Annotated in this window: 44 protein-coding genes (2 of these 44 cut by a window edge); 22 read left to right on the forward strand and 22 right to left on the reverse strand. The window is 44.3% G+C overall.

What is annotated here, in order from left to right; genetic code table 11:
- The 7 genes from AC23P2_RS08435 to AC23P2_RS08465 all read right to left on the reverse strand — a co-directional run.
- On the reverse strand, positions 1–762 hold the 5' end (the start) of the coding sequence (locus AC23P2_RS08435) for a TonB-dependent receptor (RefSeq protein ID WP_487772779.1). Its footprint begins 1,632 nt before the window's first position; 762 of the gene's 2,394 nt are visible here — the first part of the coding sequence; it begins with the start codon at positions 760–762; its stop codon lies off the left edge, out of view.
- Positions 759–1,964: a DUF4249 domain-containing protein gene (locus AC23P2_RS08440; protein WP_487772780.1), complete on the reverse strand. Its 1,206-nt coding sequence runs from the start codon at positions 1,962–1,964 to the stop codon at positions 759–761. The genes AC23P2_RS08435 and AC23P2_RS08440 overlap by 4 nt, the downstream gene beginning before the upstream one ends.
- The gene (locus AC23P2_RS08445) at positions 1,961–4,738 is read right to left on the reverse strand and encodes a TIM-barrel domain-containing protein (protein WP_487772781.1); all 2,778 of its coding nucleotides are present in this window, start codon (positions 4,736–4,738) and stop codon (positions 1,961–1,963) included. The genes AC23P2_RS08440 and AC23P2_RS08445 overlap by 4 nt, the downstream gene beginning before the upstream one ends.
- On the reverse strand, positions 4,735–8,058 hold the full coding sequence (locus AC23P2_RS08450) for a VCBS repeat-containing protein (RefSeq protein ID WP_487772782.1): 3,324 nt from the start codon (positions 8,056–8,058) through the stop codon (positions 4,735–4,737). Before AC23P2_RS08450 ends, AC23P2_RS08445 begins: the two co-directional genes overlap by 4 nt.
- 23 nt (positions 8,059–8,081) lie before the next feature.
- Entirely contained in the window at positions 8,082–8,660 is a 579-nt protein-coding gene (locus AC23P2_RS08455) for a hypothetical protein (RefSeq protein ID WP_487772783.1), read from the reverse strand.
- Between the two features lie 78 nt (positions 8,661–8,738).
- A complete protein-coding gene (locus AC23P2_RS08460) occupies positions 8,739–10,235 on the reverse strand; it encodes a RagB/SusD family nutrient uptake outer membrane protein (protein ID WP_487772784.1) in 1,497 nt (498 codons plus the stop codon).
- A gap of 22 nt (positions 10,236–10,257) precedes the next feature.
- The gene (locus AC23P2_RS08465; RefSeq protein ID WP_487772785.1) at positions 10,258–13,263 is read right to left on the reverse strand and encodes a SusC/RagA family TonB-linked outer membrane protein; all 3,006 of its coding nucleotides are present in this window, start codon (positions 13,261–13,263) and stop codon (positions 10,258–10,260) included.
- 297 nt (positions 13,264–13,560) lie between these two features.
- On the opposite strand from AC23P2_RS08465, the gene fsa reads away from it, so the two are divergent.
- The 4 genes from fsa (at position 13,561) to AC23P2_RS08485 (ending at position 19,093) form a co-directional block, all read left to right on the forward strand.
- On the forward strand, positions 13,561–14,220 hold the full coding sequence (fsa, locus tag AC23P2_RS08470; protein ID WP_028524978.1) for a fructose-6-phosphate aldolase: 660 nt from the start codon (positions 13,561–13,563) through the stop codon (positions 14,218–14,220).
- An 83-nt stretch (positions 14,221–14,303) separates the two neighbouring features.
- Positions 14,304–14,990 (forward strand): cell division ATP-binding protein FtsE, encoded by a 687-nt coding sequence (locus tag AC23P2_RS08475; protein ID WP_487772786.1) that lies wholly within the window; start codon positions 14,304–14,306, stop codon positions 14,988–14,990.
- A gap of 331 nt (positions 14,991–15,321) precedes the next feature.
- Entirely contained in the window at positions 15,322–17,052 is a 1,731-nt protein-coding gene (locus AC23P2_RS08480; protein ID WP_487772787.1) for a DEAD/DEAH box helicase, read from the forward strand.
- Between the two features lie 190 nt (positions 17,053–17,242).
- On the forward strand, positions 17,243–19,093 hold the full coding sequence (locus AC23P2_RS08485) for a YgiQ family radical SAM protein (protein WP_487772788.1): 1,851 nt from the start codon (positions 17,243–17,245) through the stop codon (positions 19,091–19,093).
- A 5-nt stretch (positions 19,094–19,098) separates the two neighbouring features.
- On the opposite strand, the gene AC23P2_RS08490 is transcribed toward AC23P2_RS08485, so the two are convergent.
- On the reverse strand, positions 19,099–21,075 hold the full coding sequence (locus AC23P2_RS08490) for a DUF3857 domain-containing protein (RefSeq protein ID WP_487772789.1): 1,977 nt from the start codon (positions 21,073–21,075) through the stop codon (positions 19,099–19,101).
- A gap of 79 nt (positions 21,076–21,154) precedes the next feature.
- Between AC23P2_RS08490 and AC23P2_RS08495 the strand changes: the two genes are divergently transcribed.
- From AC23P2_RS08495 to AC23P2_RS08510, 4 genes are all read left to right on the forward strand, one after another.
- Entirely contained in the window at positions 21,155–21,547 is a 393-nt protein-coding gene (locus tag AC23P2_RS08495; protein WP_487772790.1) for a hypothetical protein, read from the forward strand.
- Positions 21,548–21,622: 75 nt separating this feature from the next.
- Positions 21,623–22,711 (forward strand): alpha/beta hydrolase, encoded by a 1,089-nt coding sequence (locus AC23P2_RS08500; RefSeq protein ID WP_487772791.1) that lies wholly within the window; start codon positions 21,623–21,625, stop codon positions 22,709–22,711.
- 121 nt (positions 22,712–22,832) lie between these two features.
- Positions 22,833–25,154: an ELWxxDGT repeat protein gene (locus AC23P2_RS08505; protein WP_487772792.1), complete on the forward strand. Its 2,322-nt coding sequence runs from the start codon at positions 22,833–22,835 to the stop codon at positions 25,152–25,154.
- Between the two features lie 9 nt (positions 25,155–25,163).
- Positions 25,164–27,101: a hypothetical protein gene (locus tag AC23P2_RS08510; protein ID WP_487772793.1), complete on the forward strand. Its 1,938-nt coding sequence runs from the start codon at positions 25,164–25,166 to the stop codon at positions 27,099–27,101.
- Positions 27,102–27,223: 122 nt separating this feature from the next.
- Here AC23P2_RS08510 and AC23P2_RS08515 read toward each other — a convergent pair whose 3' ends face one another.
- On the reverse strand, positions 27,224–27,976 hold the full coding sequence (locus AC23P2_RS08515) for a hypothetical protein (RefSeq protein ID WP_487772794.1): 753 nt from the start codon (positions 27,974–27,976) through the stop codon (positions 27,224–27,226).
- Between the two features lie 159 nt (positions 27,977–28,135).
- Between AC23P2_RS08515 and AC23P2_RS08520 the strand changes: the two genes are divergently transcribed.
- The 4 genes from AC23P2_RS08520 to AC23P2_RS08535 all read left to right on the forward strand — a co-directional run bounded on the left by AC23P2_RS08520 (position 28,136) and on the right by AC23P2_RS08535 (position 31,382).
- On the forward strand, positions 28,136–28,999 hold the full coding sequence (locus AC23P2_RS08520) for a hypothetical protein (RefSeq protein WP_487772795.1): 864 nt from the start codon (positions 28,136–28,138) through the stop codon (positions 28,997–28,999).
- A gap of 5 nt (positions 29,000–29,004) precedes the next feature.
- On the forward strand, positions 29,005–29,421 hold the full coding sequence (locus AC23P2_RS08525; RefSeq protein WP_487772796.1) for a hypothetical protein: 417 nt from the start codon (positions 29,005–29,007) through the stop codon (positions 29,419–29,421).
- On the forward strand, positions 29,418–30,443 hold the full coding sequence (locus tag AC23P2_RS08530) for a sensor histidine kinase (RefSeq protein WP_487772797.1): 1,026 nt from the start codon (positions 29,418–29,420) through the stop codon (positions 30,441–30,443). Before AC23P2_RS08525 ends, AC23P2_RS08530 begins: the two co-directional genes overlap by 4 nt.
- A 261-nt stretch (positions 30,444–30,704) precedes the next feature.
- Positions 30,705–31,382 (forward strand): LytR/AlgR family response regulator transcription factor, encoded by a 678-nt coding sequence (locus AC23P2_RS08535; RefSeq protein WP_472487155.1) that lies wholly within the window; start codon positions 30,705–30,707, stop codon positions 31,380–31,382.
- A gap of 2 nt (positions 31,383–31,384) precedes the next feature.
- On the opposite strand, the gene AC23P2_RS08540 is transcribed toward AC23P2_RS08535, so the two are convergent.
- Together AC23P2_RS08540 and AC23P2_RS08545 are read right to left on the reverse strand one after the other, a co-directional pair.
- Positions 31,385–32,692 carry a cryptochrome/photolyase family protein gene (locus AC23P2_RS08540; protein WP_487772798.1) on the reverse strand — a complete coding sequence of 436 codons (1,308 nt, stop codon included), beginning with the start codon at positions 32,690–32,692 and terminating at the stop codon, positions 31,385–31,387.
- Between the two features lie 118 nt (positions 32,693–32,810).
- Positions 32,811–33,806: a polysaccharide deacetylase family protein gene (locus tag AC23P2_RS08545; RefSeq protein WP_487772799.1), complete on the reverse strand. Its 996-nt coding sequence runs from the start codon at positions 33,804–33,806 to the stop codon at positions 32,811–32,813.
- 100 nt (positions 33,807–33,906) lie between these two features.
- Between AC23P2_RS08545 and AC23P2_RS08550 the strand changes: the two genes are divergently transcribed.
- The 5 genes from AC23P2_RS08550 to AC23P2_RS08570 all read left to right on the forward strand — a co-directional run bounded on the left by AC23P2_RS08550 (position 33,907) and on the right by AC23P2_RS08570 (position 39,655).
- Positions 33,907–35,067: a serine hydrolase domain-containing protein gene (locus AC23P2_RS08550; RefSeq protein ID WP_487772800.1), complete on the forward strand. Its 1,161-nt coding sequence runs from the start codon at positions 33,907–33,909 to the stop codon at positions 35,065–35,067.
- A 108-nt stretch (positions 35,068–35,175) separates the two neighbouring features.
- Positions 35,176–36,102 carry an ABC transporter ATP-binding protein gene (locus AC23P2_RS08555; protein ID WP_487772801.1) on the forward strand — a complete coding sequence of 309 codons (927 nt, stop codon included), beginning with the start codon at positions 35,176–35,178 and terminating at the stop codon, positions 36,100–36,102.
- Positions 36,103–36,129: 27 nt separating this feature from the next.
- Positions 36,130–37,473 carry an ABC transporter permease gene (locus tag AC23P2_RS08560; protein WP_487772802.1) on the forward strand — a complete coding sequence of 448 codons (1,344 nt, stop codon included), beginning with the start codon at positions 36,130–36,132 and terminating at the stop codon, positions 37,471–37,473.
- 66 nt (positions 37,474–37,539) lie between these two features.
- Positions 37,540–38,709 carry a signal peptidase I gene (gene lepB, locus AC23P2_RS08565; RefSeq protein ID WP_487772803.1) on the forward strand — a complete coding sequence of 390 codons (1,170 nt, stop codon included), beginning with the start codon at positions 37,540–37,542 and terminating at the stop codon, positions 38,707–38,709.
- A 19-nt stretch (positions 38,710–38,728) separates the two neighbouring features.
- Positions 38,729–39,655, forward strand: a complete 927-nt coding sequence (locus AC23P2_RS08570; protein WP_487772804.1) for a glycoside hydrolase family 43 protein — start codon at positions 38,729–38,731, stop codon at positions 39,653–39,655.
- 86 nt (positions 39,656–39,741) lie between these two features.
- Here AC23P2_RS08570 and serS read toward each other — a convergent pair whose 3' ends face one another.
- From serS to AC23P2_RS08600, 6 genes are read right to left on the reverse strand one after another with little or no spacing between them, the layout of a single operon-like run.
- A complete protein-coding gene (gene serS / locus AC23P2_RS08575; protein WP_487772805.1) occupies positions 39,742–41,013 on the reverse strand; it encodes a serine--tRNA ligase in 1,272 nt (423 codons plus the stop codon).
- 2 nt (positions 41,014–41,015) lie between these two features.
- Positions 41,016–42,716: a DUF262 domain-containing protein gene (locus tag AC23P2_RS08580; RefSeq protein WP_487772806.1), complete on the reverse strand. Its 1,701-nt coding sequence runs from the start codon at positions 42,714–42,716 to the stop codon at positions 41,016–41,018.
- Between the two features lies 1 nt (position 42,717).
- Entirely contained in the window at positions 42,718–44,076 is a 1,359-nt protein-coding gene (locus tag AC23P2_RS08585) for an aspartate kinase (protein ID WP_487772807.1), read from the reverse strand.
- Positions 44,077–44,113: 37 nt separating this feature from the next.
- Positions 44,114–44,755 carry an alpha/beta hydrolase gene (locus AC23P2_RS08590; protein WP_487772808.1) on the reverse strand — a complete coding sequence of 214 codons (642 nt, stop codon included), beginning with the start codon at positions 44,753–44,755 and terminating at the stop codon, positions 44,114–44,116.
- 13 nt (positions 44,756–44,768) lie between these two features.
- The gene (locus tag AC23P2_RS08595) at positions 44,769–45,026 is read right to left on the reverse strand and encodes a CBU_0592 family membrane protein (RefSeq protein ID WP_487772809.1); all 258 of its coding nucleotides are present in this window, start codon (positions 45,024–45,026) and stop codon (positions 44,769–44,771) included.
- 52 nt (positions 45,027–45,078) lie between these two features.
- The gene (locus tag AC23P2_RS08600) at positions 45,079–45,762 is read right to left on the reverse strand and encodes a glycosyltransferase family 2 protein (RefSeq protein ID WP_487772810.1); all 684 of its coding nucleotides are present in this window, start codon (positions 45,760–45,762) and stop codon (positions 45,079–45,081) included.
- Between the two features lie 101 nt (positions 45,763–45,863).
- Between AC23P2_RS08600 and bshC the strand changes: the two genes are divergently transcribed.
- The 4 genes from bshC to AC23P2_RS08620 all read left to right on the forward strand — a co-directional run bounded on the left by bshC (position 45,864) and on the right by AC23P2_RS08620 (position 51,404).
- The gene (gene bshC, locus AC23P2_RS08605; protein ID WP_487772811.1) at positions 45,864–47,420 is read left to right on the forward strand and encodes a bacillithiol biosynthesis cysteine-adding enzyme BshC; all 1,557 of its coding nucleotides are present in this window, start codon (positions 45,864–45,866) and stop codon (positions 47,418–47,420) included.
- A 127-nt stretch (positions 47,421–47,547) separates the two neighbouring features.
- On the forward strand, positions 47,548–48,975 hold the full coding sequence (locus AC23P2_RS08610; protein WP_487772812.1) for a CotH kinase family protein: 1,428 nt from the start codon (positions 47,548–47,550) through the stop codon (positions 48,973–48,975).
- Positions 48,976–49,045: 70 nt separating this feature from the next.
- Positions 49,046–50,032: a hypothetical protein gene (locus AC23P2_RS08615; RefSeq protein ID WP_487772813.1), complete on the forward strand. Its 987-nt coding sequence runs from the start codon at positions 49,046–49,048 to the stop codon at positions 50,030–50,032.
- Positions 50,033–50,063: 31 nt separating this feature from the next.
- Positions 50,064–51,404, forward strand: a complete 1,341-nt coding sequence (locus AC23P2_RS08620; RefSeq protein ID WP_487772814.1) for a right-handed parallel beta-helix repeat-containing protein — start codon at positions 50,064–50,066, stop codon at positions 51,402–51,404.
- A 166-nt stretch (positions 51,405–51,570) separates the two neighbouring features.
- Here AC23P2_RS08620 and AC23P2_RS08625 read toward each other — a convergent pair whose 3' ends face one another.
- The 5 genes from AC23P2_RS08625 to AC23P2_RS08645 form a co-directional block, all read right to left on the reverse strand.
- On the reverse strand, positions 51,571–52,095 hold the full coding sequence (locus AC23P2_RS08625; protein WP_487772815.1) for a helix-turn-helix domain-containing protein: 525 nt from the start codon (positions 52,093–52,095) through the stop codon (positions 51,571–51,573).
- Positions 52,096–52,106: 11 nt separating this feature from the next.
- Entirely contained in the window at positions 52,107–52,745 is a 639-nt protein-coding gene (locus tag AC23P2_RS08630) for a cupin domain-containing protein (protein ID WP_487772816.1), read from the reverse strand.
- Between the two features lie 75 nt (positions 52,746–52,820).
- Entirely contained in the window at positions 52,821–53,651 is an 831-nt protein-coding gene (locus AC23P2_RS08635) for a helix-turn-helix domain-containing protein (protein WP_487772817.1), read from the reverse strand.
- Between the two features lie 34 nt (positions 53,652–53,685).
- Entirely contained in the window at positions 53,686–54,369 is a 684-nt protein-coding gene (locus AC23P2_RS08640; protein ID WP_487772818.1) for a hypothetical protein, read from the reverse strand.
- 66 nt (positions 54,370–54,435) lie between these two features.
- Positions 54,436–55,281, reverse strand: a complete 846-nt coding sequence (locus AC23P2_RS08645; protein ID WP_487772819.1) for a helix-turn-helix domain-containing protein — start codon at positions 55,279–55,281, stop codon at positions 54,436–54,438.
- 227 nt (positions 55,282–55,508) lie between these two features.
- Between AC23P2_RS08645 and AC23P2_RS08650 the strand changes: the two genes are divergently transcribed.
- A protein-coding gene (locus AC23P2_RS08650) for a right-handed parallel beta-helix repeat-containing protein (RefSeq protein ID WP_487772820.1) crosses the window boundary here: on the forward strand, positions 55,509–57,671 show its 5' portion. 195 nt of this gene lie beyond the right edge of the window; 2,163 of the gene's 2,358 nt are visible here — the first part of the coding sequence; its start codon is at positions 55,509–55,511; its stop codon lies off the right edge, out of view.

The raw sequence follows: 57,671 nt of genomic DNA on the forward strand, positions 1-57,671 counted from the left end.
GACCATCAGTCGGTTCGATACAATACTGACACCGCCCTTGATTTTGAGGCTATCTAAGGTAGGATTTCGGAGTTTGATGTCGAGTACCGACGCTGCGCGCCCACCGTATCGACCAGGTACGTTACCCTTGTACAAATCCAAGGTTGAAACCGCATCGGGTGGAAATACCGAAAACAACCCAAACATGTGTGTGGGGTTAAAAATGGGCGTATCGTCCAATAGAATTAAATTTTGGTCGGTGGTTCCGCCTCGAATATTAACGCCGTTGGAGGCTTCACCCACGCTCGTAACTCCAGGAAGCATCTGAATCCCGCGCAATAAATCCACTTCCCCAAAAGCCGAAGGGAGTTTCTGGAAGGTCTTGATGTTGATTTGATTTACCCCCAAAATCGGTTGTCGAATGGTTTGGTCAAATCCTTTGGTCGTAATCACGACTTCCTCCAACTGGTTTTCGGTTTTATCCAACAGCACGGTTACTTTCAGGCTGCGGGTCATGGGCGGGAAATACTTGGAATAAGGCACGTACCCCACATAACGTATGGAAACGACATGGCTTTGGCGGTCAACGGTTAGGATAAACTCCCCTTTTTCGTCCGTTTTGGTTGCGCCTTTGCTGCGGTTATGGTCAAGGATAACGGTAGCTCCCACGAGCGGTTGCTTGCTAATGGAGTCCAAAACTGTTCCGCTGATGGTATAGATTTGGCTAAAAGCAGCAGTAGCGCTCAAAAGCCATCCCAATAAAAAATACAGTGTCTGTTTCATCGCCAGCCAAGGGGGGGGATAGGGGTGCGGGTAAAACTTGGTTGACAAATGGCCAAGGGAATGTCAGGACGCTCGTTGGAAGGTTCTTCAAGCGTAACTGGGCGGTTGTTGATAAAGCTATAAAGACCGTTTGGAAGTCCTCCTGTGGTGTTTCGGCGGTCGAGCATAACGCGTACTTCGCTCACCGAAGAGGCCGAAAAGTAACCCAATACCAACTCATTGGCATCTTTTACGTTTCGGATGTTTCCTCGCAGGGGTGCAGGGGGCGTATCGGCCAAAGTACCAGTATTGATGGATTGGTCTTGGAGTAATTTTAAGTAGCGGTACGTGTTAGGTGACAAGGACATTTGCTGGAGACTTACCAAGCAGGGGTTCGACTGGCGCAGGGGTATTTGAGCGGCAAGTCTGTTTTTTTGAGGTTTGCCATTGGTATAAACATCCGATAAAATGTTGATGTCCGAACTATAAAAAATATCCCAGCAGCGCGTTCCGCAATAATAATCAAAACGGTCATTGACTTTTAAGGTTAGGTCGCGGTAGCAATCGCCTGTTTCTCCTTGCTCGGTTTCAAACAAATAATAACGTCCTTGGGTACAAGTGGCACAAATGCGCTGAATTTCCCAGTTGACCCACCGCCAACGGTAAAAATTCTTTTCGTTGGGGGCATCATCAAAATCGACATAAATGTCGTTGCTCGAAACTTTCTCACTTGACCCTGCTGCATTGGGAATACCTGTAAGGTTGAAACCCTCCGATACGTTTTTGATGGCTGGGACAGCATACATCGTCTCGACATCAGTTTCATACACTTTGCCGTTGGCCAGCTGAAACCGTAATTGGTACGTATTGCCTGCTTTGGCCCGAAAACCATTGGGACAATAGTAGTAACCCGCGAGCCGTTCTTCAAGCTGAATTTCATCTTTTTGATTGATAATCAACTTGACAAGGGCTTGCTGCTCAGGAAAATAAGACTGCCGCGCTGGATAGATTTTGGACGTAAAATCGGAGCTTTTGAACGAAGCATCTTTGGGCGTACTAAAAATAGATACGTACTGTGGCTCGTTTAAGTCTGTCAGAGTCCCATCTACCAGCAAGTATTCTTTGGAGGTGTAAATATCTGCATTGAAATCGTCCACGCAGCCGATGAGCCAGACCAAGCTACACAAAACTCCCATCGCTATCAATAACCGTTGGCGTATCATAGAATCATCATTTTTTTGGTGGTTACTTCCCCTTTCGTATTTCTAAGCAGCACGGTAAAAATGCCCTTTTGAGGAGTCGAGAGGAGGCTATGGTGGGTTTGTTGGTATTGGGTCAAGTTGCCGAGGGAATGTTTGTAAATCAGGGTTCCCAGTATATCAATCACCTCAATGGTATAATCATCGGTTGTAGGGGCGATGATTTGTAAGTTTACTGCGCCTAAGTCCCGTGCGGGATTGGGATAAACAACCAGGGCATCTTGTACTTGTGGTACGGTGCTGGTGAGAATCCCTAAATCGTTACGAATGATTTGAACCGAGGCGGTTTTGCTACAATCCCAATCAAAGGGGATACTCAATTGAAAATTGGGTAAATCATAATAGGCCGTTTTGGCCTTTGGGGGCGACTCTGTTAAAAAGCTAACGGGAATCGTTTGTCCATCGAGAAGCACCGCTTTAGGAATACTGGTGATATTTTTTATTTCCAACAAAATGTAGCGACTCCCGAGCCCTTGGGTGTAGGTGTGCGTGCGGGTGAGCGTTACGCCGATGGTGTCAGTTTTGGATTTTCCCGTCAGTTTGAGGAGTTCGTAGTTTTGGTTTGTAAGCACGTTTGCATCCGTCCCCCTGTCGTGGAAAATGGTAAAATCGGAGTTAGGTACCGATACATCTTGAAAAAACTTGATGACCAAGCTATCCGAAACGTAGGCATCGGTCGAAGACTTGGCACTGACGGCCATGGGGACAAAACCACCCGCAGGTACATACACGGGGATATTTTCAAGGGCTACATTTTCAAAAATATTACCTCCACCTTGATAAGATTTCTTTGACCAAAAATCAAACCATTTTCCGTTGGGTAATTGCACTTTCCGTACGAGCATCCCGTGAATCATAACGGGAGCAACGAGCAGGTTTTTTCCAAAAAAGAACTGATCGTCGATGTTTGCTAGGCGGTTGGATGGTTCAAAGTAGTCCATCGAAAGGCACAAAGGTCGCCCCGTTGTGGTAGTCTGATAGGCAAGGCTATAAATGTACGGAAGTAGCTGATAGCGAAGCTTTATCGCGGCACGGGTGTTGTTGTAAAAAGGCTGCGTTAGGATGTATGGTTCGGTAACGTTTCGTTCACCATTGACGCGCATAATGGGCGAAAACGTCCCAAATTGTGTCCAACGCATGTCCATTTCTTCGTCTTTAGGCGCTTTGTCGGAAGGAGTCACGTAACCTCCAATGTCGGAGTGGAGGTAGGCTAAACCTGAGTAGCCCGCGTGAATCATCATCGGAATTTGGAGGGTAAGCCCTAGCCAATACCGAGCAACGTTGCCAGTCCAAGGCAAAACACCGTACCGCTGTGCGCCCGTCCAAGCTGAGCTTGTGAGGTGAAACAGGCGACTGCCAGGAAAAGCCGTGCGGTGGTTGTCATAGATGGTTTTGGCCCAGAGCAGCGAGTAAAGATTATGGACTTGTGCTGAGGGAGTATTGTTATGGACCAAAAACGTGGGATGTTGCGGTGGCTCTAGCCCGACACTCGCCCAGCCACCGAGGCCGTCGTTTGTCCGAGGAGTTAGTTTACTGGCGAGCCACTGTTGGGTATTGGTTTGAAAAATATCCAGCAAACTGGTCGTATCACCGCCTTGCGTGAGGATACCTGTGGTTCCTGAAAGTGTTTTTGTTAAAAGACGAAGCGAATCCAGACTACGGTAATTTGCGGAGGCTTTGTTGACGTAGGGAGAGTTCATCACCACTGTTTTTACACCTTTGGCCAACCAGTTCTTTATCATATTGGCAGGGGACGGAAATCCCGCTTGTCCCCAATTCAAATTCCCAAGGTTGTTGGTGTTTCCTTGCCATGGGGTGTTTATGATGATGGCATCCAAGGGAAAGTTCTGACTCTGTAAATTGCTAATTACGTCGTTCAACTCGCGCTCGGTACTGTAGCTGCTTTTGGATTGGAGATAGCCCAATGCCCAACGTGGAACCAAGGGTTGCCGTCCTGTGAGGGCAGTGTATTCGTACAAAATTTCGTCGTTGTTGGCGCCGTTAATAAAATAATACGACCAGAGTCCTGGGCTGCTTATTTGGGCATCTATTCGGGTAGAGTCCAATGCGCCTAAGTAAGCGCGCATGTCGCCAGGGAGCGGGCTGTCGAGTAAAAGCCCGTATTGCCCCGACGCCACAAAAAACGGAATGGTAATGCTTTGAGCCAATCCGAATGTTTGTCCATAAATATCATCAAAATACCACGGACGAAAGGTGTTGGTAAATTCCGAAACTTTGCCCGTTAGGTTTACTTTGGACACCCTTCCGCCTGTTCCGTGAAAAATTTCGTTGGGGTCAATGACAAATGAAATCGAAACATCTTGGTTCTTATAGCCAAAAATGTCTTGTTTGATTTTGGTTTTGCCGTTTGCTTTTAGCGCAATCGAAATCGGGGACTTAGTGATTTCTAATTGGCTCGAAGGGGTAATAATCATCAGCGTTGCTGGGGTTTCTACCAGCTGAAATTGGCGCAGTGAAAGCGGCTGGCCAACGACGGCGTAGGATGTATCTTGAAAAACGCTGTTGGAAGGAAACTGCGTTACCTTAAAAACGTTGTTTGAGAATACTTGTACGCGCACTTCGGCCGACGAACCAACTAAGCGTAATTCGGTATTTTGGGCCGAAAAACGAAGTAAGTTACCCGCATTTTGTGCTAAAATAGGCCACGAGAAGCACCCGATAAGCGCGATTGTTGCCCCAATAAATTTCCACATTCCTGTCCGCACATTGTTTTTCATAGCGTGGGTTTGGGCTGTTCTATTTTAAATAATTGTGGTATGGCATTGTTCAATAAACTAATCATGTATGGCGTGCCATTCACCTTAACGGGTTTGAGTTGGGTCATTTCGCCCTGTGGAGTAAAGCCCGAAAGGTGATCGGAGACTGCGGCAAAAACGCCTTTTCCCTTGTTGATAAGAATTTTTCCCTTGAAAGCATCCAAACGTGAAAACTGAGGAATGAAGTTGTAGTTGTTGCCTCCGAGCAAAATATCTTTCAATCCATCGTTGTTGACATCGACGCAGTAGGTGGCGTTGATGCACGAAATCTGGGCTTCCACAGGAAGTGTTGATAGGCTAAAATTGCCTTTGCCATCGTTGATGGCTACGACAGAGTGCATGTAGTTTACTTGTTTGACCGTTGCTTTGGAAAGTACTTCGGACGTAAATAAATCCTTTAGCCTTTTGGTCGCGTAAGCTGAGTGTTTCAAACTTTCTTTTTTCAAAATCGGAAACTGCTCCATCATTTCTCGTTTCAGTAGCACGGGACTGTCTTCGTCCTCAACGGTTTTGGTTAAGATTTTATCGGTTAATCCATTGTTGTCAAAATCGCTCACCCAAATTTTGATAGTGCTGTTTTCGGAAGCGCGCAACATGAAGTTATCGCCGATGTTTCCTAGTACCAAATCCAAGTCCTTATCGTTGTCGATGTCCACGGCTTCGATTCTTCCCCAGAAGCCTTGGTAATCTTCTAAACCTGTTTTGATTTGGGTAAAAGCCCCGTTTTGGTACGCAAAAGTCATGGGATTCATCCAATCACCGACAACCGCCAATTCTTTGTTGCCGTCGCTGTTGATGTCTTCCCAAACGGCATCACGAATCATTCCTAAACTTTGGAAGCTTTTGGGGGTACTGTCTTTGAATTTGAGGTTACCAAGGTTTTCAAAAACGTAGCTGACGGGAGAAAGTCCGTAGGTTTTGGGCAAACTTCTGCTACCGACAAACAAGTCTAAGTCGCCATCTTTGTCATAGTCCATCGGAATCACGACGCTGGTGTTCATGCCGTTTGGTGGCAGGGCGTTGGCGACGAGGGAGAAGTTACCTTTGCCGTCGTTGGCATACAAGCGGTCGTTTAAGCCTCGTTGGTTAGGGTCGAGTTCGTTTCCTCCTGCTCCAATGTACAAATCTAAGTCCCCGTCTTTGTCAGCGTCAAAGAATACGGCTTCGGTGTCTTCAAAATACTTGAAATCTTCAAAAATCTTTTGTTCTGATTTTTTGAAAGAACCGTTGATTTGAAGGTATAATTGCCCCGCTTGGTTGGCGGCTCCACAAATGTAAATGTCGTCGGTTCCATCGTTATTTACGTCCCCCACGGCTGCCCTTGGGCCTTCATTGGAGAGCTTGACGGGAATGTTTTTTTCTTGGTAAAAGTCTTCGTAATCGTTTTCCTTATGGGTGTCAAAAGGAGCATCGGTTTTGACTAAGTACATCGACAGGCGTTCGATGGGAGCAGGAGCGGTGCGTTTTTTTGCATTGCTTATGCTCAGTTCGTGCATTCGGTCAGCGGGGAGGTTGTTAAGTTTGGTGATTCGGCCATCGTACCAAGTAATGGTCACGGAATCAACTTTGGTCGTCGAACCTAACCCAAGCGTTACGGGATATTCGGTGCTTGACTGGAAGCCCCGCGCAGGCATGATATTTTTGCTTAATACTTGGTCTTTTACATAGACTTTTAATTGTGTGCCGATGGCATCACGGTTTTGACCTTCGCCTTTCAGTTTAAACTTAATATAGTGAACGTCTTTGTTTTCGTTGGTTTTGTTGCGATACACAAACGCTTTTTGGTTGACATTATTGACGACCAAATCCAAATCTCCGTCATTGTCCAAATCGGCATAAGCTGCCCCGTTTGAAAAGGAAGGCGTTCCAAATCCAAAACTTTTGCTGGCTTCTTCAAATTTGAGGTTGCCTTTGTTATGGAAAAAATTGTTGACAATAGGGCGTGAAGGCATTTGATTGATAATGGCATCAAAACTCTTTTTCTCTCCTGAGAGCACCATTGTTTGGGCTACTTCGTCGGCAAAGAAGTCAATAAAATCTTGGTCGATGACGTCGTTATAAATACCATTGGACACATAAATGTCGGTTTTCATGTCATTATCAGCATCAAACATCAATGCTCCCCAACTCCAGTCGCTCGCTTCAACGCCGCTCAAACACGCAATCTCGCTGTAAGTGCCGTCTTGATTGTTGAGTTGCAGGGCATTTTGCATAAACTGATTGTAAAACCCTTTCTTTTGTTTGAGTTTGAAGATGTAATGGCTTTCAAATGAGGTGGTGCTTTTAAGGCGAGTTTCGTCGATGGGAAGCATGTCAGTTGTAAAAATATCCGAGTAGCCATCGTTGTTAATGTCGGCAAAATCAGCCCCCATGGAAGCCAAGCTGGTGTGTCCGATTCGTTTTTCTATTTCTTCTTTAAATGTTCCGTTGCGTTGATTGATGTAGAGATAATCTTTTTCAAAAAAGTCATTTGAAATATAAATATCGGGGTAGTTGTCATTGTTGAGATCACCGACGGTCACGCCCAATCCAAACCCAATCAAACTCCCATAAATCCCTGCTTGTTCACTGACATCGACAAACTTGTTGTTGTCGTTTCTCAGTAATTTATCTCCTCCACCTTTTAAATAATCTTTGACAGGCCAGTCTTTGGCGCGTAAGTCGCGGTTGTTATCGTAGTTGAGGGTATTGACAGGAATAAAGCTATTGTTCAAAATATAACAGTCCAAATCGCCGTCGAGGTCGTAGTCAAAAAAGGCCGCGTGGGTAGTATAGCCATCTTCATCGAGGCCATATTCTTTGGCTTTTTCGGTGAAGGTCATGTCGCCATTGTTGATATAAAGCGAATTGCCCTGGTTTTTGATGCGTTTGTCAATGCCCGCATTACAGACATAAATATCCAACAAACCATCGTAGTTAATGTCCACCATCACTACACCCGTGCTCCACTTGCCTGCGTCGGCAACGCCTGCTTTTTGGGTAATGTCCTCAAACTTAAAATTGCCTTTGTTGAGGTACAGTTTATTTTCACCCATGTTCGACGTCATATAAACATCGGGCAGCCCGTCATTGTTGACGTCGCCAATTCCTACGCCACCGCCGTTGTAGAAGTTGCGGTAGTTGAAGATGTTGAAGTTTTCATTGTTAGTTACCTTATTTTCAAAATCAATACCCGAATTGGTTACCGATTCAAAAAGCCCCTTGGTAGCATCTTCACTTTGGCAATTGGTAAAACCAATGGCGAATAAACTAAGGCAGATATATAAACGAGAATGACGCATGAATGAAATAAGTACTAAATGAATTAAAAGTAAAGTTGCTGAAGCGTGAGCCCTTGGACTTTTAAAAGGGGCTTTTTATAGACAATGAGGCCTTCTACGGGTTTCCACGTCGTAGGGTTTCCCATGGTGGTGTATTCTCCCACTTGGCCTTTGATGCGTAAAATAGCTTTTTCTTCGGATAGTGCTTCGAGCGTTATTTCGCCCGATGTCATAATGTATCCTAAACCGCGACGATTGGCGGGGTCGGTCATGCGCCCAATCATAGCGCTGGCTTGGGTTTGGTTGTTGGTATCAACGGCTTTGGTGATGGGTTTGGTGGCAAACCATTGGTCGCCGCCGATAGCAATCACGGTGTTTCCTTGAAATTGGTCGGTAATATTGATGCGGAACGCGTGGTCGAAGGCCGTTATCTCTCCTTTAAAAATACTGCTATCGCCATAAAATGGTTGGTTGTCAATCGTAAATAACACTTTGGCTTCGCCTTCTTTCAAGGTAGCGAGTATTTCGGAAGGGTTTTGTGAAGTTGAAGAACTGCTACAGCTCGACAGAGAGCTTCCAAACAAAAAGAGAATAAAATAAAAAGGTAATGTACGTGCTATCATAGGTGGGGAAAGTCACTAAAAGAAAAATGCCCGATGTGATTCGAGCATTTTTCTTTGAATTTATACTACTAAAGCGGATTAATACCCTTGATTTTGCTTCAAGTTAGGGTTAGAAACAAGTGCGATAGCAGGGATTGGGAACAATACAGTGTAGGCTTCTTTGTTGTCAGCACCAGCACCTGTAGTGAACTTACCGTAGCGAATTTCTACCGTACGTTTGCCACCTTCCCAGTACAATTCGCGACCGATTTCGTCGAACATACCGTCTGTGTTGATTGAGGTAAGTGCTTTTGCTTTGCGGGCAGTTCTGATAGAGTTTACAGTTACCAACGCACCAGCAGCGTCACCACCACGGAGTTGAGCTTCTGCTTTCATCATAAGCGCTTCAGCATAACGCATCAAGATGTACTTACCCGCTGTTGCAGGGTGATACTTGATAGCGCGGATACCTTTATCGGTCGCAGCGCCTGCCAAAGGTACATCACGAGTGAACGAAAGTACTTTTTGCGTACGTGAGTCAATAAGGTCTTTACCATTATCATCGATTTGTTTGCCAATCAAGAAACCATAACCGATACCAGAGAACTCAGTACCATCGCCTTTTGCTGGCTTGCCGATGCGTGGATCATCTTTCTCGAACTTATCATAGAAGTCAGCCAAGGTAGTAAAACCATTCCATCCAGATGGGTTTTGGCCGTAGTGCAACGTCATAAACCAACGGTTCTGAGGCGTACCTTCCAAGCTCACGAAAATGGTTTCTGAGTTAGCATTTTTCGAGAACGCGTTGAAGTAATCCGTATCAAGCTTGTATCCATCGGCAGTGATGGCATTTACATAAGTTGATACTTTGTCCATATCTGCTTTGTCAAATGTATATGGACCAGCTGGATTTGAAGATTTGTAAACTGCCTTATTCAAATACAACTTAGCAAGCAAGAAGTTGGCAGCTGCTTTGTTGGCCACACCGTTGGTTGCCGATGGACCTGCTTTTACCAATACAGGAAGTGCTTCTTCCAAATCTTTTACGATAAAGTCGAATGCTTCTGAGCGAGTCATGACGCGAGGAAGGTCATCAACCCCTTGTGTAAACTCTCTGAAAGGAACTTGACCGTAGAAGTCCATTACTTGGTACATGTTAAATGCACGCAAGAACTTAGCTTCTGCTTTCTGAGCTGCGGTTGCAGTCGTAGAAGCCAAAATTTCGGTGGTTTTAAACACGCGAGAGTTCAAGCTGTTCCAAGTATCACGAACTTGTTGGTGGGTCGCATCCCAAGTATGTTGGTCAAGCGTACGCCAAACCCCGTTATCACCCCAGTCAACCCCACGTGTAGGAGGAATCATTTCGGCTGAAGTGTGCATACCCAAAGCGTAAGCATTGGCTTGGTCAGTATAAAACCCTAGGTCTTTGTAAGCAGATTCTAATAGACCAACAGGGTCGCCTGCTACAGGAGTACCACCTTCAGACTGTCTAACGATAGAGTCTTTTTCGCTGTTTACTAAATCAGTACAAGAAGTAATGGTAGTCAAGCCTAGCCCAACTATCAAAGTTCTTACTATGTATTTATTAGTCTTCATTTTTTTGATTTTTTGTTGGTTCTTAAAACGAAATGTTAGCACCGATGGTCCAAGTTCTAGCTCTTGGGTAAGCAGTATAGTCAATACCAAACGATGGAATACCGTTGATAGACTTGTTGGTGCTTACTTCTGGATCTTGGCCAGTGTACTTAGTGAAGGTCATCAAGTTTTGACCTGTCAAGAATACGCGCAAGTTTGAAATAGTTTTACCACTTACTGGTACACGGTAGCTCAAGTTCAAGTTTTGTAAACGTACAAAATCACCCTTTTGCAAGAAACGAGTTGAAACGTCAGGAGCATTCAATGGACCTTCTTTGCTTGTTACCACATTCTTAGTCACGTTACGTCCGTTTGCAAATGAGCCTTTTGTAAAGAAAGCATTTTCAGTATTTGAGTAAAGGTAGTTACCAAATACACCGTTGAAGAACAAGCTCAAATCCCAATTTTTGTAACGTAAGTTGTTTGTCAAACCACCAGTAGCAGTTGGAAGTGGGCTCTTTCCGTTCAAAAATTGTTGGAAGTCACCATTAGGATAAAGCGAGTTTCCGTTTTCATCATATCCGCCGAAGTCACGCAAGAAATAAGCAAACAAAGGCTGACCAGCGGCAATACGTTGTGCAAACGCACCTGTCAAACCTTGACCGTTGATTTCACCTGTGTCAAATACCCCATTCAAGTTATTAACCATGTTTTTGTTGAAACCAGCGTTTAGCAATACTTCCCAACCAAAGCTAGTTTTGTCGATCACTGAACCTGTCAATGAAATTTCTAACCCACGGTTTTGGATGTCAGTATCCAAGTTTTTCCACGTAAATGGCGTAGGAGCTGGTTGGGCTGAAATAACGTAGAACAATAGGTCTTTGGTGTTTTTCTGATAGAAATCAATCGTTCCAGAAAGACGGTTTTTCAAGATAGCAAAGTCCAAACCTAAGTTGATAGATGAAGTTGTTTCCCATTTCAAGTTAGGGTTGTTAAATGCTACTGCGTTCAAACCACCACCTTCGATGTTATCACCACCTTGGTTGATTCCCCAGCCACTGTAACGGTCACGACGGTCATAGACGTTGTGAGGGATTGACTGGTTCCCTGTCAAACCATAGCCCAAACGAACCGCTAAGTCATCGAAGATATTCTTAGGAGCGAAGCTTTCGTTCATGATTTTCCACTTAGCAGCGAAAGATGGGAAGAAACCATATTTGTTATTGCCCCCGAATTTCGTAGAACCGTCTGAACGCAAAGTAGCTGTTAACAAATATTTGTCATTGATACCTACGTTTACACGTCCGAAATACGATTGCAATTCGTCGGTTTCTGAGCCAGAGTTGTTGATAACATTGCTACCAAATTTCCCTGCATTGGCTGATGCGATGTTGTTAATCATCAAATCTAAGTCGTTGGTACGGAAGTTAGCAGCTGCAATATTTTTAGAGTAGCGGCTAAACATCTGATACGAATAACCTAACAACGCATTGAATGTGATTTTGTTAAACTCTTTGTCGTATGTGAAGTAGTTTTCCCACAATTTGTTGTCAGTTTCGATATCCGCAACGTAAGCACGGCCGAGTTTATCAACACCTGTCAAAACAAGGTCACGAGAATAAGCTGATTTTCTTGAAGAGAATGACTTGTCAAAACCAATGACTGTTTTGAATTTCAAGTTCTTTACAATTTGTAATTCAGCGTTGATGTTACCCAAAGCACGAAGCGTGTTCGTGTTGTCTTGAGACAAGACAACCATTGCCAATGGGTTAGGTTCGGTGTTGCCTGGTTGGTTGAAAGTTCCATCGCTGTTGTAAACAGGGCGAGTTGGGTTTGCTTTCAAGATGTTACCTAAAAGGTCTCCTTCAAAACCAATGTTCTCTGAGATAGGTACGTTAGCGTCTTGGTTGTTTGAAATGTTGATGTTACTAGCGATTGTCAAACGATCATTAAGGAATTTCTTAGAACCGTTGAAACCTAAGCTGTAACGTTTGATTTCTGATTCTTTGATAATCCCTTGTTGATTCAAATAACCCAACGTAAAGCGGTAGCTTCCGTTGTTATCTCCAGCTCCGAAGGCAAAGTTGTGTTGGTTAGTATAACCAGTTCTGAACAATTCGTTTTGCCAGTCAGTATTACCTTTTTGATCTTGACCACCCGCTGCACGGTATTCATCAGCAGAAAGCAAATCGTAACGCTTTGTGAGACTGCTTGCTCCAAGTGAGTAACCGTACTCAAGCGTACCTTTACCTTTACCTTTTTTCGTTGTAATCAAAACTACCCCGTTAGCACCACGTGAACCGTAGATAGCAGTTGCCGATGCATCTTTCAAGATGTCGATGCTGGCAATGTCTTCTGGGTTCAAGAAGTTCAATGGGTTTTTAGCTGGCTGACGACCTACCCCTGAGGCATCTCCCCCCGAAGAAGTGTTGTCACCTGCCAAAGGTACTCCGTCGATAACGAACAATGGGTTGTTACCACCAAATACAGAAGACGTACCACGGATACGAACGTTGATACCACCACCTGGCTCACCGCTTGACTGAGTGATTTGCACCCCAGCTACGCGTCCTTGCATCAATTGTTCTGGTGATACTACAATCCCTTTTTGGAAGTCTTTTGCACCAATAGCGTTTACGGCACCAGTCGCATCTTTTTTCTTGACTGTACCATAACCCACTACCACTACTTCATTCAGGACTTTGTTGTCTTCGAGAAGCGTTACATCGACAACTGAGCGGGTACCAACCGCAATTTCTTGGTTTGAGTAACCTACGTAACTAAATACGAGTGTAGCGTTCGTAGGAACTGCAACTTTGTAATTTCCATCAACATCCGTACTCGTACCGCGTTGAGTTCCTTTTACTGCAACTGTTACACCTGGCATTCCTGTGCCTGTTCCATCTTTTACTTTACCAGTGACTTGTCTTTCCTGAGCTTGGATTCCCAAGAAGGCCACTGTGAACAAAACTGTCATGGCGATTTTACCAAGGACAGCAAACTGACGAGCGAGTAAAACTCGCCCTACAGAAGGGAAACTGTTCATCATAGGTTTAAAATTGTTTTGTGAATGATTACCTGTTTGGTCCAGTCACTTGGAAGGACTCACTACAAGGTATTTTGGATTGTTCCAAGTATTTCTTGTCCGCAAGTAACCTAACCAGAGAGCAAATTACAATAATAAATTTCTATAATGCAAATTTTGAAAATTAAAAAGGAATAGCCTTTTTGGGTAATAGTGGAGTAAGTTGTACTTTTAAAAGTAGGCAAGGCTATTTTCATGGTAAAAATTTTAGATACGGCCTGCTTTGCCTAACTTTGCACGACATAACTTAAATCTCTCATTATGAAATTTTTCATTGATACTGCTAATTTGAAAGAAATTCAAGAAGCGTATGATTTAGGCGTTTTGGATGGTGTAACCACTAATCCATCGCTTATGGCCAAAGAAGGAATTACGGGAAAAGCGAATGTAATTGCGCATTACAAAGCGATTTGTGACATTGTGGACGGAGATGTGAGTGCGGAAGTGATTTCGACCGATTTGGAGGGGATGCTTAAAGAAGCGAGTGAGCTTATCGAAATAGATGACAAAATCGTGGTGAAAGTGCCAATGATTAAAGACGGAGTGAAGGCAATTAAAGCGCTTTCTGACCGTGGCATTCGTACCAACTGTACCCTTGTGTTTTCGGCAGGACAGGCGTTGTTGGCCGCCAAAGCGGGGGCATCTTACGTTTCTCCTTTTATCGGTCGTTTGGACGATATTTCAATGGACGGTATGGAGTTGATTGAGCAGATTGTGGGTATTTACCAAAATTACGGATTCACTACGGAAGTATTGGCTGCGTCGGTACGCCACCCAGTTCACTTGTTAAAATGTGCGGAACTTGGCGCGGATGTCGTAACTTGTCCACTCAGTGTTATTACATCGTTGTTGAAGCACCCACTTACTGATATTGGATTGGAGAAATTCTTGGCTGATTACAAAAAAGCAAACAATAATTAGCAGTTAGCCAATCAGCAGTCAGCATACAATTCCACTCGCTGACTGCTGATCGCTACTTACTGACCGCTAACCACTGCAAACAAATGACCGCATTTTCTTCGGAACCCATCATTAAGCTTGAAGGAGTAGATATATACCAAAACGGCAACAAGTTGGTATTGTCGGATGTCAATTTTGAAATCAACAAAGGCGACTTTGTGTTTCTTATTGGCCGCACAGGGAGTGGCAAAAGTTCGCTATTAAAAACCCTATACGGTGACTTGTGGCTTGAATCGGGTAAAGGAAAAGTGGTAGGATATGAGTTGCAAAAAATGAAACAAGCAGAAGTGCCGTTTTTGAGAAGAAAACTGGGCATTGTGTTTCAAGATTTTCAATTGTTTTTTGACCGCAACGTTGAAGAAAACCTAGAGTTTGTTCTTCGTGCGACGGGCTGGACGGATAAGTCGGCCATTAAAACACGGATTTCGGACGTGCTAATGCAAGTGGGGTTGGGCACGTCTCCCAAAAAAATGCCACACCAACTTTCGGGTGGAGAACAACAGCGCGTGGTGATCGCCAGGGCCATGCTCAATGAGCCCCAAATTTTACTTGCCGATGAGCCTACAGGAAACCTCGATCCAGAGGTAGGAGAGCAAATCATGCAAGTCTTCCAAACTATCAATACTGCAGGTACGGCTATTTTGATGGCTACCCATAATTATGACTTCCTAAAAAAATATCCTGCTCGGGTGGTTAAATGCGAAAATGGAGCGGTGACTGAAATTAAGTAGCGAAGCCCGCAAAATTTTATATTGCTACGAAAAATACAAAATTTTATCTCTCATTTGTCGTTTATTCGATAAATAGTCTTACTTTTGCCAAAGTTTTACTGCACGAACACGCTCGTTCGTCTCTGCGATTTTTTGTGTTAGGGTTTACCCCTTCTTTTCGTCCTCAGAAAATACACGCAGGCCATCTGTTATATCCTACAGAGACTCTTCGGGCTGCAGTGCTTTTTTAGCGAGTATTGAGTATTCAGTTTGTGGGTGTGGAGACGCTGTCGCGCCTGTATGTGCTGTTGTACTCTATGCTCCCAACACAATATTCAATATAAACAATACAATGCAAGAAGAAACATTAAGTTTTCAAACGTTGGGCTTATCAGATGAACTGTTACAAGCAACCAACGAAATGGGTTTTGAAAAACCATCTCCTATTCAAGCACAAGCAATTCCCCATCTTTTACAAGGACTAGACGTTATCGGACAAGCACAGACAGGTACAGGTAAAACTGCGGCCTTCGGTTTGCCAGCGCTAGAGCTTGTTGACGTTACTGAAAAACACACTCAGGTACTTATTTTGTGTCCAACGCGTGAATTGGCGGTTCAGGTAACCGATGAATTGCGTCGCTTGGCGAAATACAAGAAAGGCGTAAAAATTGAAACGATTTACGGAGGTGATTCGATTGAGCGCCAAATTAAAGCGTTGCGCGGTGGCGTACATATCGTAGTAGGTACGCCAGGTCGTACGATGGATATGATGGAGCGCCGCGCTTTGAAATTAGAAAAAGTAAGTTATATGGTGCTTGACGAAGCGGACGAAATGCTTGACATGGGCTTCCGTGAAGATATCGAAAGCATTTTGGAAGAAATGCCAGGAGAGCGCCAAACGGTATTGTTCTCTGCGACGATGTCAAAGCCAATTATGACCATTACGCAGAAATTTCAAAATGATCCTGTGCTCGTTAAAGTAACTCGTAAAGAAGTAACCAACGAAAATATCGAACAGGTTTGTTTTGAAGTAAAACAACGCGCAAAGGCGGAAGTAACTTGCCGTTTGATTGATTCTTACGACTTGAAACAAGTAATTATCTTCTGTAATACAAAACGTAAAGTGGATGAAATTACGGAAGATTTGATGATACGCGGTTACCAAGCTGAAGGACTTCACGGCGATTTGCGCCAAGCCCAACGTAATAACGTAATGGCCAAGTTTAGAGCAGGTACTACGACTATCTTGGTGGCTACCGACGTAGCAGCTCGCGGAATCGACGTGTCGGGTGTGGATGCGGTAATTAACTTTGACCTACCACTCGACGAAGAATATTACGTACACCGTATTGGCCGTACAGGCCGCGCGGGTCGTACAGGTAAGGCGTTGACATTGGTTGCAAAAGACGAAAAATTCCGCCTTCGCCAAATCGAAAGTTATACAAAAGTTCGCATCGAAAAAGGAGTAATTCCTACGTTCGAGGACATTGTGGGCGTTCGTAAAGCACGTTTTATCGAACAAGTAGAGAAGGCAGCTACCGAAGGTGATTTGGACATCTACAGCGATATGCTCACGATGTTGCACCATACGACTGGCCTGAGCACTGAAACGATTGTAGCCGCTTTGGTGAAAATCAACATGGGAGTGCAGAAAAGCGAATTTGCTGATACTGACTTGGCATGGGACGAAGACCGTAAGTTTAAAGATAGAAATGGCGCACGCGATGACCGTGGTGGACGTTTCGAAAAACGTGGTGAAGGTAGTGGGCGTTTTGGCGACCGTGACCGTGGTGGTCGTGGTGGCGACCGCGATAGCCGTGGTGGTGACCGTCAGAAACGCAATGACCCAGGTATGATTCGCTTGTTTGTGAGCGTAGGTCGCAAAGACCGTGTTCAACCTCGCGACATCGTAGGTGCTATTGCGGGTGAAGCAGGCATCCCAGGCCGCGTGATTGGTTCTATTGACATTTTTGATGCGTATTCGTTTGTTGACGTTCCTGAGCGTGATGCTCGTCGTGTGGTAGAAGCCATGAGTGGTAATACCATCAAAGGAAAACCAGTGAATATCGAAGTAGCACGATAAATAAAAAAGTAATCATTGGCAGTTCACAGTTTACAGTAGCTCAATATATTGTAAATTGTGGACTGTTTTGTTTTGGGGTATTTCTCAAACTATTTTGTTTCATACTTGGTTGAGTAAATTAGCGCACGCAGTTACTCACAGCCGCGTGAAGTTGCTAAATTCCCATTCGCAAGAAAAATATTAAGGTGTTATGTTAGAAAGACCGATAACCGATTGGTTGCCCATTACAAAGAAAGAGGTTGAAAAACGGGGCTGGGACGAAGTGGATGTCGTCATTGTATCGGGAGATGCGTATGTTGACCACCCTGCTTTTGGAACAGCCGTAATTGGCCGAATTATCGAAAGTGAAGGCTTTCGGGTAGCGATTGTGGCACAGCCCAACTGGAAAGACGATTTGCGCGATTTTAAAAAATTCGGACGACCTAAGTACTTCTTTGGCGTTACGGCGGGTTGTATGGATTCCATGGTCAATCACTATACGGCCAACAAACGCCTTCGTTCAAACGACTCATATACGCCTGGTGGTGAAGCTGGATTTCGACCTGACTATGCCACGACCGTTTATTCCAAAATATTAAAACAACTCTATCCCGATGTTCCTGTACTTATCGGAGGGATTGAAGCATCGCTTCGTCGGGTGACGCATTATGATTATTGGCAAGACCGCCTGATGCCAACGATTTTGGCTGATTCACAAGCTGATTTGTTGGTTTATGGGATGGGGGAGCAGCCCTTGCGGGAGATTTTGCGTCGTCTGAAAGACGGATACGATTTTTCGGGATTACGTGACATTCACCAAGTGGCTTATTTGCAAAAAGCATCCGACGAACTGCCTACGTGGAACGAGTGGGAAACAGTTGAGCTGGCAAGCCATGAGGTATGTTTGCAGGATAAAATCAAGTACGCAGCTAACTTCAAAATTGTAGAAGTAGAATCCAATAAGTGGCAAGCCAATCGCATTACGCAGTTGGTCAATGAAGACGTTTTGGTGATAAATCCACCATTTAAGGTAATGACCGAAACCGAAATCGACGCCTCTTTTGATTTGCCTTACACGCGTTTGCCTCACCCGAAATACAAAAACCGTGGGCCGATACCTGCCTACGACATGATTAAGTTTTCGATAAACATGCACCGTGGGTGCTTTGGAGGTTGTAGCTTTTGTACAATTTCAGCCCACCAAGGTAAGTTTATCGCTTCACGGAGTGAAAAGTCGATTTTGAAAGAAGTGGACGAAGTAACGAAACACCCAGAGTTTAAAGGATACCTTTCGGACTTGGGCGGGCCTTCGGCAAATATGTACCGCATGAAAGGCAAAGATGAGTCGATTTGTGCGCGTTGTACGAGCCCAAGTTGTATTCACCCCGTCATTTGTACCAACTTAGACACCTCGCACAAGCCCATTACGGAACTTTACCGCAAAGTGGATGAGCATCCTAACATCAAGAAGGCGTTTGTCGGGTCAGGAATTCGGTATGATTTGCTAGTCGATGATTTTAACAAAAACAACAAAGACGGCAACCACGACGAGTACATGGAGCAGCTGATTACGCGCCACGTGTCGGGTCGGTTGAAAGTAGCGCCTGAGCATACATCGGACGATACGCTGCGTGTCATGCGTAAACCATCGTTTAAGTATTTCAAACTTTTCAAGAAAAAGTACGATCAGATTTCAGACAAGCACAACCTCAAACAACCCTTGATTCCGTATTTTATCTCTTCGCACCCAGGCTGTGAAGAGGCGGATATGGCTAATTTGGCGGCCGAAACGAAAGAACTGGGTTTTCGTCTGGAACAAGTACAGGATTTTACCCCAACTCCGATGACCGTTGCGGAAGTAATTTATTACACAGGAGTGCATCCCTATACGTTGAAGCCTGTTTTTACGGCCAAAACCCGCGAAGAGAAGCAGAACCAAAATCGCTTCTTCTTCTGGTACAAGCCAGAGTACAGAGATTTGATTCGTAACCGTCTCAATAAGCTAAAGCGCCCTGATTTGGCCAATCGCCTTTTGGGGGGAGGAAATGCTAAAAAGAAATAAAGACGTTAGCTCTTCTTCAACGAAATCACTTCGCTGTAAGCTTCGTTAAGGGCAGTAACCATTTTATTCCATTCAGGGAAACTTGATTTTTTGACCAAAAGCGAGTTCAACGTCCATTGACTGCGAACCACGATTTGGTCATTTTTTTGTTCATAACTCAGTTTAAAACCAAAGTCAGGGTGCGAAAACGACGCATTGGTAGGAAGGTTGGTTACGGTATATCCTTTTGGAATAGGCAAAATCGTTACCATGTCTTCGATATGCGTAAACTCATGTTTCCAGTCGTTTTTGCGACTTTCTTCTTGGCGTTTATCAGCCCAAGGACGCGTCAAATGAGGGTTAATAAAAAGCTCACCTGCGGCTTCCTGAACGTAATCAGGCACCGAAAAGGCGTATTGAAGACGAACAGGTACGTCACGGTCTTGAAGTCCTGTGACTACATTTTTTAACAAGGCGCATTTGTTAGAACCTCGACTGAGTACGTTTTTGTAGTATTCGTCGCGCTGTGGCTCCGAACGGTACTGGACGGCCGATTTAAGCGATGTTTTCCATAGTCCTTGAAAAGTCAAGGTGCCGTTTCCTTTCAATGTCTTTCCATCAATCGAAAGTACCATTGAGTCCACTTTGGTATTTTGATTGGCAGGAACAACGGGCACAGGAACGATTTCATACTTGTCTTCCGAAGTCATTATTAAGGCTTCTTTGCCTTGGATGTGCGAGGTCGGAAGTCCGAAGTCGATGCGGTCGTCGGTGGCGTCTAAAAACTGCCATTTCCCTTGCCACTTCACCGCTGCAATCATGTGGTTATCCACGCTCATAGAAGGATTTTCGGCATATTTGTAGGGAATATCACGGGTGCCAATCCACACCAAATACGACGGCACTCCTGCCAAATTGAGCATCGACGAAGTAAGGCTGGCCATGTCTTTGCAATCACCGTAGCGTTTTTGACAAACATCGTTGGCCTGACGAGGAATAAATCCTCCAAGCCCTTCTTCAAAGGCAATGTATTTGACGTGGTCCTGCACCCAATAATAAACCGACCGAATTTTTTCCACTTCGCTTTTTCCACGCGTCAACGAATCAGTAAGGGCTTTGAGCTGAGAACTGGGCTGCTTGTTTAAGTCTTTGACCAAACTTTTGTAATAATTAAAGAGCTTCTGAACGTCTCCCAATACCTCCTTTGTTTGTCCATTGGCGGTATAACTTTCGATAAATAAAAATACCTGTGGCACGTAATGACGCAACGAAAGCGATTCCGTTTCCAGAGGCGATGCTTTTAAATTTTGTGCTTTCCACGTATAAACCGTTTTGCCATTTTGGGTTGTTTTGGCAAAAATAATCCCCTTCATATCGCCGTAGGTTTTGTAGGAAACTTTCACTGAAGCGGGAAATGAAACCGAAAATTCGCTGTTGATGACAGGTACATAATTTCCAAAAACAAAGCCCGAAAGCATATAAGGGCTTTTGACTCTTTCGGTATAGGAAACGGTGCCAATACCTCCTTCTTTGGCGCCTGGAAAGGTGAATTTTTTGACCTGCATGTCGTCAAAAAAGATGCCTCCTCCTGGGCTGGGGCGTTCGGTCTTGATGTCGGTGACGGGGGTACGATTATAACCCGATTTTTCGGGAATGTATGAGACAGCATCAAGGTCTTTAATTTCTTGAAAAGCGTCTGAAAAGTAAATACGTTCGTCGGCAAAAACGCTGGCTCGTTTGTCCAAAAATACGCGGTCTTCCTGGTGAAACACGTCGATTTGAAGTTCCCCATTCACAACCTCGATGGCTACTTTTTCGGAGCGATTGAGGTAGGCCATTTCATCGTTAGGAAACTTCGCTTTCAATTGCGATAAGTTGACTTTAGGCTGAGCTACTGCCGAAAGATGAGTGACGAGCAGGGCAAAAAAGAAAAAATGAAACGAAACCTTGAAATTCACCAACGCAAAGCGCATCATACGAGAAGGAATTAGTGTAGTTTCCAAATAACGGAAGGTTGGAAATAAAAGTTTTATTTTGCTGTCTTTATTGTGTTACTCACGGGAGCACGTTTATTTTGTAACAATGCCGCACGAAACTGATAAACTAACAAACTCCTCGCCCGAAGAACTAGAACAGGTGCTTCGGCTACCCAACTTGCTGCGCGATTTGTTGCTACAACTCATAAAAGACTTCCAAACGGCGCAGTTACCCTTAGAACTCGACATCGACGAACGCTATTCGTTTGAAGAGTTGCGTGAATATTTGGCCCAAAAAATAGACGAGCATTTAAAAAAAGGAGGAACCCTAAAATACCTCCTGAATCGAGTCGATTTGACCGAAAAACAAATTCATCGTGCCATTCCAACCGCGATTCATGCTAGTTTACAACTACTTGCCGAATTGATTATCAAGCGCGAACTTCAAAAAGTGGTGATTCGGTATTGGTATCGACAGAGTGAGGAGAAAGAGGATTAAAACTAGAAATTTTTAAATTTTATTGAACATTAGTACTTTTGTGGGTGTTAAACCGACACATTTAACCTGTGAGGAATGAGTAACCGTAATGCGTCTTTGGCGCTTGAGTTGACAACTACTGTTGACGACGAGCGTCCTGTATTTATTTCTGGTAATTTTTGTGAGTGGTATCCTGATATTGAACGTTATCAGATGCAAAAGGTAGGAGTAGGAAAGTATCATTTTCAATTTCCCCCCGATTTTCACTTCGAACAACCCATTGAGTACAAATATACCCGCGGTGGCTGGGACCAAGTAGAGCTTGATGCCTTTGGCGAAGCGCCCCAAAATCGCCGTATTAAAGGTAAAAATACTACCCAAAAGGATTTTGTACCTCACTGGCGCCGCGATGGTCGTGCGTTTGATGTGACGTACGTGCCTACGATTCAGACCGTGGCGGAAGATTTTGAAATACCTCAGCTGGGAAAAAAACGCCGTATTCGTATTCTCCTCCCGCACGACTACAGTACTTCTACCAAACGCTATCCAGTATTGTACCTCCAAGATGGGCAAAACCTTTTTGGTGATGGTTCTATTTTTGGAAATTGGGAAATAGATAAGCGCATGGCAGTACTGGCCGAGCAAAACAAAGGCGGTATTATCATTGTAGCCATTGACCACGGAGATGAAGACCGTTTGCACGAATTTGCACCCTATACGCACCCAAAATTTGGCAAAGGAGCGGGGAAAAAGTACGCCAATTTCATCGTTCGTACCCTTAAACCGTACATTGATAAAAATTATCGTACCCGTACCGAGCGCCAATTTACGGGCATCGGTGGCAGTTCTATGGGGGGCTTAATAAGCATATATGCAGGCTTAATGTACCCCGAAACGCTAGGCCGACTCATGATTTTTTCGCCATCGCTTTGGGTGTCGGATAAAATTTATTTTGACTCCATCGAATTCTTTAACCCCTTGGAAACCAAAATCTACGTCTATGCGGGGGGGAAAGAAGGACGCTATATGATTCCGAGCGTGGAGCGCCTGAAAGAGGCGATTGAACGGCAAGGGTGGAACAACGAACGACTTCAATTTAAACTATCACTTGACCCCGCTGGCGAGCATACCGAAATGCGCTGGGGCAAAGAGTTTCCAAAGGCCGTAGAGTGGCTCTTTGGCTGATAGATAGCCCATTATCAATCATTTTGGCACTTTTATTGCTGTATCTGAGGAAATTTTACCCATTTCTTTGGATACAGCGATTTGTCGTTTACGGCGACATTCGAAAAACTCGGTGCCAGTAATGCTAGTTGTCAGGAAAAATTTATTGTGGGGTTTGCTATTGCTGGTGAGCAGTGTATATGCTCAATATCCGCTATTATTGAAAGATATTAATCTTCAGGCAGATCCGCTTGCTACTTCTGCGACATTGGGAAGTGACCCGCGCTTTCTTACCAATCACAACGGAATCCTTTATTTTACGGCCAAACAAAACGGCTCGACCGTGGGGTTGTGGAAATCGTCGGGAAGAAATGCAACTACTGCCAAAGTGCTGGATTTGCCAGGCACGGCCTACTCCCTCACGAGTGTAGGAAGCTCACTCTATTTTGTGGCGGATCAGACAGGTTACGGCTACGAACTTTGGAAATCTAACGGCACGGCCGCAGGTACGACCCGCGTGAAGGACATCAATGACGGTCCGCTGGGAAGTATGCCAAGTGGTTTTACGAACGTAAATGGAACGCTTTATTTTGTGGCAACTACCGCAGGGGCAGGAAGTGAACTCTGGAAGTCGGGAGGTACGGATGCCACCACGGTCATTGTCAGAGACATTGTGACGGGGGCAGGAAGCTCAAATCCTCAACAATTGACCAACGTCAACGGAACATTGTATTTTGTGGCAAACGACGGCGCTAATGGGTACGAACTTTGGAAAACCAACGGCACGGTGGCAGGAACTACTTTGGTCAAAGATATTAATGCAGGAATAGGAAGCTCGAATCCTCAGTATCTCACCAACCTGAACGGAACGTTGTATTTTACGGCAACCAATGGCGCCAATGGCTTTGAATTGTGGAAGTCGGACGGGACGGCTGCGGGGACGGTACAGGTAAGGGATATTTGGAGTGGTTCGATGAGTGGAATGCCGCACTATTTGACGGCGCTTAGTAGCACGCTTTATTTTGCAGCTAACGATGGACAAACGGGAATCGAACTCTGGAAGTCGAACGGGACAGCGGCGGGGACAGTGCTCGCCGTAGATATTCAAACAGGCAGTGGAAGCAGCGACCCCCGAAACCTCAAAGTGCTCAACGGGCTGCTTTATTTTTCGGCGACTAACGGAGAGGCAGGCCAAGAACTTTGGCGTTCGGACGGAACGGCGGCTGGGACAAAAATGGTGAAAAACATTCGCGTTGGGGGAGAAGGTTCTAACAGTACGCCGTCGATGTTTAACCTCCGAAAAGGGATTGTGTATTTTACAGCCTACGATGATTTTGGGGGAAGAGAACTTTGGCAAACCGATGGCACCGAAGCGGCGACTAACGTATTGGAGTTGTATTCGGGAACAACGGGAAGTGGAATAAGTAACCTTACTGTGTTGGGTGATACCCTGTTTTTTACGGCAGATGATGGCAAAAAAGGGAGTGAAATCTGGAAAATAGAAGCATGTATGCCGCTTCGAGTGGCATCGGATACCACAATTTGCCACAAAGGCCCGTTGTCATTGCCTGCACAAGTCGCAAACTATGGCAGCTTTACAAACCCGATTTGGCGGAAAGGCTCATACGACGGCCCTATTGTGACAAACCCAACGAGTGTTATGCTCGACAGTTTGGTCACTACTTTTTACCTTGAAGCACAATATACCACTGGTTGTACAAGTACAGCTAAGGTGACGTTCCGAACCATTTCTATGCCCGAGAGCGTAGGAAGTATTCGGGTACTGTTAGAGGGAGCCTACCGCAATGGAATAGGCTCGATGACAACAATACTCAACCAACAGGGGTTATTGCCAGGACAAACGCCCGTTAGTCCACTTGCAACCAAAACACCAGCGGGACAACCATACGTGGGAGCACCTTGGTATTACATGGGCAACGAAACGGTATCTGCCTATGACCCGTCGGTCACGGATTGGGTGCTGGTTTCGCTACGAACGGATCCTGCAAATCCTGCTACTACGGTTTTTAAAGCAGCTGCCTTACTTCAAAACGATGGCTTAGTGCCTAGTATTCAGGGCTGCCCAAGTCGGTTAAAGGAATACACGAATTATTACGTGGCGGTCGAACACCGTAATCACCTGCCGATTGTGGCGGCCACGCCTACACTTTTTGTAAACGGTGGGTTTTTCTATGATTTTGGTATAAATCAATCATACATCCCTGCCAATGCCCCCGCGGTTGGACAAAAGATGCAGGATACGCGCTACATGATGTACGCAGGTGATATTGTGAAGGGTACAAGCGCAGAAATTAATGCAAATGATATGACCGTTTGGACGCAAACCAATGGCTCGTTTGGAAAATACTTGGTAGGAGATATCAACCTCGACGGTGAAGTGAATGCACTTGACAGAATTTTGTGGATAATCAATAACGGTTTGTTTTCGGGGGTAAGGTTTTAATTTGAAGAAATGATGAAGCGTTGTTTTGGGATATTGTTATTGATAATGGGACTTTTTAGAAATGCCAACGCACAAGGCATTCCTAAAGAAGTACTGTACGAACCCGACGAAGGGGGCTATCCGCAAGGCTACACCCCCAATGCAAAACTGGGTACTTTTGATTTGTCAAGCACGGCCACCAATGAGCCTTTTCGGCATTTATTAAAGCTTTTTGAAGCCCAAAAGGTAGTTTGGGATGATGTGACAGACTTTCGAGACTATGGATTTAAAGCATTTTTTGGGGGAGTAGGTGAGGGTAAACCCAAAGAAAATCGGTATGCGGATATTAACGAAGGAATTTTTCGGGATGCTTTTACGGTGCAAGGGGTAAGTTTTGGGAAAAACCCCGTGTACGTTCCTGATCCTAATCGATTGCTTTCAGCACAGGGGAAAACTTTTCGTTGTTTCAATGCCCCTTTTGTGTCGGTGTCGATTGAAAATGTGGATGAGGCAGGTAAATGGAATCCTTTTTTACTGACTGAATACGAACTCGACCGCCGAGCCAAATACGCAGGCGACGGCCGCATGGGCTTTCTTCGCTGGGACATTGAGACATTTTCTAATGCAGAATGGCTGTCTATTTTGCGGGGGCGACAAGTGTGGGAAAATGGAAAGTACCGCCACACATTGAACGGTGGCACTGACCCTACCTACAAAAATTGGGACGACCAGCAGTTTTTTGACCACGTACAGCACCGTTGGAGTTATGTTTTTACGGAGTTGTTTTACAAAACAAAACTTTACAGCAACGGCGCGAAAATTTGGCAGTACGGAGCAGGCCCAATCAACCAAATGGATCCGTTTATCTTCCCTCAGTTTGATGAGAATGGCAACATCCACTCAAATTGGGGTGTACCCAACAACCCCATTTGGAAGCTCAAAAATAAATTTAATAACCGCGCTGTTAATGAAGAACTTAACTACATGGAAGCGTGGGATTTTGTGCAGCAATTTGCCATGTGGGCGGTTCTTCAGTACGATTCCAACGTCAATTATTGGGTCAATACTGACATTATTCGCCTGAAAGAAACCCCAAAAACCAACATAACAGCGGGCGTTCCTACGCGCTACCACATCGTTGACATTGGTGCCGACCCCAATACACCTTTGGGGAATCGGCGGGTGCGGGTGTCGCTGCACGCCCAAGACGGAAGCTTGCGTAATGCCGACAAAACCTACCGCATTACGTTTCAGCACTGGCGAGGTTTTACCGAAATAGACATTCCTGCGGGCAGGAATAGCATTGAATTAACGACCACCTCTCCCGAATTGGTTTGGCAAACCGATGACCATTTTTTGTTGCTTATTTGGAGTACTATTTACTGCGCCCGTTATCAAGAACCGACCAAATTAGGCTTTTTAAACTGGGAACCTACGCCGCGCACCTACAACTTTAGCCCTTATTCATTGGCTACAACCGATATTTTTGAACAGCGTATTTACGATGCTATGATTGGTTTTGCGAACCTCCAAAATTACGGCGTCGTCAATTGGGAGGCCAATACGGTAGGAAAAATAAACCCAATGGTACGTGAGAGTATTATTTTGGCCCAAAAGAAAATAGCACCTTACAAAACCCACATCGAAAACCAATCTCTTGTGTTTGTAGATGTAAGCATCGACGGGGGACAAACATGGATAACTGGGGGCTACCCTCAGACACCCTTTGAGGCTCATTACAATGGCTGGTGGATGGGTGGATATTTCCAAAACAATGAGCCTTATCCGATGGTATTTGGGTCGTACAATGCCCAGCAACGAACGTTTTTGTTTACCCACCTCGCAGGCCGACTTCCTACGGGAACATTGAATTACAAAGTGCGGGTGAAAATTCCGAATAGTTCAACGTCCTACACATTTGACATGGCTTCCACGCGCGAGTTAGGATATAGTATTTTTAAGATTTGAGTGTCGAGTGCAGAATGTCGAATTGTCACCGTTTTTCCCGTGCTGAGGGTTGCTCCCAACTCGAACTTACTGCGTGCGCGTGCTGAGGGTTGCTCACAACCCGAGCTTACTGCGAATTTCGCTTACTTCAAAAGCGTAGCGTCAATTGCCTTCCAATCAATGCCTTGCACAATTTCGCGGGCGATTTCGACAGGAGCGGTAATGGTCACGACCAGATTTTCTACCAATTTGCCTCCTTTTCTAAACTGAGGTTGGTAGCGCGTATCTTGACCTCTCTGGACAGGCTTGGTATTCCACCCACCCAATAAAATCACCGTTTCTTGACGTCCCGTAGCGCCTTTTAAATCAGGTTGTAACAATACTTCAAGCGCGAGGGTAGTGCCTGAGACATTGATAACCTGAGACGACTGTACCAAACGGGCGCTTTCAGTATCTTGTAATCGGTAATTACCGAGGTTCATTTCCACACTGATAGAGTAGGTATCTTTAGCCCGTTGTGCAATGGCCTGAGGGTTTTCGGTGTACATCGTGTCGCGGTGAACGTACAACGAAGGCAGGGTCGAAGTGGCAGGTTTCATGGAATCAACCACCGCTTTTCGGGCCGAAGCAATGTCAGCTCGCTCCATGATGAGGTCGTAGCGGTCGGTACAAAGATGCACAAACCCGCCCCATTCGGAGGTGACTTCCAAAGCCCCCATCGAATGTTTTTCGTCAAAAGTCTTCCAACTTCCCTGCGGCGTTTTGGTTGTAAATTGCCGTTGAAGTTCTTTCACGACGCGTTCGTAAGCGGCGTTTTCTTGGGGAGTCGCTGGGCGGCATTGCGCCTGAATCCAAAGGGGAAGCAAAAAGAAAAGAATACTAAATAAGAGCTTCATTGTGGTTGTGTTGTCGGTTATTCAAAGTTACATTAAAAAATTGTTCTCGCCTCAAACTTGTGCTTTTTCGCCACAAATCACCCCAATTTGGCCACAAACTGTTGATGACTTGCCCAAGACACCGTTGTTTTGTAGCAACAATTAACGCCTAATACAACCATGAAAACATCTTCTTTTTGTACGATTGACTTCGTAAAAGTTACTAGCAAGTGCTGGCGAATTTTATTCGTTTTTTTATTGAGTGGTTGGGTACATACTACTTTTGCTCAAAAAGATTCGGTTGTGATTCCTGACCCCGATGAGTACGATTGGAGTAGTCACCTTTATTTGGGTGCCCCTTTTATCAACAATAGTATTGGTAATTACGCACATCTAAGAAGCTCGCTTAATCAACAGGGGATTGGATTTGCCCGATTACAGAATAATTCCATGGCATCGTATGGATTTGGTATTCAAAAACGACGCTTTAAAATTGGGCTGAATGTAGAGTATGGGTTGGTTAATTCACAAACTAATAAAAATACAGCCACTAAATCGCGGCTGGGATTTCAAGCATTTAGCGTAACACTTGGATACGGTCTAATTTTAAGGCGTAATCGGCAGTGGTTTGTCAATCTAGGGATGGGTTCTCAAGATACAAGAGTGAATATTTACAAAACAGGGGCTGCTGCATCGTCGGTTTCGTTTGACGATTTGCTCACTTCCCCAACGGGAGGGCAGTCTCCAACGCTGCTGCATAAAAACACCTTTCTCGAACTTTCAGTAGAACACATGTTTCGTCCCAAACGCCCCATTTCGTTTAGCCCCGTCGTAAAATTTGGGTACAGATACGGGATAAAACCGACGAGTTGGGGAACAGATGCCAATCTGTCGTTCCAAAATGCTCCTGCGGATAGGCTAAATCAGTTTTTTATTCAAAGTATTTTTGTGGTTAGTAACAATCATAAAAAACTGACTCCCGCCCAAAAAGAAGCGCGTCGTAAGAACAGAGAAGCAAATACTTGGGGACTTAATCCGCAATAAAGGCCATGAAAAACGCATTGATGGTTGGATTGTGGATGATGTTTGCCACTGCAACCGAAGAACTGAATGAATCGGGAGAACGAGGAACGTTGGTTTTGTACCGAAGAAAAGACTATTTTTCCTCTGATTTTACTCTTAAAATCAACAACCAAGAGGTAAGCCAAAAATTTAGCAACAACGAGTACATACGCGTTGACGTACCCGCTGGAAGGCTAAAAATAGAAACGGAGGGTGGGTTTATTACCCAAAAACAAAACATGGCGTTTAGCGTTTTACCCAACGAAACTGTATATCTGAAAGGCATTGTAGATTATGATTACCTTAGCAATGCGTTGTACTTTAAGCGGACAAATGGTGAACAAGCCACCCGCGAAATGTCAAAAACAAAACTAGACGAAACCGCCCTCCGCCGAATAGAATGAAATTCCGCTCGTTTTTTTATAGTCCGTGGCTGTTTGGATTCGTAGTTGCCTTGGTTGGAGGCTACATCGGTTGGTTATTGACCGAAAGCCTCCAGTTACAGTTTGGCGATGAGGGGCAAGGGGTAGGCGGTTTTTTTAGGTTTTTGTTGAGTTATGTATTACTGGTCGTACTGGTTTTGTTGCTGAGTTGGCTCAACTATCGGGGGCCTTTTCGGTGGTGGCTAAATACAGAAAAAAAATGGACGTACTGGACGTGGCTGCTGCTGCTAATGTGGTTGACGTTTGAAGGGCTTCAGTTTCGGAAAGGATACGAACAAGAGTTTGTGGATGAAAATGTACTCGTTACTTTGGTGTTTGTGGGGGTTGTGGTTGGTTTTGGGTACGTGGCCGATGCGTTTCGAGTTCGACGCGAACAGTTGGTACTTCAACAGCAAAAAACCGAGGCGGAATTACGGGCGTTAAAATCGCAAATCAATCCCCATTTTTTGTTCAATGCCCTCAATACGATTTACAACGAAGCAGATGCTGCCCAAAATGATAAAGTATCGGAGTTGGTGCAGCAACTGGCAGGTATCATGCGATTTACCTTGCAAGAAACCCAAAAAGACTTTACGAGTGTCGAACGAGAAATCGAATTTTTAGAAAAATACTTAGCACTCCAACAAGCACGGCTACCCAAGCGAAAGGAATTGCGGATGGATGTGGTGATTGAATACGACGGCCAACCTGCCCGCATTGCCCCGTTGTTGTTGATTCCGTTTGTGGAAAATGCGTTTCAGTATGGTATTAGTTTGCAACAAGATAGTTTTATCGAACTAAAGCTAACCATAGAGGGAGGGCAGTTGTCCTTTCGGGTTCGAAATAGCATTTCGCCCCAAGCAGCGCAGAAACAAGGACACGGAACAGGAATCAAAAACGTACAGCAGCGTTTAGAACTGATTTATCCGAATCGTTATCAACTATCTGTAGAGACTAGCGAAGGTATATTTGATGTTTTGTTAGGGATAAAGCTTAAAATGTGAAAAATAGCCGCCCGATGGCGCTTTGTTTTATTCTTACTACTAAGATGTAGCTCCTCTGGAGCAATAAATTAATGCGTTCAACCTGGAGTATATGTAGGTGAGTGAAATAAAGCCAAAATTTTTGTAAATTTGTTTATGAGTCAAAACAGAACAAACGTCATGGAAACAAATCAAAAGCCCTTTTCCGACCGACCCCTTATCTTTTCGGGGATACGTCATTGTATGCCAACTTCGTGTATGAGTTAGTTATCCCCAAATAAAATGATTGCTATTGCTCTTGACGACGAACCTGCCGCTTTACAAGTCTTACGGCGTCACGCGGAAAAAGTGCCTTTTGTGGAGTTAAAACAGACGTTTGAAAGTGCGGCGGAAGCATTGAGATATTTGCACCAAAACCCCGTCGATTTGCTGTTTTTGGACGTACAAATGCCTGATATGTTGGGAACTGATTTTGCTCGACTCCTAAAAAATACCTCAACCCAAGTAGTTTTTGTCACAGCTTACGCCGACTACGCCGTCGAAGGGTTTGAACTGCAAGCCCTTGATTATCTGCTCAAACCCGTAGAGTTTGGGCGTTTTCTTCAGGCGTGTAATCGGGCGTTGGGGCAGCAAGCCAAGCAAATTGGCGAAGCATCAAGTTTGTTTGTAAAAGATGGGTACGATTGGGTACGTGTCCATCTTGACGAAATATTGTACATCCAATCAGATACCAACTTGCTTTTTATTCACGAGCGCACTCGCAAAGTCACAACCCGAATGACCCTCGGTGAAATGATGGGTCAATTGCCCCCTGACAAGTTTTTACGGATTCACAAATCCTACCTTGTGGCGTTGAAAGCCATTCAGAAGCTCGAACGCCATCAAGTGACTGTTGGAAGCGTGGCCATCCCTTTGGCAGGAACCTACAAAACCGAACTAGAGGAGAGGTTGCTGAGGTGAAGTTACTGTTTCAACGCCTTCTGATAGGTTGTCAAGCAGCGCTCACGGGCGGCGGCATGATCCACAATCGGCTTGGGATAGTCAAAGCTGTTTATTTCGGGAACCCATTTTTTGATATAAACCAGTTGGGGGTCGAATTTCTGCGTTTGAGACGTAGGGTTAAAGATTCTGAAGTAAGGCGCGGCGTCTGTCCCTGACCCTGATGCCCATTGCCAGCCTCCATTGTTGGCCGAAAGGTCAAAATCAAGCAGTTTTTGGGCAAAATACGCTTCGCCCCAGCGCCAGTCGATGAGCAAATGTTTGGTCAAAAAACTAGCCACTACCATCCTGACGCGATTGTGCATAAAGCCCGTCGCGTTGAGTTCGCGCATTCCTGCATCCACAATCGGGTAACCCGTACGGCCTTCGCACCATTTTTTGAATTGGGCTTCATCGTTGCGCCATTCGATGCGGTCGTAGTCTGCCCGAAATGCCTTACCTTCACCCACGTGCGGAAAATGCCACAGAATTTGCATATAAAAATCCCGCCAAATAAGTTCGTTCAAAAACGTTTCGCTGAGGTCTTTGGTATGACGAGCTAGCTCTCGAATCGAAATCGTTCCAAAGCGCAAATGCACGCTTAAACGGGACGTACCTTGAATCGAAGGAGTATCACGGCGTTCTTTATAATTTTTTACCAACTCATCTCGTACCGTTTTGGCAGGGAAAGGTTGTCCAACGGCCTCAAAACCTATTTGTGCTAGGCTAGGAAGCGGAAGGGGAGGAGTTTTATAAAAATGTTGGAAATAAGCTTCTGTCGGATAGGGTTTTAGGTAAAACGAGTTCAGTGTCTCTTTCCATTTGCGGCTGTAAGGAGTAAAAACTGTGTAGGGTGTGCCTGCACCGCTCAACACCTCGTTTTTTTCAAAGATACACTGGTCTTTATATGTATAAAACGCAATTCCGCGGGCGTTGAGCGATTCTCCGATGACTTTGTCGCGACGAATCGCGGCAGGTTCGTAATCGTGGTTGGTATAGACTTCGGCTACGTTGTAGGTGCGGGTGAGTTCTTCCCAGCAAGCAGCTGAAGAGCCATGCTTGACCACCAACGTGCTGCCCATTTGCGTCAATTGCGCCTGTAATTCTTGCAATGCTTGGTGAATAAACTCTACCCGTCGGTCGCGCTTGTCTTCGAGCCTGTCCAAAATTTCGGTATCAAAAAGAAAAACAGGAAGCACAGGATTGCCCGACTTGAGGGCATGATACAAAGCGGCATTGTCGTGCAGGCGCAAATCGCGACGAAACCAAAACAGCGTAATTGGTTGACTCATAAAAAAAGCGTAGTTTTTTTAACAACTACGCTTCAGGAAAGATTGTTTTTTGGATAGAAGTAAAGTCAGAGACTTTGTTCCGTTTTCGCCCCGAGTTCAACTCGGGGCGAGCTGGATGTTATTTCACTTTTTTACGGCGCTCGTACATTTCACGCCAAGTGGTGAGTACGATGCCTTCTTTATCGAGAAACGTTTTTAATTCGGGGTCGAGCATGGCCCAAAAATCGCCATAACGTGTAGGCCACGAGTCGGTGATTTCTTTGAAATTATCGCTCGGCGCGGCGCAGTGCATGATTACCATGGTGATGCCAGGTTTCGCTTCTTTGAGAAGCTCGATGTACTTTTGGGTCTTCATTTTGCGCAAATTTTCTTCCGTATTGGGAGTGCCTGCGGGCAATTTCCAACCGTAGGTATCGGCAAACAAATCGTCCAATACAGGTAAGCCAGCGCCCCAAAGCATTTTGCCTACTTGCTGAAATTGCTGAATCTCTTGCGCTGGGCTGTTGCGTTCTTTCGCGATGAGGGTGGCATGCCCACCTGGCAACATAACAGGGATTTTTTCTTGAATCCCCACCTTCACATAGCGCTCCGTAAAAGCAGGCGAACCAAACAACGTTCCCATGTGGGAGTCGATGTGCGAAGGCTCTACCCCAAAACTTCGAAAACGCGCAATTTGAGCGCGAATTTCGGTTTCTACTTCATCGGCAGAGGCGTGCTTTACCACATCTCCGACATTCGACCACATTGCTCCTTCTTTATCAACTAACCCAGGCACTTTTTCACGTCCTGAGATAGGAAACCAACGGTAGCCTTTCCACTCCGATGTGAGGGTAAGGTGAACGCCCGCATCGGTATTGGGATACTTTTGGAGGTATTTCATGTAGGCAGGAACCCATCCACAAGGCATCATCACACTCGTAGAATTAGCCACGCCTTTTTCCATGGCAATGATAGTACCTTGGTTGGCTTCGTACGACATGCCTGCGTCGTCGATGTGAAACAAAATGATTTTTTTACCTTTGGGATACCCCAATTTTTCGGCGTAGGTTTCTTGCGCTTGGCTAGGGCGGTAGAGGAAAGAAATAAGTGCAGCGACAAAAAAAAGCTGTTTCATGGACTCACAACGGTTATATTTGTTTGTATAAAGTCTTGCAAAGGTAAACCATACCCAATCAAGCCTTGGAGGGAAGTCCTTCTACTTACTTAACATTCAGATGAAAAGACTATTACGAAAGTCGCTTTTTGGTTTAGGAGGCCTCATTTTGGCTGGAACTGCCCTTACTTATGCACCCCCCTTGGTACATATCCGTAATTATGTAGAGCGAGGAGCGGTTGATATTTTAGATTATAAAAAGCATCCCGTTCGGCAAGTACTGGCGTCGGCGCGCCCTGAGCCTTGGCCGTTGGATTCTACGTTTAATAAAGCAACCATTTCCAAAAACTTGATAGATACCCTCGAAAAGTACGAAACCACGGCTTTTTTGGTATTTAAAGATGGAAAACTCAAATATGAGCATTACTGGGAAGGCTACGACACCAAAACGCTAAGTCAGTCGTTTTCGGCTGCCAAAAGTGTCATTTCAATGCTCGTGGGAATTGCCCTCAACGAGAACAAAATCAAAAGCTTGGATGAGCCTATTTCGCATTATATAGGTTCATTTTCGGAGGGAGAAAAAAAGAAAATCACGATTCGGCACTGCCTAACGATGAGTTCGGGGCTTGATTGGCACGAAAAAGACCGTGGGGTATTTAGCAACAACGCCTACGGTTACTACGGAGAAGACATCGCTAAGGTAATAGACGCTCTTAAAGTTGAAAAACCCGTTGGCAAGGAGTTTGAATACCGCAGTGGAGATACCCAAATTTTGGGCTTGGTGTTAGAAAAAGCCTATAATAAGAAAATATCAGACCTAGTCTCCGAAAAAATCTTCCAACGAATTGGCGCTGAAACCGATGCTGTTTGGATGTTGGATAAACCCAAAGGACGCGAAAAATCGTTTTGCTGCTTTGCTCCTACCGCCCGTGATTACGCTCGTTTTGGTCATTTAATGCTCTGGAAAGGGGCTTGGGGACAGCAGCGGATTGTGTCCGAAAAATACATGAATCAGGCACTTAGCCCTGCGACAAACTTACTTGACCCCAAAACGAACGCCCCGCTTCAGGTGTATGGATTTCAGTTCTGGATGCAGCCTTATAAAAATCTCCAAACGGTGAGTATGCGTGGGTTGTTGGGACAGTTGGTGTGGGCTATTCCTTCGGAGAACGCAGTAGTGGTGCGTTTGGGGCACAAAGAGTCGCCCGAAAAAGTAGGGCCGTATTTCCGCCAAGATTCAGAAGCCTATTTGGCAGCAGCATTGGAGGTTCTTCGGCAGTAGGAATGAGACCCGACTGCCATTTATCCTATCAAATCACCAAACATCCACAAGTAGTTGAATAATCGGGCATAAAGACTGTAATTTTCGATATAATCTTATACCTAAATTATGTCTCACATTCTCGAAGCGCATGACATAGTCAAGCAATATGCTACCCATCGCGCCCTCGATGGCGTTAGTCTTAGTGTTCCTAAAGGATGTATTTTTGGGTTACTTGGCCCCAACGGAGCTGGAAAAACTTCGTTGATTCGCATCATTACACAAATTACTGCCCCTGACGAAGGCTATGTGTTGTTTGATGGGCAGCGACTTAACCCCAATCACATCCAAGAGATTGGTTACTTACCCGAAGAGCGAGGGTTGTACAAAAAAATGAAGGTAGGTGAGCAATTGCTCTACCTTGCGCAGCTCAAAGGGTTGTCGGAGCGCGAAGCCATGGATAAGCTCAAGGTTTGGGTCAAAAAGTTTGACATCAAAACGTGGTGGACCAAAAGTATCGAAGACCTTTCAAAGGGGATGCAACAAAAGGTACAATTTGTGGCCACGGTAATGCACGAACCCAAATTGATTATCCTTGACGAACCCTTCTCGGGTTTTGACCCTATTAATGCTAACCTCATTAAGGACGAAATTATTGAACTTCGACAGCGAGGCACAACCATCATTTTTTCGACGCACCGAATGGAATCCGTAGAAGAGCTTTGCGACCATATTGCACTCGTCAATAAGTCGCGGATTATTCTGAATGGTAGCAAAAAGGACATCAAAAATCAGTTTAAAGAAAATAGCTACTCCGTGCGTTATCAAGGCTCATTGGGTGAGTTGTCTCCTGAATTTGAGTTGATTACTACAAAAGATACGGGAGAAGGTGTACACCAAGCTACGATTCGGATTGTAGAAGATGCCACGGTAAATAAGCTGGTGGCAAACCTTATCAATCAGGTCGAACTGGTTTCTTTCCACGAAAACATCCCATCGTTCAACGACATTTTTATCAAGGCCGTAGGCAGTGATGTACCCGACGAATCGAAATGATAGTGAGTATCAGTTAACCGAAAGACTATGAAAAACATTTTCCTTGTTCTCAAACGCGAATATTTAGTGCGGGTACGCAAAAAGTCGTTCATCGTAATGACTTTCCTCACGCCTATTCTCATTGCGGCTTTTTATGGAATCATTGTGTGGGCCGCCGTGGGCTCTTTCAAAAGCGAACACAAAACGATTCAGGTAATCGACGAAAGTGGGTTGTTTACGGACAAATTTAAAAGTGATAAAAACACCACGTTTGAGCTTATCAGTGGCCCTGTAGCCACGGCTCAGAAGAAACTAAAGGGCAAAGAAGACAACTTACTCGTCCATATTCCTGCTGACATTATGAGTCGTCCAAACAGCTTGCAGATTTATGCCGAAAAAAACATCGGCCCTATGCTCAAAAATCGCATTGAAAAGGTAGTTCAGCAAGGGTTGCGCAATATTAAGTTGTCGAAAGCAGGCATTACTCAGCAGGTGATTGAAGATGCAAATCAAGACGTTGATGCCCAGACTTTTAGCCTCGACGATGAGGGGAAGTCGCAGTCGAGCAGTACCATGGCAGCGTATGTGGCGGGTTATGCGGCGGCATTTTTGCTGTACATCTTTATTTTGGTGTACGGCGCAGGGGTGATGCAGGGCGTCATGGAAGAAAAATCCAACCGTATTATCGAGGTGATTATTTCGTCGGTGAAGCCTTTTCACTTGATGTTGGGTAAAATTTTAGGCGTGGCGGCCGTAGGGCTTACCCAGTTTGTGTTGTGGGGAGTGCTTACATTTGGCGTGTCTAGCGCGACTCAGACACTCTTTGGTTTCAATCGGTTTACGGCCACGGAGGAGGTGATGAAAAAACAAGCTGAACAAGCCGATCCTGAAGTAAAAAAAGAGATGGAGAAGCAGCAAAACAATACGTTGCAGACAATCGAAAACTTCTCAAAATCGGCACAATCGTTGCCATTAGCCAAAATTTTCTTCTGCTTCTTGTTCTATTTCTTGGGTGGCTATTTGTTGTACAGCTCGCTGTACGCGGCGATTGGAGCTTCGGTCGAAAATCAACAAGAGGCGGGTCAGTTTACTTTCCCAATTATGCTCCCCATTATTGCAGCGATTGTGTTTGCCCAATTGGCCATTAATCAGCCCGATGGCTCGTTGGCTTTCTGGACGTCCATGATTCCGTTTACGTCGCCTGTGGTGATGATGGCGCGCATTCCGTTTGGCGTACCTGCGTGGGAAATTGCCCTTTCGATGGCACTTCTTGTGCTTGGATTCGTTGGTACAACTTGGATTGCCGCGCGAATTTATCGTATCGGTATTTTGATGTACGGTAAAAAAGTGAATTACAAAGAGTTGTCCAAATGGTTGTTTTATAAAGGATAAATAATCTTCTAAGCCAAACATCCCGAAAGTTTTGAACTTTCGGGATGTTTTTTGTCCCCAAAATGTATGGAATCAAAAGAAAAAGTACAAGAAAAAGCAGTGACTTCCTCGCCCAAAAAGTCAGCACTGAGAGAGTGGGTTGATTCGGTAGTGTTTGCGGTAGTAGCGGCGACCTTCATTCGGTGGTTGTTTTTTACGCCTTTTACCATTCCGTCGTCGTCAATGGAGAAAACGCTACTCGTGGGTGATTTTTTGTTTGTTAGTAACCTGCATTACGGCGCTCGTACGCCCGTTACCCCGCTTCAAATTCCTTTGACGCACCAAACCATTTGGGGAACATCCATTCCTTCTTTTTCGACGCTTATTCAGCTGCCTATGTATCGTTTGCCAGGCTTTACGCACATCAAACGCAATGACGTGGTTGTGTTTAACTATCCTGGTGATGCTGATGAGCCGTTTGAAGATGTTTCCATTGGGAATGGAGGTTATAAAGACTTTCCTGTTGATTTGAGAAATAACTTTATCAAGCGTTGCGTGGCTGTAAGTGGTGATATTCTCGAAATCAAAAATGCAGAAGTATATATTAACGGGGTAAAAGCTCCTGTGCCTCCGCGTGCCGAACTCTATTACCGAATGGAGTCTTCGGACGTGTTGGACGACCGTTTTTTTGAAAAAGAAAATATTCAAGATTATAGCGCACTTCCTCCCGATTCGGCGCGAACTGGAATTAACCATTATCAAATAAGAACGACGCCCGAAATCGTTGAAACGCTCAAAAAATACGATTTTGTGCGCTCGATTCAGCAAATAGCCCGCTACAATGCAAGTATTTCAGAACCAGGAATCTACCCAGCGGCTTTGGCTCAAAATCAAGAGTTTTATGGACCTATTCAGATTCCTAAAAAAGGCTTGACGATTACGCTTGATTCGGTTAACATCGCCAAATACGGACACGTTATCAAGTATTTTGACTATAACGATGCTGAAAAAGTGAATGTAACAAAGACCCAAATTAGCATCGACGGCAAGCCGCTAACGCAATATACCTTTAAGCAGGACTACTTTTTTATGATGGGTGACAATCGCTATGAGTCGGCCGACTCACGTTTTTGGGGATTTGTTCCCGAAGACCACATTGTCGGGAAGGCGCTTTTTACGTGGATGTCGATTGATCCCAATCCAAAATCTTTTATTCACAAAATCCGTTGGAATCGTCTATTTCGTTTGATTGAGTAGGCGTATTTGATTTTATACTATGAGACATTTATGGTTGCTCTTGTTGTTGGGAATAACGTTATCTGCTAAGGCACAACAAAACGCGTATTTATTTTCGTATTTCGTGAAAAATGGGGAAGATGGCCTTCATTTTGCTTACAGCACCGACGGGCTTCACTGGAAAGCATTGAAAGGAGGAAACTCTTTTTTAAAACCCGCTGTGGGAAAGGATAAGCTAATGCGCGACCCGTGTATTTACCAAGACAAAACGGGAACCTTCCACATGGTTTGGACGAGCGGGTGGTGGGACAAAATCATCGGTTATGCTTCTTCCAAAGATTTGGTAAATTGGTCGGAACAGCGGGCAATCTCGGTGATGGAGCATGAACCCACAGCAAAAAATAGCTGGGCACCCGAAATTGCTTATGATGACAAAACGAAACAGTTTTTGATATTTTGGGCAACGACTATCCCTGGCCGCCATACCGACGTAGCCGATTCGGAGCGCGAAAAAGGCTTGAACCACCGTATGTACTACGTTACAACCAAGGATTTTAAGACATTCAGCGAAACAAAGCTATTCTTTAACCCCGATTTCAGCGTCATTGATGCAAGCATCTTGAAGCGAGGTAAAAATTACGTGATGTTTCTGAAAAATGAGAACCCCAATCCGCCCGAAAAAAATATCCGTATCACCGAAGCGAAAAGCGCACTAGGGCCATTTCCTACAAAAGTTTCTGAACCTATCACGGGGAAATACTGGGCCGAAGGACCTACCGCGATTGAGGTGGGAGAGTATGTGTACGTGTATTTTGATAAATATACCCAGCACAAGTACGGAGCAGTACGTTCAAAAGACCTGAAAACGTGGGAAGATGTGTCGGAGCAGGTAACGTTTCCTGAAGGTATTCGTCACGGCACAGCCTTCAAAGTGCCGATGACGCTAATTGAAGCTTTACAGAAATAGAAAAGAAAAGACCTGCCAAGTTTTTGAAACTTGGCAGGTCTGCCTACAAAATAGGGGAGGTTGTAAGCAACCTCCTCCACATATCTCTACTTAATTATCTCAAATCCACAGTAAGGTACCAATGCCTTCGGAATACGGATTCCTTCTGGCGTTTGGTTGTTTTCGAGCAGGGCGGCCAAAATACGCGGCAATGCCAATGCCGACCCATTGAGGGTATGTAACAACTGCGTTTTTCCGTCGATTTTATAACGTAACTTGAGGCGATTGGCTTGGTAGGTTTCAAAGTTAGAAACAGAGCTACATTCCAACCAACGGCCTTGCGCACCTGACCATACTTCAAAATCGTAGGTAAGGGCCGAAGTAAAGCCCATATCGCCACCGCACAGGCGGATGATACGGAATGGCAACTCCAACGCTTGAAGCAATCCTTTTACGTGCTCGGCCATTTCGTCAAGGGCTTGGTACGACTCTTCTGGCTTCCGTACCTGTACAATTTCTACTTTGTCAAACTGGTGAAGGCGGTTGAGCCCACGTACGTGCGCGCCCCAGCTACCCGCTTCGCGGCGGAAACAAGGGGTGTATCCCACGTTTTTGATAGGTAGCTCGCTTTCAGCCACAATAACGTCACGATACAGGTTCGTGATAGGTACTTCCGCCGTTGGAATGAGGTATAAGTCATCGGCAGTGGCGTGGTACATTTGGCCTTCTTTGTCAGGCAATTGCCCCGTTCCAAAACCCGATTCGGCATTGATTAGAATAGGCGGTTGCACCTCCATGTAACCTGCTTCAACGGCTTTGTCCAAAAAGAATTGAATCATCGCCCGCTGAATACGCGCCCCTTTTCCTTTGTAAACAGGAAAACCTGCTCCTGTGATTTTGGTGCCAAGTTTGAAATCAATGATGTCGTATTGCTCAATCAAGTCCCAGTGAGGCTTGGCCGTTTCGGGTAGCGCAGGTTTTTCGCCCCAAAGATATACTTCTACGTTTTCTTCGGGCGTACGGCCAGGAGGAACGCTTTCGTGAGGAAGGTTGGGGAGTAATACCAACGTCGCTTGAAGTTGCTCTTCGACTTCTTTCAGACTTTCTTCCAGCGATTTTGCGCGAACCTTCAGGGTGGATGTCTGAGCTTTAGCTGCTTCGGCATCTTCTTTCTTACCCTCTTTCATCAACTGCCCGATTTGCTTGGCTAAGGCGTTGGATTGTGCCAAGGTAGCGTCTAACTCACTTTGCGTATCACGACGCTGTTTGTCCAAGCCTAAAATAGTGTCCACCGCTTCGGTAGCACCTTTAAAATACTTGCGTTCCAACCCTGTAATGGTTAGTTCGCGGTTTTCGCGGATGAAGTTTAACTGTAGCATTTTTAGAAGTTAATTTTCCAAACGGTTATGGCAGTATTTGCCATTTTTTCTTGACGCTTGCGTAAAGTTTCGGGAGTCCACTCTGTATAGTCAATATATTCTTTAGTGATTTTATACTGACTGTTGCGATAAATAGACTTTTTATATTCAAATAATTTCGACCCGATTTTATTATTTAAGCTTTCCTCCAAAAGGGTATAATTGCCAAGATATTCACAGTAAATATCTTGTTCTTCAGGTTTAAAATAATCATTCCATCCTTCTGCTGGGTTTTCGGGTAAAATATGCTCAATAGTCACCTTAGATTCTTCATAGGCAATATCAGTAGAAGACAATTGATTCTCTAATGATGTTAAAATATATCGAATAAGTTTTTTATTCCTTCCACTGTAAGGCATTGCCTTTGTCTTGAAATTATTTTTGAATCGTTCATCATCTACATATACTACTTTCAATTTATGAATAGCGTCTTTAGCTGTTTTTATTTCCTTGTTTGAGATTTTATTTGCAACCTCATTAAAAATATATTCTAATTCATTTGGGTTGAGATTACTAATAATATTATACCTGAATGAGATGATAGAAATAGCTTGCAATAACTTGGTAAATTGAGTGCTTGGTAAGTGTTTATAACCAGCTAAAAGCATTGGATAACACTGAGTTACATTAAAAAGTTGAATATCTGCTATGTGTTTAGATTGATTGTTGTCTCTACTTCGATCCCAAATTTCAGCAGCCGAATTTGAAAGACTGCTATAAATCTCAACGGCCTCCTGCAAATCATCAAGGAGTGTGGCGACTTGTTCAGGGTTCTTGTATACTCTTTTTATGGCCTTAAACAGGGTTTGCTTCCTTTCTAAAGAATATCTTGAATTCCAAAAATGTCGTAAAAAAGTAGAAAAGTCATCGCTACCTAATGCTTCGCTAATACTTTGCCATTGGGACTCTGCGCTTTTTAAATCAATATCACTTGTTTTAAAAGCAATTGAAAAAAGGTAATTTTTGAGTAAATCAGATGTCGAAAGTTTAATTCCTCTCGCATTTAATGTTTCAAAAATTTTATAAGCATTTAAATCATCTTGTACATTTATCACGGTAAAAACCAGTCTTTCTGCTATAGATTTTTCAAGAAATATAGCTAATTTTTCAGCGTTTTTATCTTTTGAAAATTTCTCTTTTAGTTTATGTAAGAAAAATTCATAGCTTCTGAGAATGCGTTTGTTTGATATTTTTTGGCGAGAAATATTGATTGGTTTGCGAAATTTGAGGATATATTGTTGATAAAAGTCGTCGTTATTTCGATTTAGAGAGAGTTTGGGCGTTATGTTTATAGATGAGGCAGATTTATTGCCAATAAACCCTCTTTCTAATTCATTACGGCGTTCTTTTGTTATATCAGGTTCGATTCCTTCGTGTATCCAATCATCTAATAATTTTATTCCAGATAAATACAATAAGCTTAAAGTAGTAATACGTTGCTGACCATCTACAATAGTAAACGTTTTATTCTCTGTATTTTGCAGAACTAGATATCCCATATAATGATATTCTTCATCTGCAAGATGCATTATATCATACCACAAATCTTCCCATTCACTAATATCCCAAGAATAATCACGCTGATAGGCGGGGACGGTATAAAACCGTCCATTGCCTATCAATTCGCTATATGTTTTTGATTCAGTATTTAAAGTTAGTGCCATATTATTGTGCATTAAAAATCGTCTTCATCGCATCTTCATAATAGAAGAGACGCTCATTGAGGACATTGAGGGCTTCGGCTTTGTCTTTTGACCATACCAAAATCGAAAGGTTGTGTTCTGAAGCTCCGTACGAAATCATTCGGATTGGAATGTGTTTCATGGCTTCAAATACTTTCAAAGCAATCCCTTCTTTATCGGCTTTGAAGTCTCCTACGATACAGATAATTGACAAGTCGCGGTCGTGTTCTTCCAAGTCGGCGATTTCGCTCAACTCGGCCGTAATTTCGCTCAAGTGCGTATCGTTGTCGATGGTGACTGATACCGAAACCTCCGACGTCGTAATCATATCCACAGGCGTTTTGTATTTCTCGAAAATCTCGAATACACGACGCAAGAAACCGTACGCATTCAGCATACGAGTCGAGTGAATATAAATTGCCGTCAGACCGTCTTTGGCCGCAATTGCCTTGATTTCGCGGTCGGTCGTAGTGGTAGCAATCAGCGTACCAAAGGCTTCGGGCTCCATTGTATTTTTCAAACGAACGGGCACGCCGCGTAATTTGGCGGGGGTAATGGTGCTTGGGTGCAAAATTTTTGCCCCGAAATAAGCCAACTCAGCAGCCTCTTCAAACGTCAATTCGCGGATGGGGAAAGTGCGTTTTACGATGCGTGGGTCGTTGTTGTGCATTCCGTCGATGTCGGTCCAAATTTGGATTTCTTCGGCACGAATTGCTCCCCCAATCAACGAGGCAGTATAATCAGAACCACCGCGTTTGAGGTTGTCAACTTCACCGCGAGGATTGCGGCAAATAAACCCTTGCGTAACGATGATTTGTTTCTCTGGATGATGGCCGAGCATATCGCTCAATAATTCCTCAATAGTTTCCAATTCAGGCTCACCATCGTGGTCAATACGCATAAAATCCAAGGCAGGCAATAGTACTGAACTTTCGCCTACTTCTTCCAAATACGCTTGGAACATCTGCGTACTCATAATTTCGCCTTGTGCCACCAACTCTTTGTCCTGCTTGAGGCCAAAAGGGCGGCTTTTTAACACTGAGCGAATAAAGTTAAACTCATTGTCAACCACTGCTTGACCTTTTTTGAGTCCTTCTTCAGTACTATATAACTCTTTGATAAACGCATCGTAGTGCGCTTTCAAAGCGTCTATTTTTTCTTGTACTTCGGCTTCGTTGTTTGCCTTGGCCGAGTCGCCCATCGAAATCAACGCGTTGGTGGTTCCCGAAAGTGCCGATAATACTACGATTTTGCGGCCGCTATCTGCCGTTACTAGATTTCTGATTGAGTGCATCCGTTCGGGTTTTCCTACCGACGTACCGCCAAATTTCCAAACTTGCATTTTGCTACTGAATTATTATTGGTGAGTTGTGTTTGAATCAAATCTGATGTTTTATGATATTACTGATTTCAGTTGCCCTGTTTAAAATCATCAAGTGTCCTCCGCCTGCAATTAGTCTTGTCGAGTGAATGTATTTACTCGGAAGAATTCTGTCGTTGTTTCCATGAATGTGAATCACATTTGGAGGAATAATCGTATTTTTCCAATGAACAATTTGAATTAAAGCCCATTTTAGAAAGCTACTATCTGTCCTTTGTAATATGGATGCCAGTAGAAGACTTTCTTGTTTGTTTTTAACTCCAAAAAACCAGTCTGTAATTTTTGTATGATACTTGAAAAGTTGAATAGGGGTGAATTTTAAAATATTCAAATAACCAAGGATACGAAAATAAACAGGGATTTCTTTAAAGGTTTTTGCACTTGATATAATGAATACTTTTGCTTTCGGTTTCAACTTCGCTATTTCTGTGGCCAACATACCTCCGAATGAAACGCCGACAATAATCGGGTCGTTTTCAGGGATAAGTTGGGTCGCTAGTCGTTTGGCATAGTCGGCTAAAAGCTCATTACGAAAGGGTGGCAGCCATTGAACAAAAATTTGTTCAAAAGAGGAGAGAGTGAGGTGTTGAAAAACTCGCTCATCTGCTCCTAATCCCCCAATCAGAAAAACCTGTTTCATGCTCAGTTATAAATTATGAAACAGACTTTCCTTTTTCTTGCTTAAACATTCCCCAAAGTGCAATCCCTACCCAAATGATATTGACCATTGCAGACGGAATAGCGCCATAGGTAAGGGTATTAACAATGAGAAAAGCACTTCCAACCAAATTTGCCCACAAATAAGCCTTGGTAGTGGCATGTAACCTACCACTGATGTTGAGGGCATACGCTCCCACTACCAGCACCGAACCTACCCATCCGAGTATATCTATAATAAGACGTTCTGTCATTTTTGAAATTTTCCGCAAAATTACACGATAAATCGGTACTATCTTGCGCCCGTTACCAATACTTGAAAATTGTCGTGATAATCTTGTAACCCGCTAAGACAACGCCTTTTACCGTGCCCGATATTTTAGAAAAACCGATTCGCTTTCGGTAGTTAACGGCTACTTCTGTTGATTTGAGACGCTGTTTCGCCGCTTTTAGTTGCATTTCGACCGTCCAGCCATAGGTTTTGTCTTGCATATCGAGTGCCAAAAGCTTATCCCATTTAATAGCCCGAAAGGGGCCTAAATCAGTGTATTGAACGCCGTATAAAAGACGTAACAGAAATGTAGCGAGCCAATTGCCAAACACTTGCTGGGGCGTCATAGACCCGCTTTCGCGTTTTCCTAACGCCCGCGATCCAATGACCATATCGTAATTTTGTTCCAAAATCGGTCGCACTAAATCAGGGAGTTCTTCGGGATAATCGGAGTGGTCACCGTCCAAAAAGACAATAATATCGGGTGGGGTTGCCAATGATTTTACGTAGTCCATTCCGCGTAAACAAGCCCGACCGTAGGCAGGCAGCGCTTCGTGAACAACAGTCGCTCCTGCTTCTTGGGCTCGAATAGCCGTTTGGTCTGTCGAGCGGTTATCGACAACGACAATCTCGCGTACCCAATTAGTAGGGATTTCCGAAATTACTTGTCCAATGGCGGCCTCTTCGTTGTAGGCTGGAATAATGACGATGATGTTCAAAAGATTGGAATTTGCAGTTAGGAGTTTGCAAAGATAGGGAAACTTTACGGCGATATGTTTGGTTTAGGGAGATAGACTCAAGGCGCTATTTTTCTCAACTCATGCACTGTCAACCCTTACCACTTGCATCCACAGGGGCGTTTCCCCCGCTTTTTTTAGATTATATCTCCCAAAAAGACCAGTTACAGCCATTTTACGGTTTATTTCCTGTTCTTGAAAACTTTGAAAAACAACTTCAGCAAAAGGCAACGTTTAGCCTTCAACATCGGGAGGTGTTGGTGCAATCGCTCGAACGTCAATACGCTCATTTGAGTCATAAACCTGATTTTTCTAGCTTATTGCAAGAAAATACGTTTACCGTCACAACGGGACATCAGCTCAATATTTTTACTGGGCCGTTGTACGTCATTTACAAAATTGTAACGACCATCAACTTGGCGCGTCAGCTCAAGGCTGCTTATCCCAATTATGACTTTGTGCCAGTGTATTGGATGGCGACCGAAGACCACGACTTCGACGAAATCAGCTATTTCAATCTTTTTGGTAAAAAATATACGTGGCAAACCCAACAAAAAGGTGCTGTTGGTCGAATGAATCCAAGAGAATTGGGTGAAGCGCTTAAGATTTTGCCTGAGCGACTGCCTATTTTTGAAAAGGCTTACTTACGCCACGATAATCTTGCGGATGCTGTGCGTTGTTACATGAATGATTTGTTTGGTAAAGATGGCTTGGTGTGTGTGGATGGCGATGATGCGGCGTTAAAACGTTTGTTTCTGCCCGTTATCGAAGACGAACTCAAAAATTCAAAGGCGTTTGATTTGGTAAAAAGTACCACGGAAGCCATCGAAAGCCTCGGATACCACACCCAGATTAGCCCGCGTGAAATCAATTTCTTCTATTTGGCGGATGGCCTACGCGAACGGATTGTGAAAGAAGGAGACGAATACAAAGCGCTCAATTCAGATATTTCATTCTCCGAAACTGAAATTTTGGCCTTGGCCAACGCGCACCCTGAGCAATTTAGCCCCAACGTCGTATTGCGTCCTTTGTACCAAGAAATCATCTTACCCAACTTAGCCTATATCGGCGGCCCTTCGGAAGTACCATATTGGATGCAGTTGAAGGGAGTTTTTGATCATTATCAAGTACCATTTCCGTTGTTGTTGCCGCGTAATTTTGCGTTGTACGTAAACGCAGCGAGCCAAAAACGGGCGGAAAAGCTGGGGGTGACGGTCGAAAACCTATTTTGGGACGATGTGCGCTTGCGTAAGTCTTTTGTAGAAAAAACATCGACGGTGTCGCTGGAATTAGCGCAGGAAAAAAAGGCGATAGAGGAGGTTTTCAACGATATTTTGCACAAAGCATTGGCCATTGACAAAACCCTTGAAGGAGCGGTTAATGCCGAAAAAGTGAAAATGCTGAATACGCTCGAAAATTTAGAAAAACGCCTTCAAAAAGCGGAAGAGCGCAATCACGAAACGGAAGTAAATCAGTTATTGGGTTTAAAAGCGAAACTTTTCCCGAGCGGAGGGTTGCAGGAGCGAAGTGAAAACTTCCTTAATTTTTATCTCAACGATAGCACGTTCATCGAGAAACTGTTGGCACATTTTAATCCCCTTGATTTTTGCTTTAATATTTTGACCGAAGAAGGAGAGTAGGAGATAGGGCTCAACTACTTAATAGTAAGGGCTCTATAGAAAAGTGAATTTTTAGTGATAGTAGGGTTCAAGTACCGATTTGTTTTGTCAAAGTACTCAATACTTTAAAAATAAAAATGTACACGCCATGAAAAACTATCGATTAAATAAGCTTTATAAGCTATGGAGACTTGCTACTTTAGGTTTAATAACAGTTGTTTCTTGTTCAGAAGGAGATAAGCCGACTCCCATAAGTTCTGTTATTCCCAGTGGAGATTTACCCAATATAAAACCCAAAGGGAATGAAAATTATCTAAAGGAAAACTCTGATTATATCTATAATCAAGAGAAGGTAAAGACTTTTGAGCTACTTATTAGAGACAAAGATTTAGAAAAGCTCAACTTCGACCCTGTCAATCAAGATTATGTAGAAGGAGCTTTGATATTTGAGGGTGATACAATTAGCCCAATTGGTGTACGTTACAAAGGTACAATTGGGGCTTTTGCTGGTTGTTTATCAAACCGCGATTGGACGAAGCCTTCGGGTCAAAAAGTTTGTGAAAAACTCAGTTTGCAAATAAAAATTAACTGGAAAAATCGTAAAGAACGGTTTTTTGACTTAAATAAACTTCAATTTCATTCGCAGAACTACGACAAATCCCAGCTTCGCGAACGTTTAGCCTATTGGCTTTTTGCCGAAATGGGCGTTCCTTCTCCGCGATCAGTTCATGCCAGGTTACTTATTAATAAAAAATATTCAGGGTTATATGGCCTTACGGAAGAGATTGATAACCGTTTTGCAGAATATTTTTATAAAGAAGGTAAAGGGAATATTTACAAGGAAGTTTGGCCAGTAAAAGCCAATGGAGAAGTGGAATCGGATGATGCTTTTATCAATGCGTTAAAAACGAATGAAGAAGAGAAAGACATTAACTTAATCAAAGAATTTGGGCAAGCGATTGCGTCTTCTAACGCATCAAACAACAAAGATGTGGTAAAGAAGTATATGAAAATCAGTGAGTTAGTGTCTTATATTGTGGTTGATAGAGCAATTAGGCATGATGATGGCCCGTTTCATTGGTATTGTACTAACGAAACGGTAAACTCTTGCACAAATCACAATTATTATTGGTTTGAAGATAAAAAAAATAGAAAAATGCATCTCATTCCATGGGATATGGATGGCACTTTTGAACACATAATCAAGAATGCAAACGAAAATACGTCTTTGGCAGACAAATGGGGTGAAACGTCGAATAACTGTTTGCCTTTTGCCAAAGGAAGTGGTAATTTAAAACATCGTTCGGCTGCTTGTGAAAAGCTAACGGAAGCATGGGTTAATTTTGACCAAGAATATAATACTACCAAAAGTTATTTTCAAAATAACTTCGTTGCAAACGATAAAATAATTTTCCAGTTAGATAAGTGGGCAAAACAAATTGAACCTTATATTATTGAGGCAGATAATATTCATAATAAAGATATTATGAACGTGGCGAATAAAAAAACAACGACACTTCTTATTTGGCAAAATGCAACAAATACGTTGAGAAGTCAAGTCAAAGCTATTCGTTAAAATCTAGAAGACAAACTGTTATACACCTAAGTCGGCAAATTATTCCTTCATTTCTCAACCTCGCTTTTTGATGATGATACGTTTTTTTGCGTTGTGGGTGATAAACTGCCTCTTCGTTTCGGTAGCAAGTGCTCAAGTGACGTACTATGTTGCGCCTAACGGGCAAGATACCTATGCAGGTACGTTGCAAAGGCCCTTCAAAAGCGTATCCAAAGCCATCGCCTTAGCCAAGCAAGTTAAAGGAGGAAAGGTGAAAATCTTTTTGCGCGAGGGGGTTTATTATTTGTCCGCTCCTATTGTGTTGAACGCCGATGAAGTGAAGGCTGCATCGTTAGAAATCGGTGCATATGCCCACGAAAAAGTAACCATTAGCGGGGGAGAGGCCATACAGCTGGCATGGAAACCGTTTAAAAATGGTATTTATCAGGCTCAGGTAAACGGCAGTGGTGTCTTCGAACAACTTTTTATCAATGGCCAATTACAGCATTTGGCACGTTTTCCTAATTATGACTCTACCGCTCGGGTATTTCATGGAACATCAGCGGAGGCAACAGCCCCCGAACGCGTACGGACGTGGAGTCAACCCGAAGGAGGCTATGTACACGCCCTTCACTCGGGCGAATGGGGCGGATTTCATTACCTAATTACGGGAAAAAATCAAAACGGAGAGTTGGCGTTGGAGGGGGGCTGGCAAAACAACCGTCCTTCGTCGATGCACAAACAGCACCGTTTTGTCGAAAATATTTGGGAAGAATTGGATGCACCGCATGAGTGGTATTTTGATAAAAAGACCCGTACGTTGTATTTTATTCCCCCTCCCAACGTAAACCTTGCCAAAGCACGGGCGGAAACCTCGGGACTATACACCTTAGTAGAATTGCGCGGCACTCCCGAAAAACCTTTGCGGAATGTTCATTTCAAAAACCTGCATTTTACGCATACTGAACGTAGCTTTATGGAAACCAAAGAGCCGTTGGTGCGCAGCGATTGGACGTTTTTTCGTGGTGGAGCCGTGCTGTTGGAGGGAGCAGAAAACTGTACCTTTACCGATCTGTGAATTTGCCGATTTGGGAGGGAATGCCGTCGTAATGAGCAAATACAATAGAAATAATACTGTCAAAGGGTGTTATATTCATCATATTGGGGCGAGTGCTGTGGCGTTTGTAGGTGATCCCAAGGCCGTACGTTCGCCTTCGTTTCGGTATGAGTGGTCGATTCCCTACGAAAAACTGGATAAAACGCCTGGGCCTCAAACCAATAATTACCCGCAAGCGTGCACGGTTGTTGACAATCTGATTCATGACGTGGGGCAAATCGAAAAGCAGGCGACGGGTGTTCAAATCGAAATGTCGGCGAAGATTACCGTGCGCCACAATAGCATTTACAATACGCCAAGGGCAGGAATAAACATCGGCGATGGGGCGTGGGGCGGGCACGTGCTGGAGTACAACGATGTGTTTAACACCGTTCTGGAAACGGGCGACCACGGCGCGTTTAACTCTTGGGGACGCGACCGTTTTTGGTACGCCAATCGACGTTACATGGATAGCCTAACGGCGGTGCATCCTGAACTGATTCTGCTCGACGCGCAGCAAACGACGATTATTCGTAATAACCGCTTTCGCTGCGATCACGGTTGGGACATTGACCTCGACGATGGCTCATCCAACTACCATATTTATAACAACGTTTGCCTCAATGGCGGCCTCAAGCTTCGGGAAGGATTTTACCGAACGGTTGAGAACAACATCATGGTCAACAACTCATTTCACCCGCACGTTTGGTTCAAAAATAGCCACGATGTATTTCGGCACAACATTGTGATGAAAAAGTATTTTCCTATTCAAATCAACGATTGGGGAAAGGAGATAGACCAAAATTTATTCCCTGATGCAGCGGCGTTGGCGTTGGCACAAAAGAATGGCACCGACTCTCGAAGTAAAGCGGGAAACCCTCTTTTTGTGAATGCTTCGGAGGGAAACTACACGGTCAAAAACGCTTCGCTGGCGCTGACACTCGGTTTTAAAAACTTCCCGATGCAGTCGTTTGGCGTCCAGAAAATAGCCCTAAAAAAACGAGCTTTACAGCCTGAGTTGCCAACACTCCTAACCAACGAATCGGTGGAAGGGAAGACCGTTGTGATTACTTGGCTGGGAAGTACGCTCAAAAACGTAGAAGGTTTAGGCGAACGCTCCGCCTACGGCCTTCCCGACGAAACGGGTGTGATTATAACGAGCGTCGCGGCCAATAGCCTATTGTCGAAAGCTGGTTTACAACCCAAAGACGTCATCCGCGTGGCTAACAATAAGCCTGTCAGAACCATTCGGGATTTGCTAGAAATCTACCAAGAAGTTAACTGGCAGGGACACATGGACGTAGAGGCGTTGCGCAATCAGCAGTGGGTGAAACGAGTAGTGATGCTAAAATGAAGGCCACTCTACGCTCCAAAAGTCGATTTGGCTACTAATTGCCATAAAAAACCTTTAGTGGCGAACCCCCTTTTTTCTACTAAGATTTAGCCTCGCTGAGGCTACTTTCTTTAATGCGTTTAACCTGATTTACAAGTGAATAAATCATTTGGATAGGAAAAGGGTGCTACAGCCCTACAAAATTAGAATTTAGCTGAAGGCGACGTTCAGGGTTAAGATTGCTTTCTTGAATCAGCATATTGGGCGTAACACCTGCAAACTGCTTAAAATCTTTGACCAAATGCTGATAGTCAGTGTAACCAGTCTTCACCGCAATGCTCAACCAGTCTAAGTCTTGACGGGCATCTTTGAGTGAGTAAGCTTGATAAAATCGACAGATACGGGCAAAATATTTAGGAGTGACGCCTACTTGTCGCTCAAAACGTTTTTCAAATTGGCGAAAACTTAGGCAGGCGTCACTGGCTGTTTGGGAGAGATTAAACCCTTGTGGGTTACTTAATATAATACCACCAATTTTGTCGATTGGCTCAAACCCAAATTTAACCCAGGAGACTTTCTTCGTAAAGTAGCGGTCGAGAATAAGCGGCAGTTCGTCGTAGGTAGTCGCATGAGCCAGCTGGTCTTCTACATCATTGATTTCTCGTCCCAAAACCACTTGTGCTTCTACGTACTGATGTAGAAGCTCGTACATCTACAAAAGACTTATTTCTGTGGCCAGTGTTTCGGATTTGAATAGTGATAACCACTTATTTTCGCAATGGGCAACAATAAGAATCGAAGTATTTTAATCACCAAGGGGGGAGGCCCTTCTTTTAAATAACTGTCGAAATCATTGCCCCAAGCCGCCTGTTGCAAGAGAAAACGAGGCGAGGTAAATATGGCAGGATCGTCTTTGATTAATCCATACAACTGACTCAGCATGAATATAAAAGAAGCAGGGGCGTCGTTCATGCATACGGCGGCAGAATCTGTTTCATTAAAAAAGCGGTGATACGTTTCTCGCGGTACGGTATATGACTCGCCTTTTCTAAGTACTTTATGTTGCCCCGCTACTATGAGCGAAAGCGTACCCGACTCTACCGAAAATGCCTCATCAAAACCCAAATGTACGTGTTCTGGCGGCCCTTCCGCGTGGGAAGTTACAATCCCTTTTACTCGTACAATCCCATTTTTGTAACTTAAAATAATAAGCTCATTTCCCTGTTGTTTATTCCCAATATGGCTATTGGGTTCAAATACTTGAGCAAAATCAGGCTTATTGTTCGGCAATAACTGACAGAGAACGGCAATCGCCAAATAAGCTCCTACGCCATAAAGCAGCCATAGTCCAATCTTTTTCATAAGTTTTATTAACGGTTGAAAGTAAGGCAAATGTAGTCGTTGTCAATCCTTTGCTGACTGTAAAAAAACGACATTTTACCACAACCGTTGTTTGTCGGGCGACACGCTATCCTGAGCAAGTAACATAGAGGGAGTCACTTCGGCAAACTCCCTGAAATCCCGCATCATGTGAGCATAATCAAAATATCCGCAACGATAGGCCACATCGAGCCAATCTAAATGAGGCTGTTGCAGTTTCATTTTGAAGGCTTTGTCAAATCGAACAATTCGGGCATAAAACTTGGGGCCTACTCCCATCCGTTCCTGAAATTTGCGTTCAAATTGGCGCGGACTTAAACAGGCCTGATTGGCAAGCCAATCCAACGACACGGCTTTCTCCGTATTTTTTACAAAGTCGATTACTTGGTCAATAGGCTGATATTCAATTTTTTTCCTTTTTAATTTGTTCAGTAAATAAGCTTCAATGTGAGCCACCATTCGATAATAGTCGGTTTCTTCCTGTAACTGTTCATTCAGAAATTTCATGTCGGTATCACCTACACTTTCCGCGTCCAACTCTTTGGAATTAAAGAGTTTCATGGGCATTTTATCCAAAAACAAATGTAAAAAACCAGGTTGTAAACAGGCCTGAATGATGAGGTGATCCTCGCCGAATTGCAGATTGATACGTTCAGTTTGCTGACCAACAAAAATGCTGCTAGGACTCGAACGTACATCGCTATTATTATTAACGATGACTTTCACCTCGCTTCGGGGGTAGAAATACAGCATTTGGTCGGCGTCAGGTGGATAGGGTTTGATACGTAAATGTGCTGGTACGTCATGAAGCTTGATGTGCAACACCATAAAGTACTTTACGTAGGGTCGCAAAGCGGGTTGGGGAAGTATGTGTGGCAGAAGTACCATCTGTTCACCATTAAATGAAGTAAATTTAGAAAAACTACGACTTCCCAAAAAACATTTGCCAAATTTGATTCAATAAAGGCTGATTACCCAAAAATAAATAGGCGACAACAGCCAAATTGAACACATAATATCCCAAACCAATGAAGAAAGGCTTGAACGTTTTTCGCGTAAAAAACTCCACCACAAAAAACAACAACCACAAACCCAGCTGCACAGCCAAACCATTGACAAGCAAACGTGCCACCGCAGGGTTGATAAAGGGTATGACCGTCATCACCATAAATCGGGCGTGGTAAGCGGGCTTTCGGCGAAAGTAAATGGCTAAACCGTAGAATACCAAGAAAACGGGGACATCGAACAGGTTGGCCGTGAAAACAGGCAGGCTTTTTTCGCGGCTTTGTTCTTGGTTAATAATCAATAGTAGTGATACAACCATCAACGCCACCACCACATACGATGCTTTGCCCACCAGTCTATGCCATTCGCGTTTTTGCTGGACAATCAAAATCGGTTGAACAATGAGCATTAATAGCCAAACAATGAGCATCACCGCGTGAAAGTGTGTAACCCCAGTGATAGCAATAGGGGTGTTGCCAATGGGACTGATAACGCCTTGAAAGTCTGGAAATTCACCAAAGTAGCTTTGGTAGAAGCAGTAAATTGCCAAAACAAAAAAGGCAACAAAAAAGTAGGGTAGGAAGCGGTAGGTTTTTTCCATCGTGGTAAATTTTTGCGAAACATACGCCCTTTTAAGCGTGTAGAGGTGGTAAAAAAACGACAGGATTTAGCGCGTAGCCATTGTTTTGTTCACCAGCCCCAGTCGGCGTTCGGGAGAGTCCAGTTCTGCTTGAAGGATAAGATTGGGTGTAACGCCCGCAAATTGTTTGAAGTCCTTGACCAAATGTTGGTAATCGTTATACCCCGTTTGTAAAGCGATACTGAGCCAATCGAGCGATGGGTTTTGTTGTTTGAACTCAAATGCTTTATCAAAACGGCTAATGCGTGCCAAAAACTTTGGGCTAACGCCCATTCGTTCAATAAACTGTCGTTCCAGATGTCGTGGACTCCAACACGCTTGGTTTGCCAGCCAATCTAACGAAAAACGATTAGGGTTTTTAATCAGTAACTGTCCAATTTGAGCCACTGGACTCGCGTCAATTTTTCGTTTTTTTGCTTTTTGCCACAAGTATGCCTCCGCAATTGTAATGATGTCATGGTAAGAGGAAGCATTGGCCATTTGCTCATTGACAGTTTTTATCTCGTGTCCAATCACACTTTCTGTGTCGAGATATTGATCGGTAATGCAACGAAGTGGGACGCCAAATAATTGGTACATGGCGTCGGGCCAAAACACCACCTTGAGCATGATATAATCGTTTGAAATGTGCAAGTTAAGCCTCGAAACTTGTTGCCCTGATACATAACAAGCTCCTCTCCGTATCACCTCGTCGGTGTGCTGATTGATACTCGTAAGCGGAGTTCGTGGGTTAAAAGTGAGGCATTGTTCGGGGCAAGGCGGGTATGGTTTCACAAAAGATACATTGCCCTGCTTTACCTTAAAATGCAGCAGTAGGTACTTTTTCACAAAGGGGGCAAGGAAAGGCGAGGGAGTAATGTGTTCAAAAACCATTCTTTTCTTTGAAATAGATTGATAGTGAGCTAGTTCAAATGTAAACAATGAAGTTTTAAAACAGGATACCGCTAAATAAGTCGCCCCGACGAAGTGGTGTCTGATGACGGCAGGGTGTGTCAACAAAAGTAAAAATAGGCTTGAAACTGCTTTTTTGATTGTGAAATGCTCACTTAGATACACATAAGTCGGCAAATTATTCCTTCATTTCTCAACCTCGCTTTTTGATGATGATACGTTTTTTTGCGTTGTGGGTGATAAACTGCCTCTTCGTTTCGGTAGCAAGTGCTCAAGTGACGTACTATGTTGCGCCTAACGGGCAAGATACCTATGCAGGTACGTTGCAAAGGCCCTTCAAAAGCGTATCCAAAGCCATCGCCTTAGCCAAGCAAGTTAAAGGAGGAAAGGTGAAAATCTTTTTGCGCGAGGGGGTTTATTATTTGTCCGCTCCTATTGTGTTGAACGCCGATGAAGTGAAGGCCGCATCGTTAGAAATCGGCGCATATGCCCACGAAAAAGTAACCATTAGCGGGGGAGAGGCCATACAGCTGGCATGGAAACCGTTTAAAAATGGTATTTATCAGGCTCAGGTAAACGGCAGTGGTGTCTTCGAACAACTTTTTATCAATGGCCAATTACAGCATTTGGCACGTTTTCCTAACTATGACTCTACCGCTCGGGTATTTCATGGAACATCAGCGGAAGCAACAGCCCCCGAACGCGTACGGACGTGGAGTCAACCCGAAGGAGGCTATGTACACGCCCTTCACTCGGGCGAATGGGGCGGATTTCATTACTTAATTATGGGAAAAAATCAAAACGGAGAGTTGGCGTTGGAGGGGGGCTGGCAAAACAACCGTCCTTCGTCGATGCACAAACAGCACCGTTTTGTCGAAAATATTTGGGAAGAATTGGATGCATCGCATGAGTGGTATTTTGATAAAAAGACCCGTACGTTGTATTTTATTCCCCCTCCCAACGTAAACCTTGCCAAAGCACGGGTGGAAACCTCGGGACTATACACCTTAGTAGAATTGCGCGGCACTCCCGAAAAACCTTTGCGTAATGTTCATTTCAAAAACCTGCATTTTACGCATACTGAACGTAGCTTTATGGAAACCAAAGAGCCGTTGGTGCGCAGCGATTGGACGTTTTTTCGTGGCGGAGCCGTGCTGTTTGAGGGAGCAGAAAACTGTACCTTTACCGACTGTGAATTTGCCGATTTAGGAGGGAATGCCGTCGTAATGAGCAAATACAATAGAAATAATACTGTCAAAGGGTGTTATATTCATCATATTGGGGCGAGTGCTGTGGCGTTTGTGGGCGATCCCAAGGCCGTACGTTCGCCTTCGTTTCGGTATGAGTGGTCGATTCCCTACGAAAAACTGGATAAAACGCCTGGGCCTCAAACCAATAATTACCCGCAAGCGTGCACGGTTGTTGACAATCTGATTCATGACGTGGGGCAAATCGAAAAGCAGGCGACGGGTGTTCAAATCGAAATGTCGGCGAAGATTACCGTGCGCCACAATAGCATTTACAATACGCCAAGAGCAGGAATAAACATCGGCGATGGGGCGTGGGGTGGGCACGTGCTGGAGTACAACGATGTGTTTAACACCGTCCTAGAAACGGGCGACCACGGCGCGTTTAATTCTTGGGGACGCGACCGTTTTTGGTACGCCAATCGACGTTATATGGATAGTCTAACAGCGGTACATCCAGAATTGATACTGCTTGATGCGCAGCAAACGACGATTATTCGTAATAACCGCTTTCGCTGCGACCACGGCTGGGATATTGACCTCGACGATGGCTCGTCTAACTACCATATTTACAACAACGTTTGCCTCAATGGTGGCCTCAAGCTTCGGGAAGGTTTTTACCGAACGGTTGAGAACAACATCATGGTCAACAACTCATTTCATCCGCACGTTTGGTTCAAAAATAGCCACGATGTATTTCGGCATAACATTGTGATGAAAAAGTATTTTCCCATTCAAATCAACGATTGGGGAAAGGAGATTGACCAAAATTTATTCCCTGATGCAGCGGCCTTGGCGTTGGCACAAAAGAACGGCACCGACTCCCGAAGTAAAGCGGGAAACCCTCTTTTTGTGAATGCTTCGGAGGGAAACTACACGGTCAAAAACGCTTCGCTGGCGCTGACACTCGGTTTTAAAAACTTCCCGATGCAGTCGTTTGGCGTCCAGAAAATAGCCCTAAAAAAACGAGCTTTACAGCCTGAGTTGCCAACACTCCTAACCAATGAATCGGTGGAAGGAAAGGCCGTTGTGATTACTTGGCTAGGAAGTACGCTCAAAAACGTAGAAGGTTTAGGCGAACGCTCCGCCTACGGCCTCCCCGACGAAACGGGTGTGATTATAACG

This window comes from Runella sp. R0.1_18 (assembly GCF_057652155.1).

Excerpts from the sequence above, each read along its gene's own strand:
- AC23P2_RS08515 (WP_487772794.1), bottom strand. The coding sequence starts at position 27,976 with ATGAAGCTCTTATTTAGTATTCTTTTCTTTTTGCTTCCCCTTTGGATT.
- AC23P2_RS08445 (WP_487772781.1), bottom strand. The coding sequence starts at position 4,738 with ATGAAAAACAATGTGCGGACAGGAATGTGGAAATTTATTGGGGCAACA.
- AC23P2_RS08590 (WP_487772808.1), bottom strand. The coding sequence starts at position 44,755 with ATGAAACAGGTTTTTCTGATTGGGGGATTAGGAGCAGATGAGCGAGTT.
- AC23P2_RS08570 (WP_487772804.1), top strand. The coding sequence starts at position 38,729 with ATGAGACATTTATGGTTGCTCTTGTTGTTGGGAATAACGTTATCTGCT.
- AC23P2_RS08455 (WP_487772783.1), bottom strand. The coding sequence starts at position 8,660 with ATGATAGCACGTACATTACCTTTTTATTTTATTCTCTTTTTGTTTGGA.
- AC23P2_RS08615 (WP_487772813.1), top strand. The coding sequence starts at position 49,046 with ATGATGATACGTTTTTTTGCGTTGTGGGTGATAAACTGCCTCTTCGTT.
- AC23P2_RS08595 (WP_487772809.1), bottom strand. The coding sequence starts at position 45,026 with ATGACAGAACGTCTTATTATAGATATACTCGGATGGGTAGGTTCGGTG.
- AC23P2_RS08540 (WP_487772798.1), bottom strand. The coding sequence starts at position 32,692 with ATGAGTCAACCAATTACGCTGTTTTGGTTTCGTCGCGATTTGCGCCTG.
- AC23P2_RS08465 (WP_487772785.1), bottom strand. The coding sequence starts at position 13,263 with ATGATGAACAGTTTCCCTTCTGTAGGGCGAGTTTTACTCGCTCGTCAG.
- AC23P2_RS08520 (WP_487772795.1), top strand. The coding sequence starts at position 28,136 with ATGAAAACATCTTCTTTTTGTACGATTGACTTCGTAAAAGTTACTAGC.
- AC23P2_RS08550 (WP_487772800.1), top strand. The coding sequence starts at position 33,907 with ATGAAAAGACTATTACGAAAGTCGCTTTTTGGTTTAGGAGGCCTCATT.
- AC23P2_RS08440 (WP_487772780.1), bottom strand. The coding sequence starts at position 1,964 with ATGATACGCCAACGGTTATTGATAGCGATGGGAGTTTTGTGTAGCTTG.
- AC23P2_RS08645 (WP_487772819.1), bottom strand. The coding sequence starts at position 55,281 with ATGGTTTTTGAACACATTACTCCCTCGCCTTTCCTTGCCCCCTTTGTG.
- AC23P2_RS08535 (WP_472487155.1), top strand. The coding sequence starts at position 30,705 with ATGATTGCTATTGCTCTTGACGACGAACCTGCCGCTTTACAAGTCTTA.
- AC23P2_RS08580 (WP_487772806.1), bottom strand. The coding sequence starts at position 42,716 with ATGGCACTAACTTTAAATACTGAATCAAAAACATATAGCGAATTGATA.
- AC23P2_RS08620 (WP_487772814.1), top strand. The coding sequence starts at position 50,064 with ATGAGCAAATACAATAGAAATAATACTGTCAAAGGGTGTTATATTCAT.
- AC23P2_RS08555 (WP_487772801.1), top strand. The coding sequence starts at position 35,176 with ATGTCTCACATTCTCGAAGCGCATGACATAGTCAAGCAATATGCTACC.
- AC23P2_RS08485 (WP_487772788.1), top strand. The coding sequence starts at position 17,243 with ATGTTAGAAAGACCGATAACCGATTGGTTGCCCATTACAAAGAAAGAG.
- AC23P2_RS08530 (WP_487772797.1), top strand. The coding sequence starts at position 29,418 with ATGAAATTCCGCTCGTTTTTTTATAGTCCGTGGCTGTTTGGATTCGTA.
- bshC (WP_487772811.1), top strand. The coding sequence starts at position 45,864 with ATGCACTGTCAACCCTTACCACTTGCATCCACAGGGGCGTTTCCCCCG.
- AC23P2_RS08640 (WP_487772818.1), bottom strand. The coding sequence starts at position 54,369 with ATGGAAAAAACCTACCGCTTCCTACCCTACTTTTTTGTTGCCTTTTTT.
- AC23P2_RS08495 (WP_487772790.1), top strand. The coding sequence starts at position 21,155 with ATGCCGCACGAAACTGATAAACTAACAAACTCCTCGCCCGAAGAACTA.
- AC23P2_RS08610 (WP_487772812.1), top strand. The coding sequence starts at position 47,548 with ATGAAAAACTATCGATTAAATAAGCTTTATAAGCTATGGAGACTTGCT.
- AC23P2_RS08525 (WP_487772796.1), top strand. The coding sequence starts at position 29,005 with ATGAAAAACGCATTGATGGTTGGATTGTGGATGATGTTTGCCACTGCA.
- AC23P2_RS08450 (WP_487772782.1), bottom strand. The coding sequence starts at position 8,058 with ATGCGTCATTCTCGTTTATATATCTGCCTTAGTTTATTCGCCATTGGT.
- AC23P2_RS08505 (WP_487772792.1), top strand. The coding sequence starts at position 22,833 with ATGCTAGTTGTCAGGAAAAATTTATTGTGGGGTTTGCTATTGCTGGTG.
- AC23P2_RS08585 (WP_487772807.1), bottom strand. The coding sequence starts at position 44,076 with ATGCAAGTTTGGAAATTTGGCGGTACGTCGGTAGGAAAACCCGAACGG.
- AC23P2_RS08500 (WP_487772791.1), top strand. The coding sequence starts at position 21,623 with ATGAGTAACCGTAATGCGTCTTTGGCGCTTGAGTTGACAACTACTGTT.
- lepB (WP_487772803.1), top strand. The coding sequence starts at position 37,540 with ATGGAATCAAAAGAAAAAGTACAAGAAAAAGCAGTGACTTCCTCGCCC.
- AC23P2_RS08475 (WP_487772786.1), top strand. The coding sequence starts at position 14,304 with ATGACCGCATTTTCTTCGGAACCCATCATTAAGCTTGAAGGAGTAGAT.
- AC23P2_RS08560 (WP_487772802.1), top strand. The coding sequence starts at position 36,130 with ATGAAAAACATTTTCCTTGTTCTCAAACGCGAATATTTAGTGCGGGTA.
- AC23P2_RS08510 (WP_487772793.1), top strand. The coding sequence starts at position 25,164 with ATGATGAAGCGTTGTTTTGGGATATTGTTATTGATAATGGGACTTTTT.
- AC23P2_RS08625 (WP_487772815.1), bottom strand. The coding sequence starts at position 52,095 with ATGTACGAGCTTCTACATCAGTACGTAGAAGCACAAGTGGTTTTGGGA.
- AC23P2_RS08635 (WP_487772817.1), bottom strand. The coding sequence starts at position 53,651 with ATGGTACTTCTGCCACACATACTTCCCCAACCCGCTTTGCGACCCTAC.
- AC23P2_RS08545 (WP_487772799.1), bottom strand. The coding sequence starts at position 33,806 with ATGAAACAGCTTTTTTTTGTCGCTGCACTTATTTCTTTCCTCTACCGC.
- serS (WP_487772805.1), bottom strand. The coding sequence starts at position 41,013 with ATGCTACAGTTAAACTTCATCCGCGAAAACCGCGAACTAACCATTACA.
- AC23P2_RS08460 (WP_487772784.1), bottom strand. The coding sequence starts at position 10,235 with ATGAAGACTAATAAATACATAGTAAGAACTTTGATAGTTGGGCTAGGC.
- fsa (WP_028524978.1), top strand. The coding sequence starts at position 13,561 with ATGAAATTTTTCATTGATACTGCTAATTTGAAAGAAATTCAAGAAGCG.
- AC23P2_RS08630 (WP_487772816.1), bottom strand. The coding sequence starts at position 52,745 with ATGAAAAAGATTGGACTATGGCTGCTTTATGGCGTAGGAGCTTATTTG.
- AC23P2_RS08480 (WP_487772787.1), top strand. The coding sequence starts at position 15,322 with ATGCAAGAAGAAACATTAAGTTTTCAAACGTTGGGCTTATCAGATGAA.